This is a genomic window from Lelliottia nimipressuralis (assembly GCF_041464075.1).
GTDB lineage: Bacteria > Pseudomonadota > Gammaproteobacteria > Enterobacterales > Enterobacteriaceae > Enterobacter > Enterobacter nimipressuralis.
Window position 1 is genome coordinate 113,723 of record NZ_CP167172.1, and the last position, 57,671, is coordinate 171,393.

Annotated in this window: 53 protein-coding genes and 1 pseudogene (2 of these 54 running past the window's edge); 25 read left to right on the plus strand and 29 right to left on the minus strand. The window is 55.0% G+C overall.

Annotated features, from left to right (window positions below; translation table 11 throughout):
- The 3 genes from ACB496_RS00545 to ACB496_RS00555 all read left to right on the plus strand — a co-directional run.
- Window positions 1–155 carry the 3' end of an O-antigen ligase family protein gene (locus tag ACB496_RS00545; RefSeq protein WP_107702523.1) on the plus strand. It extends 1,105 nt beyond the left edge of the window, so only the last 155 of its 1,260 coding nucleotides appear in the window; its start codon lies off the left edge, out of view; its stop codon occupies window positions 153–155.
- A gap of 72 nt (window positions 156–227) precedes the next feature.
- Window positions 228–1,076 carry a glycosyltransferase gene (locus tag ACB496_RS00550; protein WP_107702522.1) on the plus strand — a complete coding sequence of 283 codons (849 nt, stop codon included), beginning with the start codon at window positions 228–230 and terminating at the stop codon, window positions 1,074–1,076.
- A 15-nt stretch (window positions 1,077–1,091) separates the two neighbouring features.
- Entirely contained in the window at window positions 1,092–2,012 is a 921-nt protein-coding gene (locus tag ACB496_RS00555) for a capsular polysaccharide synthesis protein (protein ID WP_371973983.1), read from the plus strand.
- Window positions 2,013–2,040: 28 nt separating this feature from the next.
- Here ACB496_RS00555 and ACB496_RS00560 read toward each other — a convergent pair whose 3' ends face one another.
- The 3 genes from ACB496_RS00560 to gpmM are packed head-to-tail and all read right to left on the minus strand — an operon-like array spanning window position 2,041 to window position 5,823.
- Window positions 2,041–2,982, minus strand: coding sequence for a divergent polysaccharide deacetylase family protein (locus tag ACB496_RS00560; RefSeq protein ID WP_102105055.1), 942 nt, complete (start codon window positions 2,980–2,982; stop codon window positions 2,041–2,043).
- 3 nt (window positions 2,983–2,985) lie between these two features.
- Window positions 2,986–4,245: a murein hydrolase activator EnvC gene (envC, locus tag ACB496_RS00565; RefSeq protein ID WP_231275396.1), complete on the minus strand. Its 1,260-nt coding sequence runs from the start codon at window positions 4,243–4,245 to the stop codon at window positions 2,986–2,988.
- A gap of 33 nt (window positions 4,246–4,278) precedes the next feature.
- Entirely contained in the window at window positions 4,279–5,823 is a 1,545-nt protein-coding gene (gene gpmM / locus ACB496_RS00570) for a 2,3-bisphosphoglycerate-independent phosphoglycerate mutase (protein WP_102105054.1), read from the minus strand.
- Between the two features lie 248 nt (window positions 5,824–6,071).
- Here gpmM and ACB496_RS00575 point away from each other — a divergent pair, with 248 nt between their 5' ends.
- The 5 genes from ACB496_RS00575 to cysE all read left to right on the plus strand — a co-directional run bounded on the left by ACB496_RS00575 (window position 6,072) and on the right by cysE (window position 9,186).
- Window positions 6,072–6,503: a rhodanese-like domain-containing protein gene (locus ACB496_RS00575; RefSeq protein WP_095280187.1), complete on the plus strand. Its 432-nt coding sequence runs from the start codon at window positions 6,072–6,074 to the stop codon at window positions 6,501–6,503.
- Window positions 6,504–6,516: 13 nt separating this feature from the next.
- On the plus strand, window positions 6,517–6,765 hold the full coding sequence (gene grxC, locus ACB496_RS00580; RefSeq protein ID WP_100778179.1) for a glutaredoxin 3: 249 nt from the start codon (window positions 6,517–6,519) through the stop codon (window positions 6,763–6,765).
- Between the two features lie 33 nt (window positions 6,766–6,798).
- Entirely contained in the window at window positions 6,799–7,266 is a 468-nt protein-coding gene (secB, locus tag ACB496_RS00585; protein WP_100778178.1) for a protein-export chaperone SecB, read from the plus strand.
- Window positions 7,266–8,285, plus strand: coding sequence for an NAD(P)H-dependent glycerol-3-phosphate dehydrogenase (gene gpsA / locus ACB496_RS00590; RefSeq protein ID WP_100778177.1), 1,020 nt, complete (start codon window positions 7,266–7,268; stop codon window positions 8,283–8,285). Before secB ends, gpsA begins: the two co-directional genes overlap by 1 nt.
- Window positions 8,286–8,364: 79 nt before the next feature.
- On the plus strand, window positions 8,365–9,186 hold the full coding sequence (cysE, locus tag ACB496_RS00595) for a serine O-acetyltransferase (protein ID WP_059180464.1): 822 nt from the start codon (window positions 8,365–8,367) through the stop codon (window positions 9,184–9,186).
- 37 nt (window positions 9,187–9,223) lie between these two features.
- Here cysE and trmL read toward each other — a convergent pair whose 3' ends face one another.
- The 8 genes from trmL to ACB496_RS00635 form a co-directional block, all read right to left on the minus strand.
- Window positions 9,224–9,697 carry a tRNA (uridine(34)/cytosine(34)/5-carboxymethylaminomethyluridine(34)-2'-O)-methyltransferase TrmL gene (trmL, locus tag ACB496_RS00600; RefSeq protein WP_371973988.1) on the minus strand — a complete coding sequence of 158 codons (474 nt, stop codon included), beginning with the start codon at window positions 9,695–9,697 and terminating at the stop codon, window positions 9,224–9,226.
- Window positions 9,698–9,736: 39 nt separating this feature from the next.
- Complete coding sequence (gene lldD / locus ACB496_RS00605; protein WP_100778175.1) at window positions 9,737–10,924, minus strand: FMN-dependent L-lactate dehydrogenase LldD; 1,188 nt, start codon at window positions 10,922–10,924, stop codon at window positions 9,737–9,739.
- Window positions 10,921–11,694, minus strand: coding sequence for a transcriptional regulator LldR (gene lldR / locus ACB496_RS00610; RefSeq protein ID WP_100778174.1), 774 nt, complete (start codon window positions 11,692–11,694; stop codon window positions 10,921–10,923). Before lldR ends, lldD begins: the two co-directional genes overlap by 4 nt.
- Entirely contained in the window at window positions 11,691–13,346 is a 1,656-nt protein-coding gene (lldP, locus tag ACB496_RS00615; RefSeq protein WP_102105053.1) for an L-lactate permease, read from the minus strand. Before lldP ends, lldR begins: the two co-directional genes overlap by 4 nt.
- A 268-nt stretch (window positions 13,347–13,614) precedes the next feature.
- Window positions 13,615–13,977 carry a YibL family ribosome-associated protein gene (locus tag ACB496_RS00620; protein ID WP_100778172.1) on the minus strand — a complete coding sequence of 121 codons (363 nt, stop codon included), beginning with the start codon at window positions 13,975–13,977 and terminating at the stop codon, window positions 13,615–13,617.
- A gap of 57 nt (window positions 13,978–14,034) precedes the next feature.
- Window positions 14,035–14,625 (minus strand): mannitol operon repressor MtlR, encoded by a 591-nt coding sequence (gene mtlR / locus ACB496_RS00625; RefSeq protein WP_102105052.1) that lies wholly within the window; start codon window positions 14,623–14,625, stop codon window positions 14,035–14,037.
- Complete coding sequence (gene mtlD / locus ACB496_RS00630; protein WP_107702516.1) at window positions 14,622–15,785, minus strand: mannitol-1-phosphate 5-dehydrogenase; 1,164 nt, start codon at window positions 15,783–15,785, stop codon at window positions 14,622–14,624. The genes mtlR and mtlD overlap by 4 nt, the downstream gene beginning before the upstream one ends.
- An 83-nt stretch (window positions 15,786–15,868) precedes the next feature.
- Entirely contained in the window at window positions 15,869–17,779 is a 1,911-nt protein-coding gene (locus ACB496_RS00635; RefSeq protein WP_102105050.1) for a PTS mannitol transporter subunit IICBA, read from the minus strand.
- 659 nt (window positions 17,780–18,438) lie between these two features.
- Between ACB496_RS00635 and ACB496_RS00640 the strand changes: the two genes are divergently transcribed.
- From ACB496_RS00640 to aldB, 6 genes are all read left to right on the plus strand, one after another.
- Window positions 18,439–18,795 (plus strand): DUF3302 domain-containing protein, encoded by a 357-nt coding sequence (locus ACB496_RS00640; protein ID WP_371973992.1) that lies wholly within the window; start codon window positions 18,439–18,441, stop codon window positions 18,793–18,795.
- Window positions 18,796–18,797: 2 nt separating this feature from the next.
- Entirely contained in the window at window positions 18,798–19,934 is a 1,137-nt protein-coding gene (locus ACB496_RS00645) for an HlyD family secretion protein (RefSeq protein WP_371973994.1), read from the plus strand.
- A 62-nt stretch (window positions 19,935–19,996) separates the two neighbouring features.
- Window positions 19,997–20,605 (plus strand): glutathione S-transferase, encoded by a 609-nt coding sequence (locus tag ACB496_RS00650; protein WP_102105046.1) that lies wholly within the window; start codon window positions 19,997–19,999, stop codon window positions 20,603–20,605.
- A 103-nt stretch (window positions 20,606–20,708) separates the two neighbouring features.
- Window positions 20,709–22,094 (plus strand): L-seryl-tRNA(Sec) selenium transferase, encoded by a 1,386-nt coding sequence (selA, locus tag ACB496_RS00655; RefSeq protein WP_371973996.1) that lies wholly within the window; start codon window positions 20,709–20,711, stop codon window positions 22,092–22,094.
- Complete coding sequence (selB, locus tag ACB496_RS00660; protein ID WP_371973998.1) at window positions 22,091–23,941, plus strand: selenocysteine-specific translation elongation factor; 1,851 nt, start codon at window positions 22,091–22,093, stop codon at window positions 23,939–23,941. The genes selA and selB overlap by 4 nt, the downstream gene beginning before the upstream one ends.
- Window positions 23,942–24,045: 104 nt before the next feature.
- Window positions 24,046–25,584 (plus strand): aldehyde dehydrogenase AldB, encoded by a 1,539-nt coding sequence (gene aldB / locus ACB496_RS00665; RefSeq protein ID WP_102105043.1) that lies wholly within the window; start codon window positions 24,046–24,048, stop codon window positions 25,582–25,584.
- Here aldB and ACB496_RS00670 read toward each other — a convergent pair whose 3' ends face one another.
- Window positions 25,585–26,544: a LysR family transcriptional regulator gene (locus ACB496_RS00670; RefSeq protein ID WP_371974000.1), complete on the minus strand. Its 960-nt coding sequence runs from the start codon at window positions 26,542–26,544 to the stop codon at window positions 25,585–25,587.
- Window positions 26,545–26,662: 118 nt separating this feature from the next.
- Here ACB496_RS00670 and ACB496_RS00675 point away from each other — a divergent pair, with 118 nt between their 5' ends.
- Both ACB496_RS00675 and ACB496_RS00680 read left to right on the plus strand, forming a co-directional pair.
- Window positions 26,663–27,403 carry a MipA/OmpV family protein gene (locus ACB496_RS00675; RefSeq protein WP_100778161.1) on the plus strand — a complete coding sequence of 247 codons (741 nt, stop codon included), beginning with the start codon at window positions 26,663–26,665 and terminating at the stop codon, window positions 27,401–27,403.
- Between the two features lie 292 nt (window positions 27,404–27,695).
- Window positions 27,696–27,939: pseudogene (locus ACB496_RS00680) on the plus strand (type II toxin-antitoxin system HicB family antitoxin); the annotation flags it as partial.
- A 16-nt stretch (window positions 27,940–27,955) separates the two neighbouring features.
- Here ACB496_RS00680 and ACB496_RS00685 read toward each other — a convergent pair.
- Both ACB496_RS00685 and ACB496_RS00690 read right to left on the minus strand, forming a co-directional pair.
- Complete coding sequence (locus tag ACB496_RS00685; protein WP_371974002.1) at window positions 27,956–29,911, minus strand: glycoside hydrolase family 127 protein; 1,956 nt, start codon at window positions 29,909–29,911, stop codon at window positions 27,956–27,958.
- A 10-nt stretch (window positions 29,912–29,921) separates the two neighbouring features.
- Entirely contained in the window at window positions 29,922–31,322 is a 1,401-nt protein-coding gene (locus ACB496_RS00690) for an MFS transporter (protein WP_371974004.1), read from the minus strand.
- Window positions 31,323–31,545: 223 nt separating this feature from the next.
- Here ACB496_RS00690 and ACB496_RS00695 point away from each other — a divergent pair, with 223 nt between their 5' ends.
- Complete coding sequence (locus ACB496_RS00695) at window positions 31,546–32,364, plus strand: helix-turn-helix domain-containing protein (RefSeq protein ID WP_371974006.1); 819 nt, start codon at window positions 31,546–31,548, stop codon at window positions 32,362–32,364.
- Here ACB496_RS00695 and araD read toward each other — a convergent pair whose 3' ends face one another.
- From araD to yiaK, 8 genes are read right to left on the minus strand one after another with little or no spacing between them, the layout of a single operon-like run.
- Window positions 32,365–33,060, minus strand: coding sequence for an L-ribulose-5-phosphate 4-epimerase (gene araD / locus ACB496_RS00700; protein WP_100778157.1), 696 nt, complete (start codon window positions 33,058–33,060; stop codon window positions 32,365–32,367).
- Window positions 33,054–33,914: an L-ribulose-5-phosphate 3-epimerase gene (locus ACB496_RS00705; protein WP_100778156.1), complete on the minus strand. Its 861-nt coding sequence runs from the start codon at window positions 33,912–33,914 to the stop codon at window positions 33,054–33,056. The genes araD and ACB496_RS00705 overlap by 7 nt, the downstream gene beginning before the upstream one ends.
- A gap of 2 nt (window positions 33,915–33,916) precedes the next feature.
- Window positions 33,917–34,570 (minus strand): 3-keto-L-gulonate-6-phosphate decarboxylase UlaD, encoded by a 654-nt coding sequence (gene ulaD / locus ACB496_RS00710; protein WP_371974008.1) that lies wholly within the window; start codon window positions 34,568–34,570, stop codon window positions 33,917–33,919.
- Window positions 34,567–36,072: an FGGY-family carbohydrate kinase gene (locus ACB496_RS00715; protein WP_371974010.1), complete on the minus strand. Its 1,506-nt coding sequence runs from the start codon at window positions 36,070–36,072 to the stop codon at window positions 34,567–34,569. The genes ulaD and ACB496_RS00715 overlap by 4 nt, the downstream gene beginning before the upstream one ends.
- A 49-nt stretch (window positions 36,073–36,121) precedes the next feature.
- Complete coding sequence (locus ACB496_RS00720; protein WP_371974012.1) at window positions 36,122–37,441, minus strand: MFS transporter; 1,320 nt, start codon at window positions 37,439–37,441, stop codon at window positions 36,122–36,124.
- A gap of 49 nt (window positions 37,442–37,490) precedes the next feature.
- Window positions 37,491–38,417 carry a DUF4862 family protein gene (locus tag ACB496_RS00725; RefSeq protein WP_371974014.1) on the minus strand — a complete coding sequence of 309 codons (927 nt, stop codon included), beginning with the start codon at window positions 38,415–38,417 and terminating at the stop codon, window positions 37,491–37,493.
- 27 nt (window positions 38,418–38,444) lie between these two features.
- A complete protein-coding gene (locus tag ACB496_RS00730) occupies window positions 38,445–38,912 on the minus strand; it encodes a YhcH/YjgK/YiaL family protein (protein WP_371974016.1) in 468 nt (155 codons plus the stop codon).
- A 10-nt stretch (window positions 38,913–38,922) separates the two neighbouring features.
- Window positions 38,923–39,921, minus strand: coding sequence for a 3-dehydro-L-gulonate 2-dehydrogenase (yiaK, locus tag ACB496_RS00735; RefSeq protein WP_100778150.1), 999 nt, complete (start codon window positions 39,919–39,921; stop codon window positions 38,923–38,925).
- Window positions 39,922–40,147: 226 nt separating this feature from the next.
- Here yiaK and yiaJ point away from each other — a divergent pair, with 226 nt between their 5' ends.
- Window positions 40,148–40,963, plus strand: coding sequence for an IclR family transcriptional regulator YiaJ (gene yiaJ, locus ACB496_RS00740; protein WP_100778149.1), 816 nt, complete (start codon window positions 40,148–40,150; stop codon window positions 40,961–40,963).
- 61 nt (window positions 40,964–41,024) lie between these two features.
- On the opposite strand, the gene avtA is transcribed toward yiaJ, so the two are convergent.
- Window positions 41,025–42,281 (minus strand): valine--pyruvate transaminase, encoded by a 1,257-nt coding sequence (avtA, locus tag ACB496_RS00745; protein ID WP_100778148.1) that lies wholly within the window; start codon window positions 42,279–42,281, stop codon window positions 41,025–41,027.
- 175 nt (window positions 42,282–42,456) lie between these two features.
- Window positions 42,457–44,487 (minus strand): alpha-amylase, encoded by a 2,031-nt coding sequence (locus ACB496_RS00750; RefSeq protein ID WP_371974019.1) that lies wholly within the window; start codon window positions 44,485–44,487, stop codon window positions 42,457–42,459.
- A gap of 314 nt (window positions 44,488–44,801) precedes the next feature.
- Between ACB496_RS00750 and ACB496_RS00755 the strand changes: the two genes are divergently transcribed.
- A complete protein-coding gene (locus tag ACB496_RS00755) occupies window positions 44,802–45,638 on the plus strand; it encodes a protein bax (protein ID WP_100778146.1) in 837 nt (278 codons plus the stop codon).
- 66 nt (window positions 45,639–45,704) lie between these two features.
- On the opposite strand, the gene xylR is transcribed toward ACB496_RS00755, so the two are convergent.
- From xylR to xylF, 4 genes are all read right to left on the minus strand, one after another.
- The gene (xylR, locus tag ACB496_RS00760) at window positions 45,705–46,883 is read right to left on the minus strand and encodes a D-xylose utilization transcriptional activator XylR (RefSeq protein WP_100778145.1); all 1,179 of its coding nucleotides are present in this window, start codon (window positions 46,881–46,883) and stop codon (window positions 45,705–45,707) included.
- 25 nt (window positions 46,884–46,908) lie between these two features.
- Window positions 46,909–48,090 (minus strand): xylose ABC transporter permease XylH, encoded by a 1,182-nt coding sequence (gene xylH / locus ACB496_RS00765; RefSeq protein ID WP_102105030.1) that lies wholly within the window; start codon window positions 48,088–48,090, stop codon window positions 46,909–46,911.
- Complete coding sequence (locus tag ACB496_RS00770) at window positions 48,068–49,609, minus strand: xylose ABC transporter ATP-binding protein (protein ID WP_371974021.1); 1,542 nt, start codon at window positions 49,607–49,609, stop codon at window positions 48,068–48,070. Before ACB496_RS00770 ends, xylH begins: the two co-directional genes overlap by 23 nt.
- A gap of 70 nt (window positions 49,610–49,679) precedes the next feature.
- Window positions 49,680–50,672 (minus strand): D-xylose ABC transporter substrate-binding protein, encoded by a 993-nt coding sequence (gene xylF, locus ACB496_RS00775; protein WP_371974023.1) that lies wholly within the window; start codon window positions 50,670–50,672, stop codon window positions 49,680–49,682.
- 373 nt (window positions 50,673–51,045) lie between these two features.
- On the opposite strand from xylF, the gene xylA reads away from it, so the two are divergent.
- The 4 genes from xylA to ACB496_RS00795 all read left to right on the plus strand — a co-directional run bounded on the left by xylA (window position 51,046) and on the right by ACB496_RS00795 (window position 55,495).
- A complete protein-coding gene (gene xylA / locus ACB496_RS00780) occupies window positions 51,046–52,368 on the plus strand; it encodes a xylose isomerase (RefSeq protein WP_102105140.1) in 1,323 nt (440 codons plus the stop codon).
- Between the two features lie 108 nt (window positions 52,369–52,476).
- Entirely contained in the window at window positions 52,477–53,931 is a 1,455-nt protein-coding gene (xylB, locus tag ACB496_RS00785; RefSeq protein WP_371974025.1) for a xylulokinase, read from the plus strand.
- Window positions 53,932–54,035: 104 nt separating this feature from the next.
- Window positions 54,036–54,575, plus strand: coding sequence for an isochorismatase family protein (locus tag ACB496_RS00790; RefSeq protein ID WP_371974027.1), 540 nt, complete (start codon window positions 54,036–54,038; stop codon window positions 54,573–54,575).
- Window positions 54,575–55,495, plus strand: a complete 921-nt coding sequence (locus ACB496_RS00795) for a GlxA family transcriptional regulator (protein WP_181827141.1) — start codon at window positions 54,575–54,577, stop codon at window positions 55,493–55,495. Before ACB496_RS00790 ends, ACB496_RS00795 begins: the two co-directional genes overlap by 1 nt.
- On the opposite strand, the gene ACB496_RS00800 is transcribed toward ACB496_RS00795, so the two are convergent.
- Complete coding sequence (locus tag ACB496_RS00800) at window positions 55,488–56,483, minus strand: acyltransferase (RefSeq protein WP_371974029.1); 996 nt, start codon at window positions 56,481–56,483, stop codon at window positions 55,488–55,490. The two genes, ACB496_RS00795 and ACB496_RS00800, sit on opposite strands and share 8 nt — an antisense overlap.
- Window positions 56,484–56,666: 183 nt before the next feature.
- Between ACB496_RS00800 and ACB496_RS00805 the strand changes: the two genes are divergently transcribed.
- The gene (locus ACB496_RS00805) at window positions 56,667–56,972 is read left to right on the plus strand and encodes a YsaB family lipoprotein (protein ID WP_100778137.1); all 306 of its coding nucleotides are present in this window, start codon (window positions 56,667–56,669) and stop codon (window positions 56,970–56,972) included.
- A 115-nt stretch (window positions 56,973–57,087) separates the two neighbouring features.
- Window positions 57,088–57,671, plus strand: partial view of a glycine--tRNA ligase subunit alpha gene (gene glyQ / locus ACB496_RS00810; protein WP_011915428.1) — the 5' portion only. 328 nt of this gene lie beyond the right edge of the window; 584 of the gene's 912 nt are visible here — the first part of the coding sequence; the start codon lies at window positions 57,088–57,090; the stop codon falls past the right edge of the window.

Below are 57,671 nucleotides of genomic sequence, written 5' to 3' on the forward strand. Positions count from 1 at the left end.
GTATTATTCTTTTTGCTTTTCTTGTTTCTTTAATTATGTTTGGCGTTGGTGGGGTGATGTTCTACTCTAAAACAACTCCTGTTGCCTGGATGCTAACGCTCATTATGTCCATCGTTTTACTTGAGCAAAATAAGCACAGGGATGTCATCAAGTAATCATTTTGATTCTTCACCGGGAAATCGGTATTCTTTCCGGTGGAGAAATACTACCGAACAAACGGGCAAGCTATGGATAAACTGATTTCAGTCATTGTGACTACCTATAACAGAGAAGACTTACTAGAGCGTGCTATTCGTTCAGTTATCGCACAGACTTATTCTGCTATAGAGTTAGTGATAGTTGATGATTGCTCGAATGAAAAAACAACGCAACTCATTGAAAAGATACGCAATGAATGTGAAGCGCGTTTCGTTCGGTTCATTTACGAGCGTAACGAAAAAAACAGCGGTTCTAACTTCAGTCGTAATCGAGGTTACTCGCTTTCGCAGGGAGTATTTGTGACCGGATTGGATGATGACGATTATTTTCTACCTGAGCGTTTATCAAAACTGGTCTCACGTTACGAAGAAAAATATGCGTTCGTTACGGATACACCAGCGCGGCTGGACAAGAAACATAGACGTTATCCTGAAAATAATCATAAAAGACTCATTACGTTACAGGATGTTTTATGTGAAAACGTTGTTGGTAACCAAGTTCTCACAACCAGAGAAAAACTGCTTGGAGTCGGTGGTTTTTCACCTGAGATTAAGCAACAGCAAGATCGTGATGTCTGGATTAAGCTTATTATAAAATATGGTCCAGGCATTAAATATAATTTTAGCACGGCTATGGTTGATGCCGAACATGGCAGTGACAGAATTACTTCACAGATAAAGAAATATAATGCATATCGCAAACTGTATTTCAAATATCGTGAGTTTATGTCCGAAGAAACGCGCAGTAATAATCTTTTTCAGTTAATGTCGTTTAGAGGTTTTAAATCTAATAGAATGAATCAGTTATTATGCGGAAAAAAGAAAGATATGAAATTAAGAATGAAGTTATTGCGTCGCACTTTAAAAGAGATTTTTTAATTTGTTAACGGTGAAATGATGAATATTAATTTATTGAATAAAATCATAAAAAAATCACGTCGCTGGTATAAAAAGACTAATTATTCCTTTTTCAAAGATATAGCGACGCGTTATGAAAAAAAGAAAAAAGATAAAATATTCACAGTCATTGATGATCTTAACATACAGCCTGAAACAAATATTGAATCTCAGTCCAGTTCCAGCGAGTCTCGGATCATTTGGATTTGTTGGTTTCAAGGTTTAGATAATGCGCCTGAGCTGGTGAAAAGATGTATTGAATCAGTGCAGTTACATTCACCAGATGCAAAAGTAGTGATTTTAACTGATGATAATATCCCTCTGTATTTGTCCTTACCTGATTATATAAAGGAAAAATATGAGAGAGGTCTTATTAGTAAAGCTCAATATTCAGATATCGTTCGTTGTTCCCTACTGTATCAATATGGTGGTATATGGATGGATGCCACCGTATTTATAACTAAACCTGTCCCAGGGTCGTTTTACGAAAATACCTTCTCATCGCTTCGCTTTGAAGCCAATGAAGATACATTAAGTCAAGGTTACTGGACCGCCTATTTTTTGTCTTCTCAGAAATCTAATCAAATTATAAAATTTGTTCGCGATGTGCTTTACCGTTACTGGCAGCATCATGATACTTTGATCGAATATTTTTTGATAGATTATAGCTTCTTATATGCTCGTGAAAGATTCCCACAATTCCGACGAGTTATGGATGAACAACCTGTGACTGGAAATTCTCGCTTTCTGCTTCGACAATATATGAATCTTTCAGCAGATTCTGCATCGATCACAGTACTTAGTAATGATCATATTGGGATTTATAAGCTCTCCCATAAAGAGAGATATATCGCATCGCATGAGGGTCAGCCGACAATCTATAGCAAGATCCTAAGTGGTTCTTTAAAATTAAACTAATCAGCCACCAACGGTGGCTGATTTCTAATTACACCTTCTTACCCCAGCCCTGCCACTGGTGCTGGAAGTAAGTCACCAGCGAGCTTTGGCTAATGCTCTCACCAATAACTGTGAAGAATCGGGTCGCATAGACCGGCTCAGGCGGCTGTTTCGGTTTGCAAATCTGTACGCCACGGAATGGATTTTTAGGCTCCGTGCGTGGCTTGCTGCCTGGCGTGGAAGTGTCTGGCCGTGACGTATCCACCTGCGGTTCGTTCAGCAGACTGCTAGGGCGGACCAGCGTGATGTCTGATGGCAGCGTCGGCAGCATTTGCTGCAAGACACGCACCGTGGACGGGTGCGGGTGGCCAATGGCGATCGCGGAGCCCGTGCGGCGAGCCAACTGGACGGCGCGATTAAACTGGAAGCGAATATCGGCTTCGTTCTGGGTGTCATCAAGGAACACTTTGCGCTTAATCACTTTCACGCCCGTGCCCTGCGCGGCGCGCATAGACTGGCTATTGCCGATGGTCATACTGTCGAGAAAATAGAGGTTGTAGCGCTCCAGCGCCTGCATCACTTTCTGCATCCCGAACAGGCTCGAGGTCATGGCGCTGCCCATGTGGTTATTCAGCCCGACCGCAAACGGCACTTTGCCGTAGGCGTCGCGAATGATGCGCTCGATCTCGTCGCTGCTCATCTCCGGACGGAGGGTGTCTTTTTCCAGCGGTTGTTTGCTCAGCGGCGCCATCGGCAGGTGGATGAGCACTTCATGCCCGCTGTTGTGGGCTTTGGTCGCCATTTCACGCGCGTGCGGTGCATTCGGTAAGACGGCGACGGAGATGGCCGACGGCATCGCCAGCACCTGATTCTCGTTGTGCGGACGATAGCCAAAGTCATCAATAACGATGGCTAATTTGCCTGCGTAAACCGGTGAAGCCAGCGCCAGTGCACTGACGACGGAGAGAACAATACGACGAAATTGAAGCAAAACTTATCTTCCCAACCACGGCTGTGGATTGACCGCCTGACCCTGGCGACGAATTTCGAAATAGAGTGACGGGCGGCCCTGACCGCCACTGCTGCCCACAAGGGCGATGGGTTGTCCTGCACGGACCTGAGTGCCGACGCTGACCAGCGCGCTTTGGTTGTAGCCGTAAAGACTCATGTCGCCTTTCCCGTGCTCAACCACCACCACCAGACCATAGCCTTGCAGCCAGTCGGCGAGGATCACGCGGCCATCGGCGATCGCTTTGACTTCGCTCCCTTCCGACGCGCCAATCACGATACCCTTCCAACGTAGCTCACCCTGCAGCTGTTCGCCATAGCGATGCAAAATAGAGCCGCGCACGGGCCAGTAGGCTTGTCCGCGTGGGGCGCCTAGTCCGCCGGTACGTGAGATAAGCGAGCGCTCGCTTTCCGTTGGCTTGTAGGTCGAGCCTTTGCGGGAGGCTTCCTGTTGACGGTCTTTTACGGCTTGCGCTTCGCGGGCCTCTTTCTCGGCGCGTGCCCGGGCAGCGGCTTCTGCGCGAGCAATACTGTTGCGCAGTTTTGATTCGTTGGCGCGCATTTCACCCAGCTGCGCCTGGCCTTCCTGAATGGAAGATTCCAGCCCGGAGAGGGTTTTCTTACGTTCGTTCCGCGCCTGTTCCAGCTTCGCCTGCTGCGCCTGCTGATCGTAAAGCAGGGTCTGCTGCTGACTTTGCTTCTCTTCCAGCTCGGCTTTCTGCGAGGTGACCTCTTCGCGCGTCTGTTTCAACTGCGCGATGGTCTCCTGGCGTGCCTGGTTCAGATAGCCGAAATAGGCCTGCAGGCGCTGCCCGCGCTGGCTCTCTTCCCCGCTGAGAATCAGCTGAATACCGGTGTGCTCGCCCTGACGAAACGCAGCGTCGAGCTGTGCTGCAAGGTTACGTTCCTGAGTGGCTCGCTGGAGTTCCAGTTTGGCAATCGACGCATTCATCTCATCGATTTGCTTGTTCAGCACGGAAAGGGTGTTCTGCGTTTCGCGCAGTTTGCGCGCGGCGGCAGAGATCGCTTCCTCCTGCTGCTTTAACTGTGCAAGCAGTGAGGCGCGTTGCTGTTGCTGCTGGCGTACCGCGCGCTCTTTGGCGGCGATATCGGCCTGAATAGATTTGAGCTGATCGCGATCGTCAGCGTGGGCGGATGCGGCGCACAGCAATACGCCAGCGCTGAGTGCGCTGGCGTAAAGCAGAGGCCTGACTGATAACCGTAACGGCTTCACGACCCATGTGATTGAAAAAATCGCCTTTCCCCTCATGGGGAGGGATTATTCCACGATGAACAGCGGCTTGCCAGTCATCTCTTGCGGGATTTCCATACCCATCAGCGTCAACATGGTTGGCGCGATGTCGGAAAGCTTGCCGCCTTCCACTGCTTTCAGAGATTTCTCACCCACGTAAATCAGCGGAACAGGCAGGTTGGTGTGTGCTGTGTGCGCCTGTCCGGTAGACGGATCGCGCATCTGTTCTGCGTTACCGTGGTCAGCTGTAATCAGCAGTTGGCCACCGACGGATTCGACCGCTTTGGTCACTTCGTCAACGCAGTGGTCCAGCGCTTCAACCGCTTTCACCGCGGCTTCCATCACGCCCGTATGCCCGACCATATCGCCGTTCGGGTAGTTACAGATGATGGTGTCGTATTTACCGCTTTTGATTGCCGCAACCAGTTTCTCGGTCAGTTCAGCAGAGCTCATTTCTGGCTGCAGATCGTAAGTCGCCACTTTCGGAGAGTTGATCAGAATGCGGTCTTCGCCTTTGAACGGCTCTTCAACACCGCCGTTGAAGAAGAAGGTCACGTGCGCATATTTTTCGGTTTCAGAAATACGTAGCTGCGTTTTGTCGTTCTTCGCCATCCACTCGCCGAAGGTGTTTGCCAGCGATGCCGGTGGATACGCGCAAGGGACTTTAATGTCTGCGGCGTATTCGGTCAGCATGATGAAGTCGAGGTTCACGACTTTTTTACGGGCAAAACCGTCGAAATCCGCGTTCACGAAAGCGCGGGTGATTTCGCGCGCACGGTCAGCGCGGAAGTTCATGAAGATCAGCGCATCGCCGTCTTCCATTGCGGCATCGGCCTGTCCTTCAGCACGGATCACGGTCGCTTTCACGAATTCGTCGTTTTCATCGCGCGCGTAAGCGGCTTCCAGACCGGCAACAGCGGTATCAAACTGGAATTCGCCTGCTGCCTGGGTCATCAGATCGTAGGCTTTCTCAACGCGGTCCCAGCGGTTGTCGCGGTCCATGGCGAAGTAGCGGCCAATGATAGACGCCACGCGGCCTTTGCCCAGTTCAGCAAATTTCTCTTCAAAGGTTTGCAGGGAGGATTTCGCGCTGCGCGGTGGGGTGTCGCGGCCGTCGAGGAAAGCGTGCAGATAGATTTTTTCTGCGCCGCGTTCGGCGGCCATCTCAACCATCGCCAGGATGTGATCTTCGTGGCTGTGAACACCACCGGCAGAGAGCAGGCCCATGATGTGGACAGCTTTGCCCGCGTTGACGGCTTTATCAACGGCGGTGGTCAACACCGGATTGGTGAAGAAAGTACGTTCTTTAATTTCAACGTCCAGGCGGGTCAGGTCCTGATAGACGATACGACCGGCGCCCAGGTTGACGTGTCCCACTTCGGAGTTGCCCATCTGACGGTCTGGCAGGCCAACTTCCAGGCCAGAAGCGTCAATCAGGGTATGCGGACGTTTTGCCCACAGCGCATCCATGACCGGGGTTTTAGCGTTGAAAATGGCGTTATCCTGGCTGTCCTCACGATAGCCATAACCATCCAGAATCACCAGTACCATAGGTTTTTTAGAAACCGACATTGCGACAACCTCATGCTCAAGAGACAAAAAATTTGCGTAATTTTACTACAGCTGAATCGATAAAATAGCCGCAGAAGATCAAAGAAAGGGAGGGGACAGGCGGCGGGTGTGCTCATTTTGACGCTTTTTTTTCGTGGCATGCCGCAGAAAATGGATTAGCTTATTCTCGCTGGCTGTATTTGCCACAACGCACAGGTATACTCCTGTCCTGGTTTTTTTAATCACTACGTCGGGAGTTGTTACCCCCCATGCAAGAAATTATGCAATTTGTTAGCCGCCACCCAGTACTCAGTATCGCGTGGATTGGTTTACTGGCCGCTGTGCTGTTCACCACGTTTAAAGGCCTTACGTCTAAAGTTAAGGTTATTACCCGTGGCGAAGCAACGCGCCTCATCAACAAAGAAGACGCGGTCGTTGTGGATCTGCGCCAGCGTGATGATTTCCGTAAAGGGCACATTGCAGGGTCTATTAACCTGCTGCCAACAGAAATCAAAGCCAACAATCTTGGCGAACTGGAAAAGCATAAAGACAAACCGATTATCGTGGTTGACGGTACCGGCATGCAGGCTCAGGACCCAGCGAGCGCACTCACCAAAGCTGGCTTCGATAAAGTCTTCGTACTGAAAGACGGCGTCTCTGGCTGGAGCGGTGAGAATCTGCCTTTAGTTCGCGGTAAATAAGAGGAACGACGTGATGGCCAATATTGAAATCTACACCAAAGCGACCTGCCCGTTTTGCCATCGTGCAAAAGCGCTGCTAAACAGCAAAGGGGTAACTTTCCAGGAACTGCCCATTGATGGCGATGCGGCAAAACGTGAAGAGATGATCAAACGTAGTGGCCGCACGACGGTTCCGCAGATTTTTATTGATGCGCAGCACATTGGCGGCTGTGATGACTTGTATGCGCTGGATGCACGCGGCGGGCTCGATCCCCTGCTGTGATAGCGTTTTAGGACAATTAAAAAGGGTATTTCCATGTCAGAACAAAACAACAACGAAATGAGTTTCCAGATCCAGCGCATCTACACCAAAGATGTCTCTTTCGAAGCTCCAAATGCGCCACACGTTTTCCAGAAAGATTGGCAGCCAGAGGTTAAACTTGATCTTGATACTGCTTCTACCCAACTGGCAGAAGACGTGTATGAAGTTGTGCTGCGCGTGACCGTTACCGCTGCGCTGGGCGAAGAAACTGCATTCCTGTGCGAAGTACAGCAGGGCGGTATCTTCTCCGTTGGCGGTATCGAAGGTAATCAGCTGGCGCATTGCCTGGGTGCATACTGCCCGAACATCCTGTTCCCGTATGCTCGCGAATGCATCACCAGCCTGGTATCCCGCGGTACATTCCCGCAACTGAACCTTGCGCCAGTAAACTTTGATGCGCTGTTCATGAACTATCTGCAGCAGCAAGCTGGCGAAGGTACTGACCAACATCAGGATGCCTGATGAGTACAGTTAATGCGTCAATGACTGTGATCGGTGCCGGCTCTTACGGCACCGCTCTTGCCATCACTCTGGCAAGAAATGGTCACGAAGTGGTTCTGTGGGGCCACGATCCCAAACATATCGCGACGTTGCAACACGACCGCTGCAACGTAGCGTTTCTTCCTGACGTGCCTTTCCCTGATTCGCTGCATCTCGAAAGCGATCTTGCCACCGCGCTTGCCGCCAGCCGCAATATTCTCGTGGTTGTGCCGAGCCATGTCTTTGGCCAGGTGCTGCACCAGATCAAGGCGCTGATGCGCCCGGATGCGCGCATTGTGTGGGCGACGAAAGGGCTGGAAGCGGAAACCGGACGTCTCTTGCAGGATGTCGCCCGCGAAATTCTGGGTGATGACATTCCGCTCGCCGTGATCTCCGGGCCGACGTTTGCCAAAGAGCTGGCCGCAGGCCTGCCAACGGCCATCTCTCTGGCATCGACCGATCAGACCTTCTCCGACGATCTCCAGCATTTGCTGCACTGCGGTAAGAGCTTCCGCGTCTACAGCAATCCCGATTTTATCGGTGTGCAGCTGGGCGGCGCGGTGAAAAACGTCATCGCGATTGGTGCCGGGATGTCCGACGGTATCGGCTTTGGCGCCAACGCGCGTACAGCGCTGATCACCCGTGGGCTGACTGAAATGTCTCGTCTCGGGACCGCGCTGGGCGCCGATCCTGCCACCTTTATGGGGATGGCCGGTTTAGGCGATCTGGTGCTGACCTGCACTGATAACCAGTCTCGCAACCGCCGTTTCGGCATGATGCTTGGACAGGGCATGGACGTGATCGGCGCGCAGGAGAAGATTGGTCAGGTGGTTGAAGGCTATCGCAATACCAAAGAAGTTCGGGAATTGGCGCACCGTTTTGGTGTCGAAATGCCAATAACCGAGGAAATTTATCAGGTATTGTATTGCGGAAAAAATGCGCGCGAGGCAGCATTAACGCTGTTAGGTCGCTCACGCAAGGACGAGCGCAGTAGTAATTAATCGCAGGGAACCTTAGTCACCTGAATGACCCGGCTGGCGCAGAACTGGCCGGTCATTATGATACCGCCTGGAGTATGCAATGCCGTGTGAAGAACTGGATATCGTCTGGAACAATATTAAAGCCGAAGCCCGGGCTTTGGCCGACTGCGAGCCAATGCTGGCCAGTTTCTACCACGCGACGCTACTCAAGCATGAAAACCTCGGCAGCGCCCTGAGCTATATGCTCGCCAATAAACTGGCGTCCTCAATTATGCCCGCGATCGCTATTCGCGAAGTGGTGGAAGAGGCGTATGCCGCTGACCCTGAAATGATCGCCTCCGCCGCCTGTGATATTCAGGCCGTGCGCACGCGTGACCCTGCCGTCGATAAATATTCAACGCCGCTGCTGTACCTGAAAGGCTTCCACGCCTTGCAGGCCTACCGTATTGGCCACTGGCTGTGGAATGAGGGCCGCCGCGCGCTGGCGATCTTTTTGCAGAACCAGGTTTCCGTCACTTTCCAGGTCGATATCCACCCGGCGGCGAAAATTGGTCGCGGGATCATGCTCGACCACGCCACGGGGATTGTCGTCGGGGAGACGGCGGTGATCGAGGATGACGTGTCGATTCTGCAGTCCGTCACCCTCGGGGGTACCGGTAAAACCAGCGGCGATCGCCATCCGAAGATCCGTGAAGGGGTGATGATTGGCGCGGGCGCGAAAATTCTCGGCAATATCGAAGTGGGGCGCGGCGCGAAAATCGGCGCCGGTTCCGTGGTGCTGCAACCTGTTCCACCGCATACCACCGCCGCTGGCGTGCCAGCGCGTATCGTTGGCAAGCCAGAGAGCGATAAGCCCGCGATGGATATGGATCAGCACTTCAACGGTATCCACCATACCTTTGAGTATGGTGACGGGATTTAAAACTTCGCGCGGGTAAGCGAACCGCTACCCGACAACATCAGCTTCGTAATACCGCGCCAGCATACCCCAGCTGGCGCCAGGCTTCGTATACCACCACCGACACCGCGTTCGACAGGTTCATGCTCCGGCTGTCCGGCATCATCGGAATACGGATTTTTTGCTCAGCAGGCAGGGCGTCAAGAATAGTGGCAAGCAGCCCGCGCGTCTCCGGACCAAACATCAGATAATCGCCTTCCTGATAGCTCACCGCACTGTGTGCAGGCGTGCCTTTCGTCGTCAGGGCAAACATACGTTGCGGCTTTTGCGCTTCCATAAACGCGGCGTAATCGTGATGGCGGACCACGGCGGTAAATTCGTGATAATCCAGCCCGGCACGGCGCAGGCGTTTGTCATCCCACGCAAACCCCATTGGCTCGATAATATGCAAACGAAAACCGGTGTTGGCGCACAGGCGGATGATATTCCCGGTATTCGGTGGAATCTCTGGTTCGAATAAAACGATGTTAAGCATGCTGCCCCCTTAAAATGCGGGGGCAGGATACCACTTTCCCTACGCCGCGTCCCCTCGCGCCAAAGGCGCCAGCGCCGCCGGTAATTTACTCAGCTCCTGCACCAGCGAATCCTTGCTGATCTCACCGATGGTTTTAGCCCCGGTCAGCGTCATCGCCACTTTCATCTCTTTTTCGATAAGGTTCAGCAGATTCGCCACGCCCGCCTGACCATGCGTCGCCAGCGCATACAGATATGCCCGGCCCAGCAGCACGCTGTCAGCGCCGAGGGCAATCATGCGCACCACGTCCAGCCCGTTGCGGATGCCGCTGTCGGCCAGAATCGCAATATCACCTTTCACTGCGTCGGCGATGGCCGGCAGCGCGCGCGCGGAGGAGAGCACGCCGTCAAGCTGACGCCCGCCGTGGTTCGACACCACAATGCCATCTGCGCCAAAACGCACCGCATCGCGTGCATCTTCCGGATCGAGAATGCCTTTGATGACCATCGGGCCGTCCCAGAACTCGCGGATCCATTCCAGATCTTTCCACGAGATCGACGGATCAAAGTTATTCGCCAGCCAGCCGATATAATCCTCCAGCCCGGTCGGTTTACCGAGGTACGCCGAAATATTACCCAGATCGTGTGGACGACCGTTGACGCCCACATCCCACGCCCACTGCGGATGCGTGACCGCCTGCCAGTAGCGACGCATGGCCGCGTTCGCGCCGCTCATACCCGAGTGGGCATCGCGATAGCGGGCGCCCGGCGTCGGCATATCGACGGTAAACACCAGCGTTGAACAGCCTGCCGCTTTGGCACGCTCAAGGGCGTTACGCATAAAGCCACGATCGCGCAGGACGTACAGCTGGAACCACATCGGGCGCTTAATGGTCGGTGCCACCTCTTCAATCGGACACACGGAGACTGTCGAAAGCGTAAACGGGATACCTTTGGCATCAGCCGCCGCCGCCGCTTGCACCTCACCGCGACGAGCGTACATGCCGCACAGGCCAACGGGTGCCAGTGCCACAGGCATCGACAGCGTCTCGTTGAACAGCTTCGTTTCCAGACTCAGATCGGACATGTTTTTCAGCACACGCTGGCGCAGCGCCACTTCGGACAGGTCCTCCACGTTGCGGCGCAGGGTGTATTCGGAATACGCCCCGCCGTCGATGTAGTGGAACAGGAATGGGGGCAGGATGCGCTGCGCCGCTGCGCGATAGTCACTGGCTGCGGAAATAATCATGCTTTGTTCTCCCTGGAAATATCATGATCGCCGGGCAGGCGGGTAATGCGCGCCTGCCGGGCCTGATCTTCATCGAATCGTTTGATGGTGGTATGGACGAAACCGAGATGGGCCATCATCGCTTTACGCGCGGCGTCGGCGTCGCCCTTTAGAATGGCGTCGAGCACGGCCTGATGCTGCTCCGTGAGCTGGGCAAAGACCGGAGGGACGAGATACATGCGCTGGCGGCTCTGCTTAACAGAGGATTGCAGCAGATCGAAAAAACCGCGCATGGTTTGCAGCAGCACCACGTTGTGTGAGGCCTCGGCAATGGCGAGGTGAAAACGCACGTCCGCCTGCGAGGCGATATCTGGGTTATCGCTCTGCGTCGCCTCGAAGCAGGCTTTGAGCTTCTCTTTGTCGGCGTCCGTGGCGCGCATCGCCGCGTGCCAGGCGGTGCTGGCTTCAATGGCATGGCGGGCTTCGAGGATATCGAAACTGTAATCCGGATCGTTCTCCATCAGCGTTTTAAGAGGCTGAACTATGTTTTGCTCAGACCAGTCGTCGTGCTGCCAGCGGACAAAGGTCCCGCCGCCGCGACGGCTGAGCAGCACGCCCTCGCTGACCAGCGTCGCCAGCGCTTCGCGCAGTGAATTACGCGACACGCCAAGCAGCGCCGCCAGTTGGCGTTCCGCGGGCAATTTCATGCCCGCTTCCAGCTGTTGTTCTTCAATCAGCGCCCGCACGCGAGAGGCAATCTCGTCGGACAGGCGTCTGGGCATCACTATCATGGAATCATCCAGGTTAAGACGTAGGCCTGAAGCGTGGTAATCACGCCCACCATGCAGGTGAAAATCAGGCTGTGTTTGACGGTAAATCGGAACAGGTCCGACTCTTTACCCACCAGTCCCACCGCTGCACAGGCAATGGCGATGGACTGCGGGGAGATCATTTTGCCGGTCACGCCGCCGGTGGTGTTCGCCGCGACGAGCAGCACGTCCGAAACACCAATCTGCTGCGCGGCGGTCGCCTGAAGCGCGGCAAAGAGGGCGTTGGATGACGTATCGGAACCGGTCAGGAACACGCCCAGCCAGCCGAGGAACGGCGAGAAGAAGGTGAAGGCGTGCCCCGTATGGGCTAGGGCTAACGCCAGCGTCGATGACAAACCGGAGTAGTTCGAGATAAACGCGAACGCCAGCACCATACCGATAGAGTAAATCGGCAGCGCCAGCTCTTTCAGCGTGCTGGCAAAGGTCTGAATAGCCGCCGCCGGTTTCATGCGCAGCCACACTACTGAAAGAATCGCCGCAAACAGGATTGCCGTGCCGGTTGCAGAGAACCAGTCGAACTTATAGACCGCAGCATATGGCGTCGCTTCGTGAACGACCGGCGGCATGCGGGCAACCATTTTGTCGAGGAACGGCACGGAGATGTTAATCACCATGTCGTACAGCGCGCCGCCAGGGGCGAACAGCGCTTTGAACGGCGGGACGCTCCAGAGGGTGACCGTCGCGGTCAGGAACAGGAACGGCGACCAGGCGCGCACAATCTGGCCGACGCTGTAATGGGTGCGTGCCAGAGTCTGATCGACCTGCGCCGCGCCCATATCGCCAAAGCGGAAGATGCGCACCGGCTGCCAGCGCTTCAGGAACAGGGTGAGGCAGACCAGCGATACCAGCGACGAGATGATGTCCGGCAGTTCTGGGCCGATAAAGTTCGAGCTGAGATACTGGGCGATAGCAAACGAACCACCCGCCACCACCACCGCAGGCCAGGTCTCTTTCACGCCGCGCCAGCCGTCCATAATCGCCATGATCCAGAACAGCACGATAATGGTCAGGAACGGCAGCTGACGCCCCACCATCTGGCCGATTTCGAAGCTGTCTAAACCGGTGACCTGCCCGGCGACCAGAATGGGAATCCCCATCGCGCCGAAGGCTACCGGGGCGGTGTTAACGATCAGGCATAGGCCCGCAGCATACAGCGGGTTAAAGCCGAGACCCACCAGCAGCGCAGCGGTGATCGCCACAGGCGCACCAAAGCCCGCCGCCCCTTCGAGGAACGCGCCGAAGCAGAAACCGACAATCAGCATTTGCAGGCGCTGATCCGGGGTAATGGAGAGAATCGACGAGCGAATGATGTCGAATTGCCCGGTCTTCACCGAGATTTTATAAACAAACACCGCCGCGATGATGATCCAGGCGATTGGCCACAATCCGTAGAAGAAACCATACACCACCGACGCCAGGGCGTGATCGACCGGCATTTTGTAGAAGAACAGCGCCACCACCAGCGCAATCGCGACGGTGTAGGTTGCGGCGAGATAGCCCTTCAGCTTGAGCTTAATCAGCGCGAAGAAGAAGAACAGAATCGGTAGCGATGCGATCAGGCTCGACAGCCAGATGTTACCGGCCGGATCGTAGTTTTGTTGCCAGAGGCTCATTGCAGGTCTCCTGAGGACCACACATTCCGCTTCGCGGTGAGTCTGCGCTCATCTCAGCGTCACAGTTTGTGTAAAAGTGGTCCTGCCAATAGTGTGATGTAGGGGTAATGACAACAAATGGTTAATCAAATGTTATGGATGGGCAATGATTTTGTGAGCAGAAATAATGGAAGTGTGAACCAGGGAAGTATTGGTCAGGGGATTGGTTGGGCCAATTTTAAGGGGAGGGGGGCAGGCCGGGTAAGCATGGCGCCACCCGGCAGCTAAATCAGAACGCCGTCTTCGAAAAGCCGGTCATCTCTTTCAGGCCCATTTCACGGCCCAATTCGGTCATCGGGTGCACAACCACCAGGCCGCGCACGCTTTTTTTCAGCTTGCCCATATCGGCCTGTTCTTTTTTGGTGATCGCACGGCGATGCGGCATGTCCATCAGCTTCTGCGCTTCTTTGCTCAGCTTGTGGCCTTTCACGGCACGCAGACGGTCGATTTCCGCTTCCAGCGTCGCTTTCTCTTTTTCCAGCTCAGCGTATTTCTCAGCGGACTCAACCAGCGACATATCAGCCTGCTGGTGGCGGATCAGATCCAGGCGATCGCTCAGGCGTTTAATTTCGTTCTTTTCGACTTCTTTCATCACATATAGCTCTAAAAACGGGGGAATTAAGGGAAGGATACACCAATGTGCGCAGGGTTACTTCTGAAACGCTTTTTTTAAGCTGATTCGTGAAATCAGCTCAGTCAGGGAAAGGACCATCGTAGAACGCACAACCTGTTGATAACGAAGCTTTTGCATCGCATACAGTTCAGGATCGCTGTTATCGAAATGCGGGGCCGGCGGCAGGGCGGTGACGCAGTGTAATTCACCAAACGGCCCGAGAATTTCATCGTCGGTAAAAGCGTACTCATTACCGTCGTGATTTAGCTCTTCGCGCAGGGCCATCAGCAGTTCCGCGTCTTCATACTCGGGCCTGCTGAGGACGCCGAGGCCATAAATGAGCTTCAGGCGCACCGACAGATCGCCCAGCGGTCCGTCGCCGTCCAGTAACGGTTCTACAGCATATTTTACCGCGTAGTCGTCTTTGCGGAACACCTGAAGTACCAGAATATTCACCGCCTCGGTGAGTAACTCGACGGCGGCAATCAGGAAACTTCGTACGGTTTTGCCAGCATTCAGACGCTCAAGCACACGGTTTTCAAAGGCCTGGGTTTGTTCCATTATTGCCTGCATATCTGACAATCTGTCGTTCGGGCGCAGGAGAACCTGCGCCTGATCCTGAATCATTTGGTTGCGTTATATGCGTTAACCGCCTCCACAACCACGCTACTATTGGCCTCAAGCCCTGAAATCTCGGCAAGTGCCGCCTGCGGGCCTTTGGTATCGATCAATTGAGCCAGCTCCTGCGCCTGTGGGTCCTGCTCGCTGCGATAGTGCATGGCGCCCGCAATCCCTTTAACCAGGTTGGCGTGCGGCAGGTCGTACTCCAGCGTGCCCAGCAGCGGTTTGATCAGACGATCGCCAGCGCTCAGTTTACGCAGCGGCTGACGACCGACGCGCTCAACGTCATCTTTCAGATACGGGTTTTCAAAACGACCGAGGATTTTCTGAATGTATGCCGCATGCTTCTCGGCATCAAAACCGTAGCGTTTGATCAGGACCGCGCCGCTCTCTTCCATCGCACCTTTTACCACCGCACGGATTTTCTCATCGAGAATCGCATCACGAATGGTCTGATGACCGGCCAATTTTCCGAGGTACGCGGTTATAGCATGCCCGGTGTTCAGCGTGAAGAGTTTGCGTTCGACAAATGCCATCAGGTTATCGGTTAATTCCATACCCGGGATCGTCGGCAGCGGGCCTTTGAACTGAGTTTTATCAACAATCCACTCGCTGAAGGTTTCAACGGTCACTTCCAGCGGATCGTGAGTGGCGGATTCAGACGGCGGGACGATACGGTCCACGGCGGAATCAACAAAGCCAACGTGCTCTTCGACCCAGGCTTTATCTTCGTCGGCGACGGCGGCCAGAACGTGGCCTTTCAGCTGCGTGGTACCGCGCACCATGTTTTCACAGGCGATGATATTCAGTGGCGTGGTGATGCCCTGGGCTTTACGTTTTGCCAGACCTTTCGCGACGGCAGGGGCGATACGCTCAAGCACAACCGGACCGACGGCGGTGGTCACCAGATCAACGCTGGCGATCAGGTCAATAACGTCGTCGCCAATGCTGCTGACGGCATTCACACCCGAGACGGTTTCAACCAGCTCGTTTTCGCCCACGACGTGAACCTGGTAGCTATGACGGGCATTCAGGGCGTCGAGCACCACTTGATTCACATCGGCGAATGTCAGCGTAATGCCCGCGTCTGCCAGCAGTTTGCCGATAAAACCACGACCGATATTACCTGCGCCAAAATGTAATGCTTTCATAGTATTAACCTTCATCAATGTTTTTACCCGAGAGGGCTGGGGTGAGGCATTTCCCTCACCCTAACCCTCTCCCGTTTGGGAGAGGGGATAGGACGCTGTTACTTGTTCAGCAGCGCCAGCACTTCTTCAACGCTGGTGGTCTGCGCCAGGCGCTCAATGACGGATTCATCATCCAGAGCGTTGGTCAGGCTGGTAATCACCTGGATGTGCTCGTTGTTGCGAGCGGCGATACCAATCACCAGACGGGCGATGTCGTCTTCTTCTTCACCGAAGCGCACGCCTGCCGGGTACTGACAGAACACCACGCCGGTTTTCAGAACGCGATCTTTCGCTTCAACCGTACCGTGTGGCACCGCGATGGATTCACCCAGATACGTTGGCGTCAGTTTCTCACGCGCCAGCATCGCATCAACATATTCTGGCTCGACGTAACCGCCTTTCACCAGCTGCTCACCCGCAAAGCGAATCGCTTCTTCTTTGTGGCTCGCGGTGCGGCCGAGGAAGATGTTTTCAGCGCCCAGACGGAACAGGTGGCTGTCGTTTGGATCAAAGCTGTCTTTCAGGCTATCACGGACTTTCACTTCGTTGTCGGTGTGACGCTGTGCCGCCACCAGACGCTCGGTCAGGCTAGAGTACAGGCCGCTGTCGAGGAAGTTCGTGAGTGAAATGTGTTGTGCCTGTGGAACCTGACGCATCGCACGTTCCGTCAGATCGCGGTGCGTGATGACCAGGTCGACATCCGGTGGCAGGCTGTTGATTGCGCTGTTGGTCACGGAGATGTTGGTCAGGCCCGCATCCTGGACTTTCTTACGCAGCACGCCAGCACCCATAGCGCTTGAACCCATACCGGCATCACAGGCTACGATGATTTTACGCACATGGCTCAGGTCGTTAGAGACGTCACCCGCAGTCAGCGGCGTTGCAGCGCCTTTAGATTCGGCTTTCATATCCTGCATACGACGGGTCGCAGCGTCGATATCGTCTTCTTCTTTCACTTTGCTGGTTTTCAGCAGGATTGCGGAAACCACGAAGGAGACAGCCATTGCCGCGCAGATTGCCGCGATGTTAGCGAAGTAGGCACCTTTTGGCGTCATCGCCAGAACCGCCAGGATAGAACCCGGAGATGCAGGAGAAACCAGACCGCCGCCCAGCACGCTCAGAGTGAACACGCCAGTCATACCGCCGAGGATAACGGCCAGGATCAGACGTGGGTTCATCAGCACGTATGGGAAGTAAATTTCGTGGATACCGCCCAGGAAGTGGATGATAGCCGCGCCGCCAGCAGACTGTTTAGCGCTGCCGCGACCGAAGAACATGTACGCCAGCAGAACACCCATACCCGGACCTGGGTTAGCTTCGATCAGGAAGAAGATGGATTTGCCCAGTTCATGGGACTGCTGAATACCCAGCGGTGAGAAGATACCGTGGTTGATCGCGTTGTTCAGGAACAGGATTTTCGCTGGTTCTACAAAGATAGAGGCCAGCGGCAGCATGTCGTGAACGACCATGAAGTTAACGCCCGCAGCCAGCACTTTCGACAGCACTTCAACCGCAGGACCGATACCCAGGAACGCCAGAATCGCCAGGATCATACCGATGATGCCAGCGGAGAAGTTGTTCACCAGCATTTCGAAACCGGATTTGATCTTGCCATCAACCCAGACGTCAAATTTCTTAATTGCCCAGCCGCCTAAAGGACCTGCAATCATCGCACCGAGGAACATTGGCATATCCGCACCGACGATAACGCCCATGGTGGTGATAGCCCCGACCACACCGCCGCGATCGCCGCCAACCAGACGACCACCGGTATAACCGATGAGCAGTGGCAGCAGATAGGTAATCATTGGGCCAACGAGTTTCGCCAGCGTTTCGTTCGGCAACCACCCTGTCGGAATAAATAACGCAGTGATGATACCCCACGCGATAAACGCGCCGATATTTGGCATCACCATGTTGCTCAGGAAACGACCAAAGCTTTGCACTTTGATCTTGATATCGGATGACATAAAACACCCCTTCTTCTGTTTACGCTTAGGCTTGCGGCCCGAGGTTTATCGTTAATGTGCGGCGGCAGAGGTAGCCGAGCCCTGTTCTGATGCTGTGAAATCTGGCACTGAATCGTTCAACTGTCCAGACAGCGAAATTTTGTGTGATCTAAATCACGTAAATGTAGGGGGTGGGGCTAAAATTGAAGTGATCTTCGTCACAAATGTGGTGTGTAAAAAAAATACACAGGGGAATAATCCGCCAGGATTGACGCTTTTATGTGATTGATATCACATTTTGTGTTGGCGGGTTTGTTGGATGTTTGTGATCATCTTCACAATAAATTTGAAGGCAGAATTCTCCAGGTGTGATCGCCGCCCACTTCTGTTTTGTCAATTCAGCCAGGCTGTAATCCAGTCACTGATTTTCCTCAACATGGTTTCATCCCTTAGTGTTATGGAGAAAAAGCGTAATGAGGATTAATCTGCTAATGTAAGATTAAGTAGATTATTAGTCAGGATATATTTTGTCACGCTATTAAACTTGCGCGGAGATATTTTAATAATAATACTCCACGGCTCTAATTTATATGTGCAAAGAAATTGCACAGTAAGAAATTAATTTGGTTGCTTACCATTTAATATTTTTAAAGAGTTGAAGCTATTTTAGTGAGGCAAATATGTTCCTTAACTATTTCGCGCTGGGCGTATTGATTTTCGTTTTTCTGGTCATTTTTTATGGGATCATTGCGATTCATGATATCCCCTATTTGATGGCGAAAAAGCGTAATCATCCCCATGCCGATGCGATCCATACAGCGGGCTGGGTCAGCCTGTTTACGCTGCATATCATCTGGCCATTCCTGTGGATTTGGGCCACGCTGTACCAGCCCGAGCGCGGATGGGGGATGCAAAATCACATTGCGCAGTCCCCGCAGCAACCCGATATTGATGCCCTCACCAGACGCGTTACTGAGCTGGAACACCGGCTAGCCGCGGAGCCAACGCCCGCAGAAAAAAATACGCCGGAGAGCTAATCATGGATCTGCTAATTATTCTGACCTATGTCGCGTTTGCCTGGGCGATCTTTAAAATCTTCCGTATTCCGGTTAACCAGTGGACGCTCGCTACCGCCGCATTAGGTGGGGTATTTATCGTCGCCGGTTTGATCTTATTAATGAACTATAACCACCCTTATACATTTACGGCGCAAAAAGCGGTGATTTCTATTCCGATCACGCCGCAAGTGACCGGGGTGGTGAGTGAAGTAACGGATAAAAATAACCAGCTAATTAAAAAAGGCGACGTGTTATTTAAAATTGATCCGGTTCGCTATCAGGCCCGAGTCGACAGACTGCAGGCTGATCTGGTCACCGCCACCTACAATATTGACGTGCTGAAAGGCCAGCTGTCGGAAGCGCAGGCCAATACCACCCGCGTCTCCGCAGAGCGCGACCGCCTGTTTAAGGATTACCAGCGCTATCTGAAAGGCAGCCGGGCGAAGGTAAACCCGTTTTCTGAAAGCGATATCGACAACGCACAGCAAAACTATCTGGCGCAGGATGCGATGGTGAAAGCCTCGGTGGCCGATCAGGCACAAATCAAAAGCCAGTTAGACAGCATGGTCAACGGCGAGCAGTCGCAGATTGCCAGCCTGCGGGCACAGCTGACCGAGGCGAAGTACAACCTCGAACAAACGGTGGTGCGTGCGCCGAGCGATGGTTATGTCACTCAGGTGCTGATTCGCCCCGGCACCTATGCCGCTGCACTTCCGCTGCGCCCGGTGATGGTCTTTATTCCTGACCAAAAACGCCAGATTGTCGCTCAGTTCCGCCAGAACTCTCTGCTGCGCCTGAAACCGGGCGATGACGCGGAAGTGGTCTTTAACGCGCTACCGGGGCAAGTATTCCACGGCAAACTGAGCAGCATTCTGCCGGTCGTACCGGGCGGTTCCTACCAGGCGCAAGGTTCGCTGCAATCCCTGACGGTGGTACCTGGCACAGACGGCGTGCTTGCCACTATCGATCTGGACCCTAGCGCGGACGTCGATGCCCTCCCTGACGGGATTTATGCCCAGGTGGCGGTCTATTCCGACCACTTCGCGCACGTCTCCGTCATGAGGAAAGTGCTGCTGCGCATGACCAGCTGGATGCATTACCTGTATCTCGACCATTAACGTTCTGCTTTTTTTGTTGCCTGATCCATACTTACACTTTTGTTGGCGTAAAGGATCAGGCAATGAAACTCATCGGCAGCTACACCAGCCCCTTCGTACGTAAGATTTCGATTCTCCTGCTGGAAAAAGGCATCACGTTCGAGTTTGTGAACGAACAGCCCTATCACGCGGAAACCGGCGTGGCACAGTACAACCCGCTCGGGAAAGTGCCGGCGCTGGTAACCGATGATGGCGAAACCTGGTTTGATTCTCCAATTATTGCCGAGTACATCGAGCTGCTCGGGATTGCCCCGGCGATGGTGCCCCGTGAGCCGAAAGCGGCGCTGGCGATTAAACAGATCGAAGCGCTGGCCGACGGCATCATGGATGCGGCGCTGGTGTCGGTGCGTGAACAGGCGCGACCTGCCGCGCAGCAATCCGAAGCGGAGCTGGTGCGTCAGCGGGAAAAAATCAGCCGCAGTCTTGATATGTGCGAACAGCTGCTTCAGGACGGAAAACTCAAAACCGACGCGCTCAATCTGGCGACCATCGCCATCGCCTGCGCGATTGGCTATCTCAATTTCCGCCGCGTTTCTCCCGGCTGGTGCGTGGATCGCCCGCTGCTGGTCAAACTGGCCGAAACGCTCTTTAGCCGCGAAAGCTTTGCCCGCACCGAACCACCAAAGGCTTGACGCGGGTTATAACACTTCACCTCTGTACGCTGTACAATCCCTCTGTACGTTGACTCCCTCTCCCGTCGGGAGGGGGGTAGAACTCCAACCGCCAGGCATGTTAATGACTACTCATCGTTCCCTCTACAGCCAGATCCCTGCGACCGATCGCCTGCTGCGCGATCCCCGATTCACCCCTCTTCTTGAACGGTCCGGGCACACCCACATGGTGGCGCTCCTGAATGTGATGCAGGATGAAGCCCGCCTGCACATTCAGACGCAAAATATGCTGCCGCAGTGGTGCGAGGACTGGGCGCACGAGGTGGAGAAACGGCTGACAGCGCATACGCAAAGCGCGTTGCGCCCGGCGATCAACCTGACGGGAACGGTGCTGCACACCAATTTAGGCCGCGCGCTACAGGCGGAAGAGGCGATAACGGCGGTGACGCAGGCGATGCGCTCCCCGGTGACGCTGGAGTACGATCTGGACGGTGCAGGGCGTGGACACCGCGACCGCGCGCTGGCTGATCTTCTGTGCCAGATAACGGGCGCGGAAGATGCCTGCATTGTGAACAATAACGCGGCGGCGGTTCTGCTGATGCTGGCGGCCACCGCCAGCGGCAAAGAGGTGGTGGTGTCGCGCGGCGAGCTGGTGGAGATCGGCGGCGCGTTCCGCATTCCTGACGTGATGCGTCAGGCGGGCTGCGAGCTGCATGAAGTCGGGACCACCAACCGCACGCATGCGAAAGATTATCGCGCGGCGGTTAACGAAAACACCGCGCTGTTGATGAAAGTCCACACCAGCAACTATCACATTGAAGGCTTTACCAAAACGGTGGAAGAGGCGGAGCTGGAGGAGATTGGCCGCGAACTGAACGTGCCGGTCATTGCCGATCTGGGCAGCGGTTCGCTGGTGGATTTGAGCCTCTACGGTCTGCCGAAAGAGCCGATGCCACAGGAGATGATCGCCGCAGGCGTGAGCCTGGTGAGCTTCTCCGGCGACAAACTGCTCGGTGGCCCACAGGCCGGAATTGTGGTCGGTAAACGTGAACTGATTGCGAAGCTCCAGCAGCACCCGCTGAAACGCGCCCTGCGCGCTGATAAAATGACTCTCGCTGCGCTGGACGCCACGCTGCGGCTCTATCTCCATCCGGAGAAACTGGCCGAACGCCTGCCAACGCTGCGTCTGCTGGCGCGCGATGCGGCCTCGATTCGCGCTCAGGCGGAACTGCTACTGCCGCAAGTCACCGCACACTTCCCCGATTTCGACGTGCGCGTGGAATCCTGTCAGTCGCAGATTGGTAGCGGATCGCTGCCCGTTGACCGCCTGCCCAGTGCGGCGCTGACTCTGACGCCGCGCGACGGGCGCGGAAGCCAGCTCGACGCCTTGTCTGCGCGCTGGCGTGCGCTGCCTACGCCTGTCATCGGGCGCATTTACGATGGTCGCCTGTGGCTGGATCTGCGCTGCCTTGAAGATGAAGAACGGTTTCTGGAGATGTTGTTGAAATGATTATTGCCACTGCCGGTCACGTTGACCACGGAAAAACGACGCTGTTACATGCCATTACCGGCGTGAATGCCGATCGTCTGCCGGAAGAGAAAAAGCGCGGCATGACCATCGATCTTGGCTACGCCTACTGGCCGCTGCCAGACGGTCGGGTACTCGGGTTTATCGATGTGCCAGGCCATGAAAAGTTTCTCGCCAATATGCTGGCCGGGGTCGGCGGTATCGATCACGCTCTGCTGGTGGTGGCCTGCGACGACGGCGTGATGGCGCAAACGCGTGAGCATCTGGCGATTTTACAGCTGACGGGCCAGCCCCAGCTGACGGTGGCGCTCACCAAAGCGGATCGCGTCGACGAGAGCCGCATTGACGAAGTGCGCGAAGAGATTCGCTCTACTCTTCTGGAATACGGTTTCGCTGATGCGCCGGTTTTTGTCACAGTAGCGACAGAAGGGCGCGGAATCGACGAACTACGCGACCATTTACAGCATCTTTCCTCCCGCGAACCGGCCAGCGATCACAGCTTCCGTCTGGCAATTGATCGCGCGTTCACCGTGAAAGGGGCTGGACTGGTCGTGACCGGGACGGCGCTCAGCGGTGAAGTGAAGGTGGGCGATAGCCTGTGGCTGACGGGCGTGAATAAACCGATGCGCGTGCGCGGGCTGCACGCACAGAACCAGCCCACGGAACATGCCCATGCGGGGCAGCGTATCGCCCTGAATATCGCCGGTGATGCGGAAAAAGAGCAGCTCAATCGCGGTGACTGGCTGCTGGCCGACGCGCCGCCGGAGCCTTCCACGCGGGTGATTGTCTCTCTGCACACCCACGCGCCGCTCACCCAGTGGCAGCCGCTGCATATCCACCACGCCGCCAGCCACGTGACCGGCCGTGTCTCTTTGCTGGAAAACGATCTGGCTGAACTGGTGCTGGATACCCCTTTGTGGCTGGCGGATAACGACCGGCTGGTGCTGCGCGATATCTCTGCGCGCGTCACCCTGGCGGGTGCCCGCGTGGTGACGCTCAATCCGCCGCGTCGCGGTAAACGTAAGCCTGAATATCTGCAGTGGCTGGCGGCGCTGGCACAGGCAGAAGACGACCAGGCTGCGCTGGCGGTGCATCTTGAGCGCGGTGCAGTGAATCTGGCCGATTTCGCCTGGGGGCGTCAACTGAGCGGTGACGGTTTGCGCCAGCTCACGCAGCAGCCGGGCTTTATTCAGGCCGGATACAGCCTGCTTAACGCACCGGTTGCCGCCCATTGGCAGCGCAAGGTGCTCTCTACGCTTGCGACCTACCACGAACAGCATCAGGACGAGCCAGGCCCAGGCCGCGAACGCCTGCGCCGTATGGCGCTGCCGATGGAAGACGACGCGCTGGTGCTGCTGCTGATAGAAAAGATGCGCGAAAGCGGCATGATCCACAGCCATCATGGCTGGTTGCATCTGCCGGATCACAAAGCCGGATTTACCCCGGAACAGGACGCCATCTGGCAAAAAGCTGCGCCGCTGTTTGGCGATGAACCCTGGTGGGTGCGCGATTTGGCCCGCGAAACGGCGACGGATGAAGTGGTGATGCGTCAGGTATTGCGCCACGCCGCGCAGCAGGGGCTGATAACCGCGATCGTCAAAGATCGCTATTACCGTAACGATCGCATCGTCACCTTTGCCAGTTTGATCCGCGATCTGCATCAGGAAAAGGGATCGACCTGCGCTGCCGACTTCCGCGATCGCCTGAACGTGGGCCGCAAACTGGCAATACAAATTCTGGAGTATTTCAATCGTATTGGCTTCACGCGCCGCCGGGGTAATGACCACCTGTTACGTGATTCGCTGCTGTTCCCGCAGATCGAAAAATAACCGCGCAAATAATCCGTGATACCTGTCGTAAAGCTGTAAGCGGCTGGCGAGAAAATCGCCAGCTGTGACTACCCTTGTTAGACACCAACAGCAAGGAGACGGTCATGACGAACAATCCTCCCTCAACGCGTATGCAGCCTGGCGAGTATGGTTATCCTCTCAAGCTAAAACCCCGGTATGACAATTTCATTGGCGGCGGCTGGGTCGCGCCGGTCGACGGCGAATACTACTCCAACCTGACCCCGGTGACCGGGCAGCCCCTGTGCGAAATTGCCAGTTCCGGCAAAAAAGATATCGATCTGGCGCTCGATGCGGCCCACAAAGCGAAAGAGAAATGGGCACACACCTCCGTTCAGGACCGCGCCGCGATCCTGTTCAAAATCGCCGACCGAATGGAGCAAAATCTCGAGCTGCTGGCCGCGGCAGAAACCTGGGATAACGGTAAACCGATCCGCGAAACCACCGCCGCGGACGTCCCGCTGGCGATTGACCATTTCCGCTATTTTGCCTCCTGTATTCGCGCCCAGGAGGGCGGGATCAGCGAAGTGGACAGCGACACCGTGGCCTATCACTTCCAGGAGCCGCTGGGTGTGGTCGGGCAAATCATTCCGTGGAACTTCCCGCTGCTGATGGCGAGCTGGAAAATGGCCCCCGCGCTGGCGGCGGGTAACTGCGTGGTGCTCAAACCGGCGCGCTTAACGCCGCTGTCGGTCTTGTTGCTGATGGAAATCATCGGCGATCTGGTGCCGCCAGGAGTGATAAACGTGGTGAACGGCGCGGGCGGCGAAATCGGTGAATATCTGGCGACCTCAAAACGTATCGCGAAAGTGGCGTTTACCGGCTCCACGGAAGTCGGCCAGCAGATCATGCAGTACGCCACGCAGAACATCATTCCAGTGACGCTGGAGCTGGGTGGTAAATCGCCGAACATTTTCTTCGCCGATGTGATGGACGAAGAGGACGCCTTCTTTGATAAAGCGATGGAAGGCTTTGCGCTGTTTGCCTTTAATCAGGGCGAAGTCTGCACCTGCCCGAGCCGCGCGCTGGTTCAGGAATCGATTTATGAACGCTTTATGGAACGCGCCATTCGTCGTGTGGAATCCATTCGCAGCGGAAACCCACTGGACAGCGTGACGCAGATGGGCGCGCAGGTTTCTCATGGGCAGCTGGAAACCATTCTGAACTATATCGATATCGGCAAAAAAGAGGGCGCGGATGTCCTGACGGGTGGCCGACGCAAAGTGCTGGAAGGCGATCTGAAAGACGGCTATTACCTGGAGCCGACCATTCTGTTTGGTCAAAACAACATGCGCGTTTTCCAGGAAGAGATTTTCGGCCCGGTGCTGGCGGTGACGACCTTTAAAACCATGGAGGATGCGCTCGAGCTGGCCAACGATACGCAATACGGGCTGGGGGCCGGGGTCTGGAGTCGCAACGGTAATCTGGCGTACAAAATGGGACGCGGTATTCAGGCCGGGCGTGTCTGGACCAACTGTTATCACGCCTATCCGGCCCACGCGGCATTTGGGGGATATAAACAATCGGGCATCGGACGTGAAACCCATAAGATGATGCTGGATCACTATCAACAGACGAAATGCCTGCTGGTGAGTTATTCCGACAAACCGCTGGGACTGTTCTAATTAATCAGAGCGGGTCGCCCCTGGGACGGCCTGCTTAATTCGCTCTCGCAGACTGTTCAGCACACCATCCAGAATGTACTGAACTCGCCACGGCTGATATTCGCGCTTGCGGAAAATAGCCGTCAGATCCAGCCACCACTCCTCCTGATGAGAAAAACAGGGCATTAAGATGCCCTGCTCAATCTCGCTTTTCAGGCTCTCTTTTGGCGCAAACACGATACCGAGATGGTTGCGCGCCAGCTCCAGCGCCGTTTGTGTATTATCACAAATATAATTACCGGTGACTTTATAATCGCGCACTTTGTCGCTGCCATGAACGCGAAAACGCCAGATGTTAGCATCATCCACTAATATGGAATCTAATAAAATACAGGAGTGTTTAATTAAATCATCGGGTCCGTTAATGGGACGCTTTTTGATATATTCTGGCGTAGCGAAGGCGGTAACGGAATATTTGGTTAGCTGATAAGCCACCAGGCTTTCATCTTTGGGTTGTGCATAGGTAATTAAGATATCGCAGTCGTCAGGAAACGTGACACCTTCAGATAATTCATTACGATTAGGGTTATAGGTTTTTAAACAAATACGAATATCGCCGATCTCTTCGAGAAGATGGATCACATGGCGAGCGAGATAGGTGTTGATCCCTGTAGGCGCGTAAATCGTGACGCGTCCGCTTTTTTCATGTTTATAATCGGCGATAAAATTAATGAGTTGATTATTTTTATCAAGTGATGCGTTGATATAAGGGAGCAGGACCTCGCCGAACTGCGTGAGCGCCAGTTGACGGGTGGTACGTTCAAAAACTTTCAAACCCACGCGGGTTTCAAAATCTGCGAGATATTTACTGACATTGGCCTGCGCCATGCCTAACAACGCGGCGGCGTCTCCGATACTGCCGGTGGCGGCAATAACAGAAATGATTTTTAACTCACGCGGCTTAATCTGTAAATTATTCATCACGTACGCTCATCTATATGATTTCATATATAATATTATATAAACACATTCATTGCATCGGCAAATTTGTAACCATTATTATTCGCCTCGTTTGTTAGGCATTTAATGGATACAGGGAATGATTACTAAAAAGAATTTGCTCATCACCACAACGTTATTTTTCGCTTCATCAGCAATGGCGGGTGAATTTTCATTGGGTGCGGGCGCTGTTTTCAATGAATCGCCTTACAAAGGGTATAACGAAAATACGACTGCGGTTCCACTCATTAGTTATGAAGGCGATAATTTCTACGTGCGCCAGACCACCGCCGGTTGGGCGTTGTGGAAAGACAGTAAGAATGAACTCAGCCTGACGGCGTCCTGGATGCCGCTGCATTTTGATCCCGATGACAATGACGACCACGCGATGAAACAGCTCGATGAGCGCAAAGCATCTGCATTTCTGGGAGGCGCCTACTATCGCCACGAGCGCTGGGGTAGCCTGAAGTTTGGCGTCGCGGCGGATGCCATGGACGAAAGTGGCGGCGTGGTGGGTGAAATTTCCTACTTCCACCCGATCCGCATGGAGCGTCTGACCCTGATTCCGTCCGTGGGTGTGTTTTACTATGACGAAAGCTTCAACGACTACTACTACGGTGTTTCCGGCAAAGAGTCTCGCCACAGCGGTATGAACGAATACACCGCGGGCGATAGCTGGAACCCGTACGTGGGCCTGGTCGCGAAATACAAACTGACCAATAACCTGTTCCTGAATGCCAGCGCGGTTTATACCGTGTTGCCGGATGACGTTAAAAATAGCCCAATGATCGACCGCGAAGACAGTTTCGTGCTGATGACCGGCATGAGCTGGCGCTTCTAAGTTCAAAAAGCGGTCCTCAAGGATGAGGCTGCTTCACCTGCTTTCCCGGTGGTGCTGTGCTTGCCCGGCCTGCGGTAGTCAGACCGGGCAGGTTTAGCGTCGTCGGGTATTACGAGCCTGCTTCCACATTCTGATGTAACTCTCTCCTTTGCCTGTTCTCTTTGCGAACTCCTTTCCCGCTTTGATTTTTTGCCACTGAAGTCGCTTAGCCAATACGTTATCGTGATCTCAAGCGCCTGCCTGGGTGTGTCACAGTCGAGGGATATCCAACAGTCAATTTGCAGGAGGGGTTATATTCTACCCGGCTTATATTCATACCGACCGCGATGGCCGTGCGAGCGGCTTTTTCCCGGATGTACCGGGGTGTTTTTTTGCTGGTGGAGATCAATATGCAGCAATTTGATGGCAGAGCAGAGCGCATCAATATCACGCTCCCCCGCCGTTTATTAGTGAAAATTGACGCGTTTATTAGCGAGCATCCGCAGTTCAGCACCCGAAGCGCCTTTCTTGCCGAGGCAGCACGGCGTGTGCTGCCTGGAAGATGGTCAGGATTTACACCTCATCCACCCATATCCGCATCTCGCCCTCGCCGCGGTTGGCCCAGCTAAACCACGGAATAAACGTTAATGTCTGAGTGTGTGGCGCAGTGGGCGTGCGGTCGTATTGCCAGAGCAGTTGCGGCTCGGTCTCAACGGCGCGTTGTGAGATGCCGTCGGTCTGAATCAGCATCTTATGCGAGAACAACCCTTTCCCTTCGAACACGCGGAAGGTGCTGTCGGCGGGCAGCGACAGGTTATGTAACCCCGCGCCGTTATCCGCCTCTTCCAGACAATAGACCAGCGGGCCGCGCTGTAGGGCCACTTTGCCTGCCTGCTGGCGCACCTGTGGATTGCCGTATAAGCGGCGCACCGGCATCGGCAGCGTGAGGGTCACAGAATCCCCCTCCTGCCAGCGACGGGTGAGATAACAATATCCCTGACGCACGTCGCCTGTTATCGCTTCACCGTTCAGCGCTATCTGCGGGCTGGCGCACCAGTCCGGTAGACGCAGGGCGAGAGTGTGCTCAACCGCAACCGGCGAGGTGATGTCGATCTTCACCTGCTCCTGCCACGGATAGTTGCCGCTAATACGCAGTTGCAGCTCGTGATTTCCGACCGGAATGGCCGCGCTGTTGCCAACGTAGAGGTTGATAAACAGCGCCTCGGGGCGTGCGGTATAGATGTAGTGCCCAAGCGAAGTCAGCACGCGGGCGATATTCGGCGGGCAGCAGGCGCAGCCAAACCAGCGCTGACGAATCGGTTTGACGTGATCATAGATATGGTTGAAAGCCAGCGTTTTTGGATGGACCTCCAGCGGGTTCACGTAGAAAAAGTGTTTACCGTCCAGCGCCATGCCGCCCAGCACGGTGTTATATAACGCGCGCTCCATGACGTCGGCATACTGGCTATCCGCTTCCATCTCCAGCATCCGGCGGGCAAACATCATCAGACCAATCGAGGCGCAACTTTCGGCATAGACCGTATCATTGGGCAGATCGTAGTCGCTGCTGAAGGCCTCGCCGCTGCTCTGCGAGCCAATTCCGCCCGTAATATAGAGCTGCCGTTGCACCATATTATTCCAAAGACGCAGGCAGTCCTGACGTTTGCTTTCATCACCGCTCAGCCGCGCAAGGTGCGCCACGCCGGTCATCAGATAGACAAAACGCACGGCGTGCCCGATGGCGGTTTGCTGCTCCGCGAGAGGCTGATGCGCCTGACTATAGGCTTTGTCTTTGACCATCCACGCCGGGCCGTAGTTGTGCCAGTGCGATGTTCTGCCGCGCTTTTCGTATTCGATATCGTAAAAATGCGGCTGCGCGCCGCGCTCTTCGACGAAATATTTCACCAGCGCCAGATAGCGTGGCTCCTGGGTGACGTCATACAGGCGCATTAACGCCAGCTCGATTTCCGGATGGCCGGGATAGCCGTGCAGCTGGTTTTCTCCGGGGCCAAACACGCGGTCGATATGATCGGCAAGCTTACAGACCACGTCTAACAGCGTGCGTTTTCCGGTGCCCTGGAAGTACGCCACGCCCGCCTCGATCATATGCCCTGCGCAATACAGTTCGTGGCACTCTGCGAGATTAGTCCAGCGTTCGCCAGGTGCTTTCACGGTGAAATAGGTATTCAGATAGCCATCGTCGCATTGGGCGGCGGCCACCAGCTCAATGACCTCGTCGGCGGTTTTCTCAAGTTCAGGGTCGGGTTTCTGGCACAGGGACCACGCCACGGCTTCGAGCCATTTGGCGACATCGCTGTCCTGGAAAACCATGCCGTAAAATTCCCCTACTTCCAGCCCGGCAGCGATCCGGAAATTGGTGATGGCGTGGCTCGGCTCCGCTTCGGCGATGCGGTCGTTCAGCGCATCCCACTGATAGGGAATGACCACATCCCGTACCAGCTGTTGATACTGGCCGAGAAACGGATCGTTAATTTTGAGCTTATGCAGGTCGGGTTCCATGATGGACATGTTGTTCTCCTCAGGACTGAACGTGACGCTGGCGCAGATCGGTAGAGATGCGCGACATCATCGGATTAGTGAGTCTGCACCAGCGTATTGAAACGGCCAGCAGCAGGTGGAAAAGGGCGGGCAGCAGCGTTTCCATGGTTGTAATGCCAGAAAGCGAAGCCGGGGTCTGGTTGCCCGCACCGGGCTGATAGGCGACGAAGATAAACACCAGGCTGATAATTCCGGCACTTGAGGCCCACGCCAGCTTGATGAAAAAGAGGTTAAAGGCGAAGTTCATCCCTGACGAGCGCACGCCGGTTTTCCATTCGCCGTAGTCGTCGGCGAAGGCCATCAACGAGAAGTGCAACGGCAGCGTAAAGCCGAGGATCACGCCGTTGCCCAAAATCACTGCCAGCCACAGGGTTTGATACGCCGGGCCAGTTGGCAGGAACCACATGGCGAATGCCAGTGCGGCCAACACCAGATTGGTGGTGTAGTACAGTTTCACCGTATCAATACGACGGGTAAGCGGGCTGACGATCACCGCACCGAGAATGGCGGCAAAGGTCACCATGGTGAAGAACAGCGACGTATAGGCAGTGCTGCCCTGCAGTACGTAGGTGATGAAGTACATGTACCCGCCGCCGCGAATGTTAAAGATGTTAATCAGCAGGAAAGACATCACCAGCATCAATAGCAGCTGATCGTTGTTACGCAGCCCGGCCAGATGTTCGCGCAGGGTAAAGCGCCCCATCAGGGCCAGCGGGACGCGCTCGCGTACCCAGAAGAAACAGCACAGGAACATCACCACCGCGATGGCGCACAGCACGCCGACACCCAGCTGATAACCCTGCGCAACGTTACCCTGGCCCAACGCCGCGACCAGCCACGGCAGGCCCACGGAGACCAAAAAGCCTGCCACGCCGCACAGCACAAAGCGCCAGGACTGGCAGGAGATCACCTCGCTGTGGCGGGTGGTCATGGTGTTGATCAGTGCGCAGTAGGGCACGTTGATGGCGGTATAGCCGACGGAAAGCAATAGATAGGTGCCGAACGCCCAGGCGATTTTCACCCCCATGCTGGCTTCCGGCACGGTGAACGTCAGGACGCCGATAATCCCGATCGGGAAGGCGATCCACAGCTGCCACGGGCGAAAGCGCCCCCAGCGGCTCTGGGTACGGTCGGCAATCACCCCCATGATGGGGTCAGAAACGGCATCAAATACGCGCAGGGCAATAAACAACGTACCGACCAGCGCTGGCGTCAGGCCAAAGACATCGGTATAGAAAAAGGTAAGGAAGTTCATGATCAGGCAGGTAATTACCGTCCCGCCAGCATCACCCAGGCCGTAGCCAATCTTCTCGCGCACTGACAGGCGCTCGTCGGCGGCCTGTTGTACGACATCGGTTTGCGTAATCGGAGTGGAAGTCATTCGATAACTCCTCGTGAAAGGGATTTTATTATGTTCTGCAAGGTACCCAATCCATTCTGCACTGAAAGTCAGCGCCAACAAGGGAAGGGAAAAGTATAAAAAGATGACGATTCCGACCTGATGATGAAAATGTGATTTCGATCGGGCGTAAATACAATTATTCATTAATAATCAACGTGAAAGATGAATATTAATATGATTTAAAGCGGGAAATTGAATACCGATGCTCGAATTATCCATAGCGCTTCCGATTCACGTTCAAAACGGCGGGTTATTTATTTCCCGGGGCGTTGGGCGTCATCCCGCCCGTAAATTAACCTCGTGGGAAATCATCTTTGTCGAAAAAGGGACGTTAACGATTCAGGAGGAAAATACGGTTTTCGAGGTAAAAGCGGGGGAGAGTTTGGTTTTATGGCCGAACCGTCGCCACGTGGGAACCGAAGATTTCCCGGCCGATTTGCGGTTTTACTGGCTGCATTTTGACGTTGCGGCTGAGCCGCACAGGACAGACGCTTTTGCGCAGCTCGCCATCGAACAACATTGCCGTGTTCGCGAGGCTTCTTATGTGGTGTCTCTTTTCCGTCAGTTCCTGACGGAGCAGGAGAAATTACAGCGAAGCGTGGCGCTGGAATTAATGCTGCTGCTGATTTTGCAGCAAATTTCGTTATCGGCGGGAAACGAGGAAATTCAGGACGAAGCAGGCACGTCAATCGCGTGGAGAGCCAAACAAATTATCCGCACGCAATTTCATCTGCCCCTTTCGACCTCGCAGCTGGCAAAAGAGCTGCACTGTAATGCGGATTATCTGGGGCGCGTGTTTCGTCGCACATTTCATTTAACGTTGACCGAGGCGATCCATCGCCAGCGCGTCCGCTCAGCGGAGAAACTGCTGCTTGATGACGCGTCCTCACTCACGGAGGTGGCCAATCGCTGCGGCTTTAATGATGTCGGGTATTTTCGCCAGATCTTTAGCAAACATACCGGGCTAACACCCGCCGTCTGGAAACGGCGGTATTGTAAGGAGCATATTAATTCCGGATGATCACTGGCCGTAATAGGCATTCGCCCCGTGCTTGCGCAGATAGTGTTTATCCAGCAGCTCTTGTTGCATGACCGGCAGCTGCGGCGTCAGCTGGCGCGAGAAAAGGCCCATATAAGCGCACTCCTCCAGCACCACGGCGTTGTGAACCGCATCGGCGGCATCTTTACCCCAGGCAAACGGACCATGAGAGTGGACCAGCACGGCGGGGATCTGCATCGGGCTTAGATCGCGCTCTTCAAAGGTTTTGATGATCACCTCCCCGGTCTGATACTCATATTCGCCCGCAATTTCTGCGGGCGTCATCAGCCGCGTGCAGGGAATATCGCCATAGAAATAGTCCGCATGAGTGGTGCCCCAGGCGGGGAGATCCAGCCCGGCCTGGGACCAGATAGTCGCGTGACGCGAGTGGGTGTGGACGATGCCGCCAATCTCCGGGTAGCGGCGATAGAGCGCCAGATGCGTCGGCGTGTCGGACGATGGCTTTTTGCTGCCTTCCACCACCTTGCCGGTGGCGATCTCCACTACCACCATGTCGTCTGCGGTCATGACGTCATACTCGACGCCAGAGGGTTTGATGACCATCAAGCCGCTTTCGCGATCGACTGCACTGACGTTGCCCCAGGTAAATGTCACCAGCTGGTGGGCGGGCAGCGCCAGGTTAGCGGCCAGGACCTCCGCTTTGAGTTGCTCTAGCATGTCATGCCTCCTTCCTGCATGCGGGCTTCGATCCAGCGCCGCGCTTCGATAATTTCCAGGACCGGCTCTTTCGCTTTTTCGGTCCACATTTCGATTAAAAATGCCCCGCGATAGTTGAGCTGATTCAGGGTGTTGAATACGCCGACGAAATCGACGCAGCCCTCGCCAAACGGTACATCGCGAAACTGTCCCGGGCTTTGTTCCGTAACGGGCTGCGTGTCTTTCAGGTGGATGGCGGCGATTCGGTCGATGCCGAGGGTCAGCTCGGCGGTGACATCGTTGCCCCAGGCACTCAGGTTGCCCACATCCGGATAGACGCTAAACCACGGCGAGGCGAGCATCTCATCCCACTTTTTCCACTTGCTGATGGAGTTCATGAACGCGGTATCCATGATCTCCACTGCCAGCATCACCTGCGCGGCGGCGGCCTGTTCCACCGCCCACGCCAGCCCTTCGGCAAAACGCTGCTGCGTACCCGCGTCGTGCTCTTCATAATAGACGTCGTAACCTGCCAGCTGGATGGTGCGGATCCCCAGATCCCGCGCCAGTTTGATTGCTTTGGTCATGATCTCGCGGGCGCGTTGGCGCACGGTTTCATCGCGGCTGCCAAACGGAAAACGGCGGTGCGCCGACAGGCACATGGACGGAATGGCGACGCCGGTTTCCAGCATGGCTTCGACCAGCGAGGCGCGCTGCGTGGTGCTCCACTCCAGCCGTGAGAGGCGCTCGTCGGTTTCATCCACCGACATTTCGACGAAATCAAAGCCGCAGCTTTTGGCTAACACCAGACGCTCCGGCCAGGAGAGATCCTTCGACAGCGCTTTCTCATAAATCCCTAACGGATGCTGACGCATGGTTATTCTCCCCAGATTTCGCGGATTTGCGTGTGGAACGCCTGTGCCACCTGTGGTGGGTTAGCGGCCCCTGCCAACGCCCGTCCGGCGATAAAGGCTTTGACGTTAATCTCCCGGAACAGCGGTAAATCCGCCGGGGTGATGCCGCCGGTGATAGAAAGCTGCAGGCCGATATCCGACAGGGCTTTCATCCTTGTGAGATCCTCTTCTCCCCACTGCTGGCCGCTGGCCTGGGCGTCGCGCCCACGGTGATAAATCGCCTGTTTAACTCCAACGCGGTGCCACGCGCGGGCGTCGTCCAGCGTCCAGTTGCCAAACAGCTCCATCTGGATTTCACATCCGCGTGCGGCAGCCACCGCGTGGCCTTTTTCAACGGTTGCCAGCGGTGCGGCGCAGATGATGGTCATCCAGTTTGCGCCCGCATCAAAGGCCTGCTGCGCCAGCGTTTCACCGGCATCAGCCACTTTCCAGTCGGCGACGATGATTTTTTCCGGGCACTGCTGGCGCAACGCGCGGACGGCTGAAAGGCCTTCCGTCAGGCACAAAATGGTGCCCGCTTCGACGATATCGACGTGGTCGTGCAGCAGCGAGACATCGCGCTGGGCGGCCTGAAGGCTGGTGTGGTCGAGCGCCAGCTGCAGTAATGGTCGGCTCATAGGTCGTGCTCCTTAATTCGGGCGTGATAACCCTGCAATGCTGAAATCAATTGCTGATAGCGTTGATATTTATGCTGATAGGCGGCGTGAGCCTGCATATCCGGCTCAACGACGCGGATGGCGTGTTTGAGATTTTGCTGCGCGGTAAAGAAGTCGGGATAAACCCCGGTGCCGACGAGGGCGGCCAGTGCCGCGCCGGAGCAGCCGGTCTCCTCGACCTGGGGCAGTTCAATCGACAGGCCGCTGACGTCTGCCAGCATCTGCATCCAGACATCGGAATGGGTCGGGCCGCCGGTGACGCGCAGGGCAGACACATCGGTAAAGCGCTCCAGCATGCGGTTGAGGTGGGTCATATGACAGAACACCACCCCTTCATACACCGCCTGCAGCAGGTGGGCGCGGGTATGGATCGCCTGCATGCCGTAGAAGCCGCTGGTCATCTCAAGCCCGGCGTTGCTGCCGTAGAGAAACGGCAGGAAAAACACGTCGCTTGCCGCTTTCGGCAGGCTGGCGACGGCCTGATTGATCTCATCAAAAGAGAGTTCGCCCCACTGTGCCGTGAGCCACTCGAGATTGCCGGAGGAGGTCGGGCTGGCTTCGTGAACGATGTACTGCTGCGGATGAACGTAGCGGCCATAGACGTAAGGGAAAGGTTCGTTATCGCGAATACCATTCGCAATACCGCTGGTGACGGCCCAGGTGCCCATCACCGCATTGAGCGTGTGTTCGTCGTGCAGCCCGGCGCAGATCGCGGTGGAAACCACATCAAACAGGCCCCCCACGACGGGCGTACCCGCCGCAAGACCGGTCAGGGAGGCTGCCTGAGAGGTGATTTCACCGCAAATTTCTGCTGAACCGACGATAGGCGGCAAGGCGCCGTCGATTTCAGCGATCCCAAGCCAGCGGGTCAGCTGCGGGTCGTAGGCGCCCGTGTTCATGTTGTAGAGATTGGATTCGGAAATGTTGCTCTCTTCGCAGCCCTTTTTGCCCGTCAGGCACCAGCGCAGATAGTCATGCGCCATCATTACGCAGCCGATTTGCTGGTAGCGCTGTGGCTCGTGCTCTTTAACCCAGCGCAGCAACGAGGCGGGGTGCCCGGTCCACAGGGTTTGCCGCGTGTGCGGGTAGAGCTTTTCGGGGATCTCGTCCTGCTGCCAGCGTTGCACGATCGCAAGCGCCCGTCGGTCGGAGGAGAGAATGGCGTTGCCCAGGGGACGATCCTGTTTATCCAGCAGAAACAGCCCCTTACCCTGCGCAGAAATGCCTACGCCTTTGATTTGATCGCCACGGACACCCGTGCGTTTGAGCAGTGTGGCGACGGTTTCGTGGCAGCGCTGCCAGAGCAGGGACATATCGCGCTCCGCATAGCCCGGACGTGGGCTAAGGGTGGCGACCGCGCACCGTTCGATGCACTGTTCTTTACCCTGGCTGTTGTACAGACCGGCTTTCAGATAAGTACCGCCACAATCGATACCCAGCCAGAAGGGCTCTTTTTCACTCATCTTTGCGATTCTCTGTCGTTGCCGGGTGAGTGCAGCCCACCCGGCGTTTTCATGCCACACGTTTGTGTGGACTCACCGTTGGATTGGGCTGTGCGCCGGCATCGCATTTCGCCGGCAGCAGCAGTGCTAACAGCGAGGCCAGTGCCAGGGAGATCGCCAGGCAGTAAACTCCCGCATCTTTGCTGTAAAGGGTGATCAGCACGCCTACCGCGTAAGGGCCGCAGAAGCCGCCAAGATTGCCAAGCGCGTTGATCACACCGCGCGCACCACCGGCCATTTCTGCGCTGAACAGACGTGCCGGAATGGTCCAGAAGACGCCCGCTGCTGACTGCAGGAAGAAACCGCAGCCCACCAGCGCGGCGTAGGCCAGCCAGATGTTTTCTTTCAGCGCCACGGAGAGGAACATGCACAGAGCAAAACCGATCAGCGGCAGGGAGACGAACAGCTTGCGCTTGCCGGTGCGGTCAGAGAGGGAAGAGAACAGGAACATCCCGGCAATCGCGCCGACATAAGGCAGAATGGCGAGCATTCCCACCTGGCCCATCGTCGAATGGGTTAGTTCCTTCAGAATGGTTGGCAGCCAGAGGGTATAGCCGTAAATTCCGGTCTGGTAGAAGAAGTTAAGGGCGATCAACTGCCACATGGTTTTGTCCGACAGCACCGCACCGAGCGAGGCATTTTTCACCTCTTTGCCTGCGATGGCGCGCTGCTCGGCGGCCAGCGTCTCAACCAGATAGTTTTTCTCGGCGGCGGAAATCCACTTCGCCTCCTGCGGGCGGTCATAGATGGTCAGCGTCCAGAGAACCAGCACCACCAGCGACAGCAGGCCTTCAATGATGAACAGCCAGCGCCAGTCGAGAGCCGTAATGATCCAGCCGGAGAGCGGGGCGGTAATGATCCCGGCAATGGGTACGAACATAATCACGATTGCGTTGGCGCGACCGCGCTCGGCGTCCGGGAACCAGTTGCTGATCATGGTCAGTACCACCGGCAGCATTCCGCCTTCGGCGACACCGAGTAAAAAGCGCAGTGCCAGCAGCTGATACTGATTGGTGACGATGCCAGTCAACACGGAGATCACCGCCCAGGCCACCAGCGACCAGCCGATGAATTTTTTACCGCTGCCGTGCACCGCGATTTTGCCGCCGGGAACTTGCAGGAACAGATACCCGATAAAGAATATTCCGCCTGCCAGTCCCGCCATGGTGGCGGTGATCCCTAATTCCTCATCCATACCGCCTGGCATGGCGAAGGCAATATTGACACGGTCCATATAAGAGATAATACAGGCGATAAGAATAGGCGGAATTATTCTTAACCAGCGTTGGCGCGGAATATCCGCATATAGAGCACGAGAAGAAATAGTCATAATTAATGTCTCATTAAGGTAATCGGCTCGGGAATACAGGTTTTTATTTTTATTGTGCTGCTTTTTTCATAACGCTAATGCCGTCGCGCAAAATGGCGATACGATGGCTGACGTCAGCATTAGCATTTATTTCCAGTAATTTGATACCGGAGAATTTCAATGTTGCGGCGCTCGCCGCAGTAAATAGCTCAGTGACGTTTTCAGGCGTCATTAAACTGTCGGGGCAGAACGACGAAAATGGTGCATGAAGATCCTGCCAGTCGCCGTAATCGCCCATCGCCGTGGTGCCAGAAAACATCAGTGCGCCGAGCTTTCCTGCCTTCTGCGCCGCCTGAACATGCGCGACAGGCAGTGCAGTGTCGCGTCCTTCGATGGCTGAGCGCGCCCAGTTAATACAAACGCTGATATCCGTGTCGTCCAGCACCTCCAGAACGTTTTCAAGGGGGAGAAACCCTTTTCGTGGCGCGCGGCCTGTCATGGCATCGCAGTGTTCCAGCACCAGATCGCATGGCCAGTCCCAGGCGGCAATTTCTTTCATCGAACGAGAGAACGCCTCGGTGGCTTGCGCAACGCAGGGGTTGCCAGACTGCGGCGCGGCCTGCATTTCCAGGGCGATCACTTTCCCGGGGAAGCGGGCGTTAACGGCGACAATTTTCTCAAGCAGGTGACGATAAAATGTCACGCTTTCACGACGCTGATCTTCATCGGCGGAGGCCAGGCCAAACCCGCCGTTGGCGCCGCGCCGACGCATGGTTTCCATCACCGCCGTGACCACGATTTGCCAGTCCCCCGGCGTGTGGCGAAACAGCCACTCATCCCCCAGCGGGTGGAGGTTGTCCAGGCACGGTTGTTCAAGACCGCGAATATCGGGCGTATCAGCTAACTGACGCCAGAAATCGCGCTCTTCCTGTTCCCCTTTCTGGTGAAACGAGGGTGCGCAGGGGTACGCACCAATAATAAAACCGGTGTGAGTCATTTGGCTTTCCTGTCTAATTCAGAAAAATTACATTAATTCGCTGACAGCCACTTTGACGACAATTTTACGAATGGCCGACTCCTTGTGTTTATGACATTGCGGGCGATGAACATCCTGCGGGAAAAATATGGCGTAACTGCCCGGAATCATTTCAATCAGTGATTCATTTTCCATCTGGTGATAAAAAATAATATCGCGCTGTTCCAGTAATGATTCGCTTATTTCGTTATTACCGGTGTCGATCGCAAAACCTATTTTCTCTTCACCCCACGCCAGAAATTGAATATCCAGATAGCGGCGATGGACTTCCGGGCGGTTTTCGTGATGCGGCCGGGTGGTGAGATCGAGAACCTGCGCGAAGATAGTGCGCCCGTCGATCTCCACCACGCCGGGTTCCAGCGTGGTGAAATCGGTGGTGCGTAAAAACGTGAGCGCCCGTTCTATTGCCTGCGGCAGACGACAAGGATTGGGCTGTGAAATATGTCCGAATATCATACGTCACTCCTTACAGCGACTGGATCTTCGCCCATACGCTGTCATCAATGGTGATGCCATTGCGACGGTTCTCTTCCAGCAGGCGGGTGAATTCATGCCCTGGCAGGCGCACGGCGACGTCGTCGTCAGAGCGTTCAGCGGTGGTAATGAAATCCATAATGCGCTGCAGTTTGGCATCACGAGTTTTGCCATCGATCAGCTTGTCCACTTCGATGGCGATAAAGATCTGCGACACGCCGTATTCATCGCTATTGTCCTGCGTCACTTCCGCCACGGACGACCCGTTGGACAGTAGGGTGGCGATCATGTCCAGCACGATAGACAGACCGGAACCTTTCCAGTAGCCCATCGGTAAAATGCGGCGGTTTTTCTCGATCACGCCCGGCTCTTTGGTCAGTTGGCCTTCGTCGTCAAACCCGCCGTCTACCGGCAATTCACGCCCTGCGAGACGGTTCACTTCGAGCATGCCGTAGGAGAACATCGACATTGACATATCCACCATGGTGATGGGATTTGATGGAATGGCGACGATCAGCGGGTTGGTGCCGATGCGACACTCCTTCGCACCCCACGGCGGCATGACGGCGATAGAGTTGGTCCAGCAAATTCCGATATAGCCCTTTTCAGCGGCCTGCCAGCCGTAGCTGCCGCCGCGCATCCAGTGGTTGGCATTGCGCAGCGCCACCAGTCCAATCCCGTGATCCGAGGCCAGCTCGGTTGCGCGATCCATCATTTTTTTGGCCGTCAGATTGCCGATGGCGCGCTGGGCGTCCCACTGCTCAATGGCTCCCAGCGTGGTGATGCGCTTCGGCTGCGCGTCAGGAATGATGTCCCCGGCGTCCAGCTGCTGAATGAAACGCGGAAAACGGTTAACGCCATGTGAATAGACGCCTGATTCGGTGGTGCGCGCAAACATCTCTGCGCAGGCATCGGCGGTTTCTGCCTTGACGCCACGGTTGAGCAGCACCTGATTGAATGCTGCTTTCAACTCGTCAAAGGTTACTTTCATCCCTGTTCTCCTGTTCGTGTTAGGGGCGCGTGTGAGTGCTTTTTTATCTCTAAATTTCACATTGCGAAATCTGATTTCAAATATAGCGATCAATTTTTGTCAGATCAACGACATTCATGTTTTTCAAAATGTAGTAAAATCAAAGAATTGTGTTTTTAATGCTGAGATCGTGAACTGAACCACACTTTGCGCTACCATCAGGACGCGATTAACGGAGAGCGATGTAATGAGCATGAAAGAGAGCGAGATGACGCAAGAAAAAGAGAGGCCAGCAGGCAGCCAGAGCTTGTTTCGCGGCCTGATGCTGATTGAAATTCTCAGTAACTATCCGAACGGGTGTCCGCTTGCGCATTTATCTGAACTTGCCGGCCTGAATAAAAGCACCGTGCATCGGTTATTGCAGGGTTTGCAGTCGTGCGGCTACGTTACCCCCGCGCCTGCGGCGGGTAGCTATCGTCTGACCACGAAATTTATCGCCGTGGGGCAAAAAGCGCTGTCGTCGCTCAATATCATTCACGTGGCGGCGCCCCATCTGGAAAATCTGAATATCGTGACGGGCGAAACGGTGAACTTCTCCAGCCGGGAAGACGACCATGCGATTCTGATCTACAAGCTTGAACCGACGACCGGAATGCTGCGCACGCGCGCTTATATCGGCCAGCACATGCCGCTCTACTGTTCTGCAATGGGGAAAATCTACATGGCGTTCGGCCATCAGGATTACGTGGCGAGCTACTGGCAGAGCCATCAGGAGCAGATTCAGCCCCTGACCCGCAATACCATTACCGAGCTGAGCGCGATGTACGACGAGCTGGAGGAGATCCGCTCTCGCAGCATGGCGATGGATAAAGAAGAGAACGAACTGGGCGTGTCCTGCATTGCGGTCCCGGTGTTTGATATTCACGGGCGGGTGCCGTATGCCATTTCAATTTCCCTTTCGACCTCACGCATGAAGCAGGTGGGGGAAAAGAATCTGCTTAAACCGCTGCGCGAAACCGCTGAAGCGATTTCACAAGAGCTTGGGTTCACCGTGCGCGGATAAGTGCTAAAAAAAAGGCCAGATGGAGAATCTGGCCTTTCTTTGTTGTTCTGCGGGTACGCCGTTAGTGGCCGCCTTCACTCCAGGCCAGCTCGATCTCTTCGGCCAGGATTTTCACCCCGGCTTCGATTTTCTCTGGGTCTGGCACGTAGTTCATTCGCATACACTGATGCGTATGCGGCCACGGCTTATCAAGCCCCGGGAAGAAGTAATCCCCCGGCACCATCAACACGCCGCGCTTTTTCAGGCGCTGATACAGCAGCTCGGTGGTGATCGGCAGATCCTTAAACCACAGCCAGAGGAAAATCGCCCCTTCAGGTTTGTGGATCAGGCAGCGATCTTCGGGCAAATAGCGGCGAATTGTCGCGATGGTTTCCTGAACGCGCTGGTAGTAGAACGGCTTTATCACGTCATTCGACAGGCGCAGCAGATCGTTGCGCTTAATCATTTCGCACATCATGGCCGGGCCCATTCCACCCGGCGCCAGGCTGATGATGCCGTTCATATTGGTGATGGCGCTGATGATTTTTTCATTGGCGATGATGATGCCGCAGCGACTGCCCGGCAGGCCCAGTTTCGAGAGGCTCATGCACAGGACGATGTTCGGATTCCACAGCGGACGGGCTTCGCTAAAGATAATGCCGGGGAACGGCACACCGTAGGCGTTATCGATCACCAGTGGAATACCGTGCTGATTGGCCAGCACGTCCAACTTCATCAGCTCTTCGTCAGTGATGACGTTGCCCGTCGGGTTGGTCGGGCGTGAGACGCAAATCATGCCCGTCTCTTCGCCGATGTGCAGGTGTTCAAAATCGACGTGATACTTGAACTGGCCTTCGGGCAGTAGCTCAATATTAGGACGAGCAGAGACAAACAGATCCTCTTCCAGCCCGGAGTCGGCATAGCCGATGTACTCCGGCGTCAGCGGGAACAGCACTTTTTTGGTGCTGCCATCGGCGCGACGTCCTGCAAAAAGGTTAAACAAGTAGAAAAATGCGCTCTGGCTGCCGTTTGTCAGTGCAATATTCTGTGGTTCGATATCCCAACCCAGTTCGTCGCGCAGCATATCTGCCAGCAGCGTCAGCAGCTCGGTTTTGCCTTGCGGGCCATCGTAATTGCACAGCGCATCAGTGGCTTTGCCGTTTTGCAGCATCTCCGCCAGCAGGTTGTGGAAGTAGTCGTTCATGGCCGGGATTTGGGCCGGATTTCCCCCGCCGAGCATGATGGCGCCCGGTGTGCGCAGCCCGTCGTTGAGATCCTCCATCAGGCGGGTAATGCCTGAATGGCGGGTGAATTTATCGCCGAAAAGTGAAAACGTCATAACAGGTGATCTGGCATTCTTATAATGAAAGTGGGTAACCATAACGCTAGCATCGTGCGGGTGCAAATCGAGGGAAGAGGGGCGGATCGTTGTTTTGTTTTGCTGATTTGTATTTGTGTGGTGAATTATTCTGATTAAAGAACGTCCCCTCCGCTTGAAGGGGACGCCGCAGGCGTTAGTGATTTCCAGCCCAGACCACCATCACTTTATCGTCCTGGTGCTGGCGCACAAAACCGTAGCCTTGCGCGAGGGTGAGGGTGGTTTGCGTACCTTCGCCAATAGCCGGATGGCGCGCCCGGAACTGCCCGAGAATCTGCCAGTGTTTGACGCCCGAAGCCTGGCTGCCGGTGACGTCCTGCCAGTTCATGTCTGAGCGTGTGCCTTGCAGCGGATCGGAACCGGTTGGGCCAAATGGCCGTTCTGATTCGTCACCGTAATAGATCTGCACCGACCCCGGAGAGAGCAGCAGCAGTTCTGCCGCGCGTTGGCCACCTTCGCGGAACAGGCGGGTATCGTGAGACGAGAGATAGCTCAGGACGTTGAAGCTCTGTAATTTTTCCGCCATCTGCTGCCAGGTAACATCGATATTCGCCAGACAATCGACGGCTTTGGCGGCCTGCTCCTGATAGTCAAAATTGATCATCGCATCGAAACCATGGCGGTAATACTCGCTTTGCATCACGCCATGCCCCCAGGATTCACCCGTCATCCAGAACGGGGCATCATCCAGCTTTTTGTCCGGATTAGCGTGCTTCCACGCTTTCAGCGCCTGGGTGGATTTATCCTTCAGCTCTTGCCAGGCGGTCAGTTCAACGTGTTTAGCCGTATCCACCCGGAAACCGTCAATGCCGTAGTCGCGCACCCACTGGCTGAGCCAGTGGGTAAGATAATTGCGCGGAGTGTAACCGGCGATCGCTTCGGCGTGGCTATCCGGCTTGTGGCGGTAGAAATTCGGTAAACCGGAAGGGGTGGTCGATTCGGTTTTAAGATCGGGTAAAAAGGCCAGCGACATGGTCAGATCGTCAAAGCCAGGATTGTCATAATCGCCGATATCGGTGCGGATCCAGTGTTTGCCCCACCACTTTTCCCACCCGGCTTTGTCGCTGAAATTGATGTAGTCGTTAAAACTGTGCCAGCTTTGCCCGGGCGCGGGTTTCCAGTCGGTCCAGCGTTCGCCCAGCGTTTTTTTCAACTCATCGCCCTGCAGGTATAACGCGCCAAACTGATATTCCTGCATATCCGCAAGCGTGGCGTAGCCGACGTGGTTCATCACGACGTCAAACAGAATGCGGATACCGCGCTTGTGCGCCTCGTCGACCAGGTGGCGGAGATCGTTTTCGCTGCCCATGTTGGCGTCGAGTTTTGTCCAGTCCTGCGTGTAGTAGCCGTGATAGGCATAGTGCGGGAAATCGCCTTTGGTGCCGCCGCCAACCCAGCCGTGAATCTGCTCCAGCGGCGAGCTAGTCCACAGGGCGTTGACGCCAAGCTGCTGGAGATAATCGAGCTTGCTGCTGAGTCCTTTAAGATCGCCGCCGTGGAAGGTGCCAATTTCCTGCATGCCGTCTTTGTGGCGGCCATAGCTGTTGTCATTAGATGGATCGCCATTCACGAAGCGGTCTGTCAGCACAAAGTAGACGGTAGCGTTCTGCCAGCTGAATGGCGCGGCTTTGTCGGTTTCGGCCCGTTCAAGCAGGAGCAGACCGTTGCTGTTCGCGGCGGGTTGCAGGGTGATTTTCCCTTGCTGCACCGTGGCCGTTTGCTGACTGTAGAAATCCCGTACCACGGAGCCTTCCGGGAAAGTGTCTTTTACCTCGATGGTGAGCGGTTTACCGTCCCATTTCGGGCACTGGCGAGTGACCTCTGCGATGGGTTTCTCTGCGTCACTTTGCACCGTCAACATCAGCGTTGGCGTGCCTGAGCGCGTATCAATGCGCATCTGATAATCGCCCTCGCGGAACAGGCGCCACTGAGGTGGCATTCCCTCGCAGGGCTTAAGCGACATCATCTCATTGAGTTTAATGGGATTTGTGGGCTGCCAGCACGCATTGTCAAAATTGAGGGTCAGAGGACGAGTACCCTTCGCGAGCTTTGCATGGCTTGTGAACACCCCCGCGCCTTCGGCGTTAAAGTTAGAAAAGCCGGGAGATGACCAGTCTGCATTCGCTATCGCGGGTAGTAGCAAAAGAGCTAAAGCGGAGCGTTTCATTCCATTTTCCTGTCGCGGCAATTTTAACCAGTGTGCCATCAGGTTTATCGCGCTGACTCCTCCCCCTGAGCTTTATGGCGGGATGAGTCGAAAGGGTGAGTGATCTCGCGCAAAATTAGGCGTTTATCTGCGATATCGCACACAAATTTGTAGAAATGATGGTTAAGTGAGCAAGTTTCAGGTGACATAGTTTCGGAATTAGACTATTTCTTTGGATGCTCTTGAAGACTATTTTTGATATGATTTGAGATTCCGCTCTCAATTTTGTGAAAAAAATAAGGTGTTGGAATGCATATATCCGACCAGGAGAACTAATGATATCGACTCCCATACGACGATTTGGGGCTACGATACTCATGTTGCTCACCGTGTCATTTTCAGGTGAGGTGCTTGCGAAGACGCACACGGATACAACGAGTAAAAAAGCCCACGTCATAAAGACGACCAGCAGTAGCAGTAAGATTAAGGTTAGCAGTAAACAAGAGTATTCTCGCAATAGTGTAAAGAGCAGTTCACTTCCTGATTTGCGAAAATACCCTTCCGGGACACCAAGGAAAAAAGCGTTTCTCCGGACGGTAATGCCTTATATTACAAGCCAAAATTCTGCAATTACTGCAGACCGTAACTGGCTGGTTTCAAAACAGTACGAAAGCCGTTGGTCACCTAGCGAACGCGCACGTCTGAAAGACATCGCGAAGCGCTATAAGGTGAGCTGGAACGGTAATACCCGCCGCGTGCCGTGGAACTCACTGCTTGAGCGCGTGGATATTATTCCAGGCAGCATGGTCGCGACCATGGCAGCCGCAGAGAGTGGTTGGGGCACGTCAAAACTGGCGCGTAACAACAACAATCTCTTCGGCATGAAGTGCGCCAAAGGCCGCTGTAACAACGCGCCAGGCAAAGTGAAAGGCTATTCGCAGTTCGAATCGGTTAAAGATTCCGTGAATGCCTACGTGGTAAACCTGAACACGCATCCGGCCTACTCTTCGTTCCGTAAGTCACGCGCTCAGCTGCGTAAAGCGGACCAGGAAGTGACGGCGAGTACCATGATTCACAAGCTGAAAGGGTATTCAACGCAGGGGCAGAGCTACAACAACTACCTGTTTGCGATGTACCAGGATAACCAGCGCTTGATTGCCGCTCATATGTAAGTTATCTCAAAAAAACGCCTTCCATCGGAAGGCGTTTTTCTTTGCTGAATCAGCGCTACCCTAGCGTTACACCAACACTTCGCTATACCGCTCCCGATACTCTTTCGGCGTGGTGTCGTACTCTTTCTTAAATACCGAATAGAAATACTGCAGTGATGGATAGCCGCACATCTGTGAAATTTCGTTGATCGACAGCGAAGTTGAGATCAGCAGGCTGCGGGCTTTCTCCAGTTTTTCGGCGTGAATCACCGCGTGGATTGTCTCCCCGACCTCTTCTTTAAAGCGCTTCTCCAGATTTGAGCGAGAAATACCGACCGCGTCCAGCACCTGATCCACTTTGATGCCTTTACAGGCATGGTTACGGATGTAGTGCATGGCCTGAATGACCGCCGGATCGTTTAACGAGCGGTAGTCCGTGGAGCGGCGCTCGACTACGCGAACCGGCGGCACCAGCAGGCGCTGAAGAGGCAAGGATTCGTTATCCAGAAGACGATGAAGTAATTTCGCGGCCTGATAGCCCATCTGACGCGTCCCTTGCGCCACCGACGACAGGGCCACGCGCGACAGATAGCGCGTCAGCTCTTCGTTATCGATGCCAATCACGCACAGTTTCTCCGGAACCGGAATGTGCAGATGATCGCAGACCTGCAGTACGTGGCGCGCGCGGGCATCCGTGACGGCAATAATGCCCGTTTGCGGCGGCAGGGTTTGCAGCCAGTCGGCCAGCCGATTTTGCGCGTGCTGCCAGTTCTCTGGTGCCGTCTCCAGCCCCTGATAGACCACGCCCCGGTATTTCTCCTGCGCGACAATCTGGCAAAACGCATATTCCCGCTCCATTGCCCAGCCTTTGCCACTGGAGGAGGGCAGGCCGTAAAAGGCGAAGCGGTGTACGCCTTTTTCTTTTAAATGCAAAAAGGCGCTCTCGACCAGCGCGTGATTGTCCGTTGCGATGTAGTGGACCGGAGGGTACTTTTCGGGCGAGTGATATGAGCCGCCGACGCCCACAATCGGGACGTCGACGTCGGTCAGCAACTGCTCGATCACGGGATCGTCGTAATCGGCGATCACGCCATCGCCCAGCCAGTCTTTGATGTTTTCAATGCGGGTGCGGAAATCTTCTTCAATAAAAATATCCCACTCCGATTGCGACGCCTGCAAATATTCACCCACGCCTTCAACTACCTGACGGTCATAGGCTTTGTTGGCGTTGAATAACAACGTAATGCGGTGACGCTTCTCAAACATGGTTTATCTTTCCCAAATCAGTGACTCATGCCCGTCGCTTGGTCGCGGAGTCCATCCAGACCGCCAGCAACAAAATGGCGCCTTTAACGATATACTGCCAGAAGGTCGGAACGTCCATCATACTCATTCCGTTATCCAGCGACGCCATAATAAATGCCCCCATCACCGCGCCCGCAACGCTCCCGATGCCTCCTGCGAGGCTGGTTCCACCAATGACGCACGCGGCGATAGCATCCAGCTCGGCAATGTTACCGGCAGAGGGAGAACCGGCACCAAGGCGCGAGCTTAAAATCAGCCCGGCGATGGCCACCATCAAACCATTAATCGCAAACACGGCGAGTTTGGTGCGCTCCACATTGATCCCTGAAAGGCGTGCGGCCTCTATATTGCCGCCGATGGCGTAAATGCGTCGGCCAAAAGCGGTGCGAGTCGCCATAAACATACCGGCCAGCAACAGCAGGGTCAGAATCAGCACGGGTGTCGGCACGCCACGATAATCATTCAGGAGCCAGATCGCGCCCAGCACAATGACGGCGGTCAGCGCCTGCCGCCCAACGACCGACGTTGAAGGCGTCGAGGCGAGCCCCAGCGCCTGACGGCGCATTCTGGCGCGCCACTGCCAGGCGATGAATGCCATCAGGCCGATAGCGCCGAAGGTAAAACCAACGCCATCGGAGAGATAACTCTGTCCAATTTGCGACATCGACGCGCTGGTGGGTGAAACCGTGGTGCCATTGGTGATGCCGATCAGGATGCCACGAAATGCGAGCATCCCCGCCAGGGTGACGATAAATGAAGGCACCTTACGATACGCCACCCACCAGCCATTCCAGGTGCCGAGCAGCAGGCCGAGCACCAGCGTGACGGCCACCGTCAACGGGAGCGGCCAGCCGAGCCAGACGTCAAAGATTGCGGCGACTCCGCCCAGTAACCCCATCATCGAACCGACCGACAGATCGATTTCGGCAGAGATAATGACGAACACCATCCCGACTGCCAGAATGCCGGTAATCGCAGTCTGGCGCAGCAGGTTGGAGATGTTGCGCGCGCTTAAATACGAACCGTCGGTCATCCAAGTGAAGAACAGCATGATGGCGATAATGGCCGCGATCATGACGAAAACCTGTAGGTTCAACGCTTTAAATCCCGAGAACAAACCTGGCGCAGACACAGGGACTTTGATATCAGACGGGTTGCTTTTCGACATGACGTTCGCTCCTCAGGGCGGCTTCCATCACCTGTTCCTGGGTCAGGTTTTGGTTGATCAAATTGGCTTTCAGTTTGCCTTCATGCATGACCAGAACGCGATCGCTCAGGCCGAGCACTTCGGGCAGTTCGGACGAGATAACAATGACCGCGATGCCCTGTTGCACCAGCTGGTTAATGAGTTTGTAGATTTCATATTTTGCGCCGATGTCGATTCCACGCGTCGGCTCATCCAGAATCAGGATGCGTGGATTCAAAAGCAGGCAGCGCGCCAGAATCGCTTTCTGCTGATTGCCCCCGCTCAGCCGCCCGATGGCCAGCTCAGGTGATGAGGTTTTGACTTTCAGGCGCGCTAAAGACTGGAGAATGCACTGCTGTTCCGCCGCATCGTCCAGGCTGCTTAGCGCACCCGAAAACTGGTTGAGGGCCGCGAGGGTGATGTTTTTTCCCACTGCCATGACCGGCACAATGCCGTCTTTTTTTCGATCTTCCGGGACCATCGCGATGCCCTGGGCGATGGCCTGCTGACAGCTGCTGATGTGTACGAGTTGGCCGTCGAGATAAATGCTGCCTTCCCAGCGGCCCGGCCAGACGCCAAACAGGCACTGGACTGCTTCGGTTCGCCCTGCACCCACTAAACCGGCAATGCCGAGGATCTCCCCGCGCCGCAGCGAGAAGGAGACATTGTTGACGCGTTTGATATGGCGGTTAACCGGATGCCAGGCGGTCAGGTTTTCGACTCTTAAGATTTCGTCCCCGGTGGTGTGCGGTTCGTTTGGGTAGAGCGCGGTGAGTTCGCGACCCACCATCATGGTAATGATGTCGTCTTCACTCATCCCGGCAGCTTCTCGTGTGCCGATGTGTTGCCCATCGCGGATAACGCAGATGGTGCCCGAGATGGCTTTCACCTCATTGAGTTTGTGAGAAATATAAATGCAGGCGATGCCGTGATGCTGCAGGTCACGGATGATATCCAGCAGGACCGCAGTTTCTTGCTCAGTCAGAGATGCGGTCGGTTCATCGAGGATCAGCAAGCGCACCTGTTTGTTCAGGGCTTTGGCAATTTCGACCAACTGCTGCTGCCCTAACCCCAGATCGCCGACGCGGGTATTGGGCGAAATTTGAAGGCTGACCTGAGCCAGCAGCTTTTCACAGCGCAGGGTCATGGTGTCGTAGTCCAGCACGCCGAAGCGTGAGATCTCGGCACCGAGGAAAATATTCTCCAGCACCGTGAGATGCTTCACCAGCGCCAGCTCCTGGTGAATGATGGCGATCCCTTTACGCTCCGTGTCGCGAATGTGCGTGGCTTGCAGCGTTTCACCGGCAAAGACGATTTCACCGTCATAGCTGCCGTGCGGGTAGATGCCGCACAACACTTTCATCAGCGTGGATTTGCCAGATCCGTTTTCACCGCACAGCGAGACAATCTCGCCGGGGTTCAGGCGCAGGCTCACGTTGTCGACGGCTTTCACCGCGCCAAAGGCTTTGGTAATGCTTTTCATTTCAAGTAAATACGGCATAACTGCTCCACATGACCCGAGTCAAATCGTACAAGTCGACATGCCCCCGCAAAGCAGGGGCGATGCGGGATTACAGTTCGCTTTTCTTGTGGAAACCGTCTTTCACGACGGTGGAATCAATGTTCTCTTTGTTGACTTCGATTGGCGTCAGCAGACGGGCAGGGACATCTTTCAGGCCGTTATTCAGTTTGGAATCGGCCTTAGGCTGCTGATCGTTGCCCAGCTCAACGGCGATTTCCGCAGCAGTAGTGGCCAGTTCGGTGATAGGTTTGTAGACCGTCATGGTCTGGGTGCCGGCAATAATACGTTTTACGCCCGCGAGATCCGCATCCTGACCGGAAATCGCGACTTTACCGGCCAGACCTTGTGCACTCAGCGCCTGAATTGCACCGCCCGCAGTGGCATCGTTGGAAGCGACCACAGCGTCAATTTTGTTATTGTTCGCGGTTAACGCGTTTTCCATAATTTTCAGCGCATTTTCCGGCAGCCAGCCGTCGGCCCATTGATCGCCTACCACTTTAATTTTACCGTTGTCGATATACGGCTTAAGGACCTTCATTTGCCCTTCACGGAATAATTTGGCGTTGTTATCAACAGGGGAGCCGCCCATCAGGAAATAATTCCCCTGCGGCACTTTTTCGACCAGACTTTGCGCCTGAATTTCACCGACTTTTTCGTTGTCGAAGGAAATATAAAAATCAATGTCAGCGTTATTAATCATGCGGTCATAGGCTAAGACTTTAATTCCTTCTTGTTTGGCCTCTTTTACCACATTACTTAGCACCTGGCCGTTGTAAGGAATTATCACCAGCACATCTACGCCGCGGTTAATCATATTTTCGATTTGCGACATTTGCGTTTCTTCATTGCCATTGGCTGATTGAACAAACACTTTTGCACCGAGAGATTCCGCTTTATTCACAAAAATATCGCGGTCTTTTTGCCAGCGCTCCAGGCGCAGATCGTCAATGGCCATTCCGATTTTGACTTCTTTTGCATGCCCCGCAAAGCTGGTTAGCAGTAGCGAAGCACAGAGAGTAAGGCACAGGTTTCTTATCGTCATAATTATTTTACCTTTTTCTGTAGGGTGGTAAGGCTGAGACAAAAGAATCATTCACTGCCAGATACGCAGCAAATTCTTAACGGGGAAAGGCAAACTGGCAATTACAGATTTTTATCTTCTCATTACGATATTTGGTTTATTTGCGAATTTATGACCGCGATCTGATTTTAAAATGCGCAACTTATTAATTACACATGATTCTGGAATAAGCGCCGAAAAATCGTTTGCTTGCGTATTATTTTTGCGAGCCAGCGCACGTTTGTGCATTCTCTCAATAGCAGTGTGAAATAACGTAATTGAGCAAGCTGCAATGAGTATTCACTATTACTCCATTATCGATTACTCGCCGCACCTCTTGATTATGGAGTTCAATATGCAAGCTTATTTCGACCAACTCGATCGCGTTCGCTACGAAGGCCCAAAATCCACCAATCCTTTAGCATTTCGTCATTACAACCCGGATGAGCTGGTACTCGGTAAGCGCATGGAAGATCACCTGCGTTTCGCTGCCTGCTACTGGCACACCTTCTGCTGGAATGGCGCGGATATGTTTGGTGTCGGCTCGTTTGACCGCCCATGGCAGCAGCCTGGCGAAGCGCTGGAACTGGCGAAGCGCAAAGCCGATGTGGCATTCGAGTTTTTCCACAAGCTGAACGTCCCGTACTACTGCTTCCACGATGTGGACGTCTCTCCTGAAGGGGCCTCGCTGAAAGAATATCTGAACAACTTTGCGCAGATGGTGGAATATCTGGGTGAGAAGCAGCAGAAAAGTGGCGTGAAGCTGCTGTGGGGGACGGCGAACTGCTTTACGAACCCGCGCTATGGTGCCGGTGCGGCGACTAACCCTGATCCTGAAGTGTTCAGCTGGGCTGCCACTCAGGTGGTGACGGCTATGAACGCCACCCATCAGCTGGGCGGTGAAAACTACGTGCTGTGGGGCGGTCGCGAAGGCTATGAAACCCTGCTCAACACCGACCTGCGTCAGGAGCGTGAGCAGATTGGCCGTTTCATGCAGATGGTGGTCGATCACAAACACAAAATCGGGTTCCGTGGCACCTTGCTGATTGAGCCGAAGCCGCAGGAGCCAACCAAGCACCAGTACGATTACGACGTGGCGACGGTCTACGGCTTCCTCAAACAATTTGGTCTGGAAAAAGAGATCAAAGTGAATATCGAAGCCAACCACGCCACGCTGGCGGGGCACTCTTTCCATCATGAAATTGCCTCTGCTATCGCGCTGGGCATCTTTGGCTCTGTCGATGCTAACCGTGGCGATCCGCAGCTCGGCTGGGACACCGACCAGTTCCCAATTAGCGTGGAAGAGAATGCGCTGGTGATGTACGAAATCATCAAAGCAGGCGGCTTTACCACCGGCGGCCTGAACTTTGACGCCAAAGTACGCCGTCAGAGTACCGATAAGTACGATCTGTTCTACGGCCATATCGGCGCGATGGACACCATGGCGCTGGCGCTGAAAGTGGCGGCCCGCATGATTGAAGACGGTGAACTGGATAAACGCGTTGCGAAGCGCTATTCCGGCTGGAACAGTGAACTCGGCCAGCAAATTTTGAAAGGGCAGTTATCCCTTGCCGAGATCGCGAAGTACGCTGAACAACATAGCCTGGCGCCGAGCCATCAGAGCGGCCACCAGGAACTGCTGGAAAACCTGGTCAATCACTATTTGTTCGATAAATAGTCAGTGTCGCCGGGCGGCGCTGAGCCTGCCCGGCCTACGGAAAATATTGGTATTGTAGGTCCGGTACGCTTCGCGCCACCGGGCGTTTCTGTTAAAGGAGTCACCGCAATGTATATCGGGGTTGATCTTGGCACATCGGGTGTGAAAGCCATCCTGTTAAACGAGCAGGGCGACGTACTGGCCTCACATACTGAGAAGCTGCACGTTTCGCGCCCACATCCCCTATGGTCAGAACAAGACCCCGAACAGTGGTGGCAGGCGACGGATCGCGTGATCAAAGCGCTGGGAGAACTCCACAGTCTGCGTGAGGTAAAAGCGCTGGGGATTGCCGGGCAGATGCACGGCGCCACGCTGCTGGATAGCGCACACCGTGTGCTGCGCCCGGCGATTTTGTGGAATGACGGCCGCTGCGCCGAAGAGTGCGCCATCCTCGAAGAACGGGTGCCGACGTCACGGCAAATTACCGGTAACCTGATGATGCCAGGCTTTACGGCTCCGAAGCTGCTGTGGGTCCAACGCCATGAGCCGGACGTTTTTAAGCAGGTGGCGAAGGTCTTACTGCCAAAAGATTATCTGCGTTTTCGCATGACGGGTGATTTCGCCAGCGACATGTCGGACGCCGCAGGGACGATGTGGCTCGATGTCGCCAAACGCGACTGGAACGAGGCGATGCTGGATGCCTGCCAGCTGACACGCGATCACATGCCTGCGCTCTTCGAAGGCAGTGAAATTACCGGCGTGCTGAATCCTTCGATTGCGGAAAGCTGGAATATGCCTGCCGTGCCGGTAGTGGCGGGCGGTGGCGATAATGCGGCGGGGGCGGTGGGCGTGGGAATGGTGGATGCCGGACAGGCAATGCTGTCGTTAGGCACTTCGGGCGTCTATTTTGCCGTCAGCGACGGGTATCGCAGCAATCAGGAAAGCGCCGTACACAGTTTCTGCCATGCGTTGCCGGGGAAATGGCATCTGATGTCGGTGATGCTCAGTGCCGCGTCATGCCTTGACTGGGCGGCAAATCTAACGGGGCTTAAGGACGTTCCGGCGCTGATCGCGGCGGCCCAGCAAGCCAATGAGGATGCCGGTGCCGTGTGGTTTTTACCCTATCTTTCCGGTGAGCGCACACCGCACAACAACCCAGAGGCGAAAGGCGTGTTCTTTGGTCTAACGCATCAGCATGGCCCAGCTGAACTGGCGCGTGCGGTGCTGGAGGGCGTTGGCTATGCGCTGGCAGACGGGATGGATGTGGTTCACGACTGCGGCCTTAAACCGACCAGCATTACCCTCATCGGCGGAGGCGCGAGAAGTAGCTACTGGCGGCAGATGCTGGCGGATATCAGTGGCTTGCAGCTTGATTACCGCACCGGTGGCGACGTTGGGCCTGCACTGGGCGCAGCCCGTCTGGCGCAGATTGCGCTGAACCCGGACCAACCGCTTTCGCAGCTACTTCCGCAGCTCACGCTTGAGCAGGAACATAAGCCGGATGCGGCGCGTCATAGCCGCTACGCCGAACGGCGCGAAGTGTTCCGCAAAATCTATCAGCAGCTCTTGCCGTTAATGTCGTAAGGCAACGTTGTCCCAATGGAACATGAGGATGTCCTTTTTTGGTCTTCTCGTGGAGCCGTCTCCTCGTCAGTATAGGGTTATACCCACTGGCGAGGAGAATCACCATGTCGCGCACCGCATTACTCAATATCGATACTCAGCAGTCGTTCCATCATCGTGAATACTGGCAGGAAGAGGGTTTTGAGGCATTTCAACAGGCCATGCTGGGGCTGATTGAAGGCTGTGAATCGCGCGATATCCCCGTTGTGGATATCTTCCATGTCGACGATACCGGGCCGTTCTCACTGCAAAGCGGTTATGTCACTCCGATGTCCTTTTTACGTCATCAGCCTGCGGTCGTTTTCCAGAAGCATGTGCATAATGCCTTCACCGATACGGGCCTTGACCACTGGTTGCGCGAACGGGATATTAATCGTCTGATCATCTGTGGTCTGCGTACGGAACAGTGCTGCGAAACCACCGCGCGAGTGGCCTCGGATTTGGGCTATGCGGTGACCTTCGTCAGTGAAGCGACGCTGACCTTCCCGATGACCTGGAAGGGCACTACGCTCGATACCCACGAGCTGCGCCATCGTACCGAAACGGTACTGGCCGGGCGTTTTGCAGAAATTAAAACTGTGGCGGAGACGCTGGAGTCGCTCTGATGAGTATCGACGTCTGGTTTGTGATGTTGCCGGGAGTGCTGGCGCTGGATATGTCCGGCCCGGCAGAAACCTTTGTGCTGGCAGGCGATGCGTTTCGCCTGCACTACATCGGCCCGCAGCCGGAGGTCCCCACCTCGATTGGCCTGACGATGGGCGGAATTGCGCCTCTTCCCGAGACGCTGCCCGAGGGCAGTTTGCTGGTTTTACCGGGCGTGAGTGATTCGCGCCATCAGTTTTCGACGCCTCAGGCACAGAGCGTTCAGCACTGGCTGATGCGCCTGCAACCCGAGATTCACCGTCAGGCCATCACCGTTATGTGCGTTTGCTCCGGAGCACTGCTGGCGGCGACGTCGGGTTTACTCAACGGCAAGCAGTGCACAACGCATCACGATGTTATCGGGCGTCTTCGCGACGCGGCCCCCGGTGCGCTAATCAAAGAGAATCGTATTTTTGTGCAGGACGGTAACATCTGGACCAGTGCCGGGATCACCTCAGGGATTGATCTCGCTCTGCACCTGATGAGCCGCCTGTGTGGGCCGGAAAAGGCGCTGGCCGTCGCCCGTGAAATGGTGGTGTGGTTCCGACGTTCGGGCGACGATCCGCAGCTCTCGCCGTGGTTGCGTTATCGCAATCATCTGCACCCGGCCATCCATCGCGCGCAGGATGCGCTGACCGCCGAACCGCAAAAAGGCTGGCAACTGGCCGATATTGCGGCTCTGGCGCATGTCAGCCCCCGGCATTTGACACGTCTTTTTCAGGAACATCTGGGGATCAGCGTGCGCGATTATCTGGAGCAGCTGCGGCTGGCGATTGCACAGCAGTGGCTGTTGCAGGGGCGCGGCGTGGAGCAGGCGTCCATCGCCGCAGGGTTTTCATCTCCACGCCAGTTTCACCGGGCAAAGCAGCGTGCAATCAGCTGACAAACCGGCGCGTGTCCACGCGCTGCAACAGCATCGACAGCAGCAGGCTGATGAGCAACGTCGCGGTGAAAATCCAGACGATATCCAGCAACGGCCAGCTTTTCAGCTCAAGTCCCCGCGTGCGCAGGGCGTGGATCACCAGTGCGTGAAAGCCATAAATCCCGAGGGAGTGGCGTGAAATCAGCCCCAGTACCGGAAGCGGGCGCGCGTTCAGGGTGTTTTTGACCAGCGTCAGCAGCGAAACGGCGCAGATAAAGACCATCGGGCCGCAATATACATACCAGGTATCGGCAAAATTCCCGCGCCAGCGCAGCTCATAGAGGGTTCCGCGTGAGATCACGAACACCGCCCCGATGAACAGCGCGGCGCAAAGCCACGTCAGCCAGGGCTTGCGCGTATCCAGCATACCGATTGCCCGCCCGAGCATTCCATAAATCACGTAGTAAAACGTGTCGCCGTTAATATAGAGATTGATCGGCAGCCATTCGAAGCCGCCTATTTTCTGCGAGACGGTATTAGGGTTGGCGAGCAGGCCAATCACCACCATCAGCGCCAGTAGCATCTTCCCGCCGACGTTTTTGACCTGAATCAGCGGGGAGACCAGATAAATTACGATGATGGCGAAGAAAAACCACAGATGGTAGAAAACGGGTTTTTGCAGCAAATTCTTCAGCGACAGTTCGGCGTTTATCGACGTAAACAGGCTGATATAAAGCAACGCCACGGCGCTGTAAAACAGCAGACACAGGCCAATGCGCAGGAAGTGGCGCGGTTGTGCGCTGCGCTCACCGAAAAACAGATAACCGGAAATCATGAAAAACAGCGGGACGCTGACGCGCGATGCCGAGTTGAGGATATTGGCGATATCCCAGTTCATTGGGCTGATGCTGTGGGCATTGGTGATGTACCAGGTCGTGGTATGAATCATCAAGACCATCAAACAGGCTATCCCTCGCAAATTATCAATCCAGCTAATTTTTGACTGCATCAGTTCCTCTGTGTTGGTGGTAAATACGGTCTGACTGTCATTGTGTGCTAGCCTCTCACTGGATAATTCTGAGTTTGCCTGGGCGCGCTTGAACGAAAGTCGCGAGATTCGCAGAATGCCGGGCCATAATCTATAAAGTTTTAATACTAAAAATAACAGCCAGAAAATAGGGCGGTAATAAAAATGATGATCACGCGCGCTGCGTCACTGATTCTGCTGGTTTTACTTGCAGGGTGCAGCTCACAGGAAGACGCTCCGGTACAGCGGGCGCAGAAAAGCAAAGTCAGCCCGGAACGTTCGTTAAATATGGAGCAGCTGTGTAAGGATCAGGCCGCCCATCGCTATAATACCGGCACTCAGAAAATTGATGTGACAGGCTTTGAGCAATTTCAGGGCAGCTATGAGATGCGCGGGTCTACGGCACGTAAAGAGGGCTTTGTCTGCTCTTTTGACGCAGACGGGCAGTTTTTGCATCTCTCAATGCGCTAAGCGCCTTATTTCCCCAATTTTCCCTAAACAAACCCGTTTCGTACTGTATATCTTGCAGTCAGCGGGTATACTGATCCCTTCCATTTAAAACCACACGTATCCAGCACGAAATACTATGCAAAAGTTTGATACCAAGACCTTCCAGGGCCTGATCCTGACGTTACAGGATTACTGGGCTCGTCAGGGCTGCACCATTGTTCAACCTTTGGACATGGAAGTTGGCGCCGGCACTTCACACCCGATGACTAGCCTGCGTGCGCTGGGGCCTGAACCTATGGCAACCGCGTATGTGCAACCATCCCGTCGTCCGACCGATGGCCGCTATGGCGAAAACCCGAACCGCTTACAGCACTATTACCAGTTCCAGGTGGTGATTAAGCCTTCTCCGGATAATATCCAGGAGCTGTACCTCGGTTCCCTGAAAGAGCTGGGCGTGGATCCAACCATTCATGACATTCGCTTCGTGGAAGATAACTGGGAAAACCCAACGCTGGGTGCCTGGGGTCTGGGCTGGGAAGTGTGGCTGAACGGCATGGAAGTGACGCAGTTCACTTACTTCCAGCAGGTTGGCGGTCTTGAGTGTAAGCCAATCACCGGTGAGATCACCTACGGTCTGGAACGTCTGGCCATGTACATTCAGGGCGTAGACAGCGTTTACGACCTGGTCTGGAGCGACGGCCCGCTGGGTAAAACCACCTA

Coding starts and splice junctions, on each gene's coding strand:
- cysE (WP_059180464.1), top strand. CDS start 8,365: ATGCCGTGTGAAGAACTGGATATCGTCTGGAACAATATTAAAGCCGAA.
- ACB496_RS00770 (WP_371974021.1), bottom strand. CDS start 49,609: ATGCCGTATTTACTTGAAATGAAAAGCATTACCAAAGCCTTTGGCGCG.
- gpsA (WP_100778177.1), top strand. CDS start 7,266: ATGAGTACAGTTAATGCGTCAATGACTGTGATCGGTGCCGGCTCTTAC.
- ulaD (WP_371974008.1), bottom strand. CDS start 34,570: ATGAGCCGACCATTACTGCAGCTGGCGCTCGACCACACCAGCCTTCAG.
- ACB496_RS00750 (WP_371974019.1), bottom strand. CDS start 44,487: ATGAAACGCTCCGCTTTAGCTCTTTTGCTACTACCCGCGATAGCGAAT.
- ACB496_RS00675 (WP_100778161.1), top strand. CDS start 26,663: ATGATTACTAAAAAGAATTTGCTCATCACCACAACGTTATTTTTCGCT.
- ACB496_RS00695 (WP_371974006.1), top strand. CDS start 31,546: ATGCTCGAATTATCCATAGCGCTTCCGATTCACGTTCAAAACGGCGGG.
- ACB496_RS00670 (WP_371974000.1), bottom strand. CDS start 26,544: ATGAATAATTTACAGATTAAGCCGCGTGAGTTAAAAATCATTTCTGTT.
- ACB496_RS00715 (WP_371974010.1), bottom strand. CDS start 36,072: ATGAGTGAAAAAGAGCCCTTCTGGCTGGGTATCGATTGTGGCGGTACT.
- xylR (WP_100778145.1), bottom strand. CDS start 46,883: ATGTTTGAGAAGCGTCACCGCATTACGTTGTTATTCAACGCCAACAAA.
- trmL (WP_371973988.1), bottom strand. CDS start 9,697: ATGCTTAACATCGTTTTATTCGAACCAGAGATTCCACCGAATACCGGG.
- ACB496_RS00635 (WP_102105050.1), bottom strand. CDS start 17,779: ATGTCATCCGATATCAAGATCAAAGTGCAAAGCTTTGGTCGTTTCCTG.
- ACB496_RS00575 (WP_095280187.1), top strand. CDS start 6,072: ATGCAAGAAATTATGCAATTTGTTAGCCGCCACCCAGTACTCAGTATC.
- mtlD (WP_107702516.1), bottom strand. CDS start 15,785: ATGAAGGTTAATACTATGAAAGCATTACATTTTGGCGCAGGTAATATC.
- ACB496_RS00730 (WP_371974016.1), bottom strand. CDS start 38,912: ATGATATTCGGACATATTTCACAGCCCAATCCTTGTCGTCTGCCGCAG.
- xylA (WP_102105140.1), top strand. CDS start 51,046: ATGCAAGCTTATTTCGACCAACTCGATCGCGTTCGCTACGAAGGCCCA.
- ACB496_RS00645 (WP_371973994.1), top strand. CDS start 18,798: ATGGATCTGCTAATTATTCTGACCTATGTCGCGTTTGCCTGGGCGATC.
- ACB496_RS00620 (WP_100778172.1), bottom strand. CDS start 13,977: ATGAAAGAAGTCGAAAAGAACGAAATTAAACGCCTGAGCGATCGCCTG.
- araD (WP_100778157.1), bottom strand. CDS start 33,060: ATGCTAGAGCAACTCAAAGCGGAGGTCCTGGCCGCTAACCTGGCGCTG.
- selA (WP_371973996.1), top strand. CDS start 20,709: ATGACTACTCATCGTTCCCTCTACAGCCAGATCCCTGCGACCGATCGC.
- gpmM (WP_102105054.1), bottom strand. CDS start 5,823: ATGTCGGTTTCTAAAAAACCTATGGTACTGGTGATTCTGGATGGTTAT.
- ACB496_RS00685 (WP_371974002.1), bottom strand. CDS start 29,911: ATGTCCATCATGGAACCCGACCTGCATAAGCTCAAAATTAACGATCCG.
- selB (WP_371973998.1), top strand. CDS start 22,091: ATGATTATTGCCACTGCCGGTCACGTTGACCACGGAAAAACGACGCTG.
- ACB496_RS00650 (WP_102105046.1), top strand. CDS start 19,997: ATGAAACTCATCGGCAGCTACACCAGCCCCTTCGTACGTAAGATTTCG.
- ACB496_RS00795 (WP_181827141.1), top strand. CDS start 54,575: ATGAGTATCGACGTCTGGTTTGTGATGTTGCCGGGAGTGCTGGCGCTG.
- xylF (WP_371974023.1), bottom strand. CDS start 50,672: ATGACGATAAGAAACCTGTGCCTTACTCTCTGTGCTTCGCTACTGCTA.
- ACB496_RS00705 (WP_100778156.1), bottom strand. CDS start 33,914: ATGCGTCAGCATCCGTTAGGGATTTATGAGAAAGCGCTGTCGAAGGAT.
- mtlR (WP_102105052.1), bottom strand. CDS start 14,625: ATGATTCAGGATCAGGCGCAGGTTCTCCTGCGCCCGAACGACAGATTG.
- ACB496_RS00720 (WP_371974012.1), bottom strand. CDS start 37,441: ATGACTATTTCTTCTCGTGCTCTATATGCGGATATTCCGCGCCAACGC.
- ACB496_RS00800 (WP_371974029.1), bottom strand. CDS start 56,483: ATGCAGTCAAAAATTAGCTGGATTGATAATTTGCGAGGGATAGCCTGT.
- secB (WP_100778178.1), top strand. CDS start 6,799: ATGTCAGAACAAAACAACAACGAAATGAGTTTCCAGATCCAGCGCATC.
- xylH (WP_102105030.1), bottom strand. CDS start 48,090: ATGTCGAAAAGCAACCCGTCTGATATCAAAGTCCCTGTGTCTGCGCCA.
- ACB496_RS00640 (WP_371973992.1), top strand. CDS start 18,439: ATGTTCCTTAACTATTTCGCGCTGGGCGTATTGATTTTCGTTTTTCTG.
- ACB496_RS00550 (WP_107702522.1), top strand. CDS start 228: ATGGATAAACTGATTTCAGTCATTGTGACTACCTATAACAGAGAAGAC.
- lldD (WP_100778175.1), bottom strand. CDS start 10,924: ATGATTATTTCCGCAGCCAGTGACTATCGCGCAGCGGCGCAGCGCATC.
- xylB (WP_371974025.1), top strand. CDS start 52,477: ATGTATATCGGGGTTGATCTTGGCACATCGGGTGTGAAAGCCATCCTG.
- lldP (WP_102105053.1), bottom strand. CDS start 13,346: ATGAGCCTCTGGCAACAAAACTACGATCCGGCCGGTAACATCTGGCTG.
- ACB496_RS00790 (WP_371974027.1), top strand. CDS start 54,036: ATGTCGCGCACCGCATTACTCAATATCGATACTCAGCAGTCGTTCCAT.
- lldR (WP_100778174.1), bottom strand. CDS start 11,694: ATGATAGTGATGCCCAGACGCCTGTCCGACGAGATTGCCTCTCGCGTG.
- ACB496_RS00690 (WP_371974004.1), bottom strand. CDS start 31,322: ATGACTTCCACTCCGATTACGCAAACCGATGTCGTACAACAGGCCGCC.
- ACB496_RS00755 (WP_100778146.1), top strand. CDS start 44,802: ATGATATCGACTCCCATACGACGATTTGGGGCTACGATACTCATGTTG.
- aldB (WP_102105043.1), top strand. CDS start 24,046: ATGACGAACAATCCTCCCTCAACGCGTATGCAGCCTGGCGAGTATGGT.
- yiaJ (WP_100778149.1), top strand. CDS start 40,148: ATGAGCATGAAAGAGAGCGAGATGACGCAAGAAAAAGAGAGGCCAGCA.
- ACB496_RS00725 (WP_371974014.1), bottom strand. CDS start 38,417: ATGACTCACACCGGTTTTATTATTGGTGCGTACCCCTGCGCACCCTCG.
- avtA (WP_100778148.1), bottom strand. CDS start 42,281: ATGACGTTTTCACTTTTCGGCGATAAATTCACCCGCCATTCAGGCATT.
- ACB496_RS00555 (WP_371973983.1), top strand. CDS start 1,092: ATGATGAATATTAATTTATTGAATAAAATCATAAAAAAATCACGTCGC.
- ACB496_RS00805 (WP_100778137.1), top strand. CDS start 56,667: ATGATGATCACGCGCGCTGCGTCACTGATTCTGCTGGTTTTACTTGCA.
- grxC (WP_100778179.1), top strand. CDS start 6,517: ATGGCCAATATTGAAATCTACACCAAAGCGACCTGCCCGTTTTGCCAT.
- yiaK (WP_100778150.1), bottom strand. CDS start 39,921: ATGAAAGTAACCTTTGACGAGTTGAAAGCAGCATTCAATCAGGTGCTG.